The organism is Streptomyces diacarni, from assembly GCF_003323715.1.
Classification (GTDB): domain Bacteria; phylum Actinomycetota; class Actinomycetes; order Streptomycetales; family Streptomycetaceae; genus Streptomyces; species Streptomyces diacarni.
The window spans coordinates 112,759-154,888 of the sequence record NZ_QOIN01000070.1; the positions used below are offsets into that span (position 1 = coordinate 112,759).

At 72.1% G+C, this 42,130-nt stretch carries 35 protein-coding genes (1 of these 35 cut by a window edge); 15 read left to right on the forward strand and 20 right to left on the reverse strand.

The window, feature by feature from the left end; all coding sequences use genetic code 11:
• Nucleotides 1-1,820, reverse strand: partial view of an asparagine synthase (glutamine-hydrolyzing) gene (gene asnB / locus DTL70_RS31610; protein WP_114025454.1) — the 5' portion only. The gene continues 25 nt to the left of window position 1, outside the view; the window shows 1,820 of its 1,845 coding nt (coding positions 1-1,820); its start codon is at nt 1,818-1,820; its stop codon lies beyond the left edge, outside the window.
• Nucleotides 1,821-2,238: 418 nt separating this feature from the next.
• Here asnB and DTL70_RS31615 point away from each other — a divergent pair, with 418 nt between their 5' ends.
• Nucleotides 2,239-5,475, forward strand: coding sequence for an ATP-binding protein (locus DTL70_RS31615; protein ID WP_114025455.1), 3,237 nt, complete (start codon nt 2,239-2,241; stop codon nt 5,473-5,475).
• Here the strand turns inward: DTL70_RS31615 and DTL70_RS31620 are convergent.
• The 5 genes from DTL70_RS31620 to DTL70_RS31640 form a co-directional block, all read right to left on the reverse strand.
• On the reverse strand, nt 5,456-6,247 hold the full coding sequence (locus DTL70_RS31620; protein ID WP_114025456.1) for an ABC transporter permease: 792 nt from the start codon (nt 6,245-6,247) through the stop codon (nt 5,456-5,458). The genes DTL70_RS31615 and DTL70_RS31620 overlap by 20 nt on opposite strands.
• Nucleotides 6,244-7,221: an ATP-binding cassette domain-containing protein gene (locus DTL70_RS31625; protein ID WP_114025457.1), complete on the reverse strand. Its 978-nt coding sequence runs from the start codon at nt 7,219-7,221 to the stop codon at nt 6,244-6,246. Before DTL70_RS31625 ends, DTL70_RS31620 begins: the two co-directional genes overlap by 4 nt.
• A 91-nt stretch (nt 7,222-7,312) precedes the next feature.
• Nucleotides 7,313-8,422, reverse strand: a complete 1,110-nt coding sequence (locus tag DTL70_RS31630; RefSeq protein ID WP_181861154.1) for a threonine aldolase family protein — start codon at nt 8,420-8,422, stop codon at nt 7,313-7,315.
• A complete protein-coding gene (locus tag DTL70_RS31635) occupies nt 8,401-9,183 on the reverse strand; it encodes an SDR family NAD(P)-dependent oxidoreductase (protein WP_114025458.1) in 783 nt (260 codons plus the stop codon). Before DTL70_RS31635 ends, DTL70_RS31630 begins: the two co-directional genes overlap by 22 nt.
• 53 nt (nt 9,184-9,236) lie before the next feature.
• Nucleotides 9,237-10,652: a DUF6421 family protein gene (locus DTL70_RS31640; protein WP_114025459.1), complete on the reverse strand. Its 1,416-nt coding sequence runs from the start codon at nt 10,650-10,652 to the stop codon at nt 9,237-9,239.
• 378 nt (nt 10,653-11,030) lie between these two features.
• On the opposite strand from DTL70_RS31640, the gene DTL70_RS31645 reads away from it, so the two are divergent.
• Nucleotides 11,031-11,714, forward strand: coding sequence for a glycerophosphodiester phosphodiesterase (locus DTL70_RS31645; RefSeq protein ID WP_114025460.1), 684 nt, complete (start codon nt 11,031-11,033; stop codon nt 11,712-11,714).
• Between the two features lie 34 nt (nt 11,715-11,748).
• Here DTL70_RS31645 and DTL70_RS31650 read toward each other — a convergent pair whose 3' ends face one another.
• Nucleotides 11,749-12,300 carry a GNAT family N-acetyltransferase gene (locus DTL70_RS31650; RefSeq protein ID WP_114025461.1) on the reverse strand — a complete coding sequence of 184 codons (552 nt, stop codon included), beginning with the start codon at nt 12,298-12,300 and terminating at the stop codon, nt 11,749-11,751.
• A 221-nt stretch (nt 12,301-12,521) separates the two neighbouring features.
• Between DTL70_RS31650 and DTL70_RS31655 the strand changes: the two genes are divergently transcribed.
• Nucleotides 12,522-12,914, forward strand: coding sequence for a VOC family protein (locus tag DTL70_RS31655; RefSeq protein WP_114025462.1), 393 nt, complete (start codon nt 12,522-12,524; stop codon nt 12,912-12,914).
• 134 nt (nt 12,915-13,048) lie between these two features.
• Here the strand turns inward: DTL70_RS31655 and DTL70_RS31660 are convergent, their stop codons facing one another.
• Nucleotides 13,049-14,281: an acyl-CoA dehydrogenase family protein gene (locus DTL70_RS31660; RefSeq protein WP_114025463.1), complete on the reverse strand. Its 1,233-nt coding sequence runs from the start codon at nt 14,279-14,281 to the stop codon at nt 13,049-13,051.
• Nucleotides 14,282-14,464: 183 nt separating this feature from the next.
• Here DTL70_RS31660 and DTL70_RS31665 point away from each other — a divergent pair, with 183 nt between their 5' ends.
• Nucleotides 14,465-15,109, forward strand: a complete 645-nt coding sequence (locus DTL70_RS31665; RefSeq protein ID WP_114025464.1) for a TetR/AcrR family transcriptional regulator — start codon at nt 14,465-14,467, stop codon at nt 15,107-15,109.
• A 16-nt stretch (nt 15,110-15,125) separates the two neighbouring features.
• On the opposite strand, the gene def is transcribed toward DTL70_RS31665, so the two are convergent.
• Nucleotides 15,126-15,704 carry a peptide deformylase gene (gene def / locus DTL70_RS31670; protein WP_114025465.1) on the reverse strand — a complete coding sequence of 193 codons (579 nt, stop codon included), beginning with the start codon at nt 15,702-15,704 and terminating at the stop codon, nt 15,126-15,128.
• Nucleotides 15,705-15,823: 119 nt separating this feature from the next.
• Here def and DTL70_RS31675 point away from each other — a divergent pair, with 119 nt between their 5' ends.
• From DTL70_RS31675 to DTL70_RS33795, 4 genes are all read left to right on the forward strand, one after another.
• Nucleotides 15,824-17,062 carry a MurT ligase domain-containing protein gene (locus tag DTL70_RS31675; protein WP_114025466.1) on the forward strand — a complete coding sequence of 413 codons (1,239 nt, stop codon included), beginning with the start codon at nt 15,824-15,826 and terminating at the stop codon, nt 17,060-17,062.
• A gap of 87 nt (nt 17,063-17,149) precedes the next feature.
• Entirely contained in the window at nt 17,150-17,878 is a 729-nt protein-coding gene (locus DTL70_RS31680; RefSeq protein WP_114025467.1) for a type 1 glutamine amidotransferase, read from the forward strand.
• Nucleotides 17,879-18,057: 179 nt separating this feature from the next.
• The gene (locus DTL70_RS31685; RefSeq protein ID WP_114025468.1) at nt 18,058-19,008 is read left to right on the forward strand and encodes a cytochrome c oxidase assembly protein; all 951 of its coding nucleotides are present in this window, start codon (nt 18,058-18,060) and stop codon (nt 19,006-19,008) included.
• A gap of 190 nt (nt 19,009-19,198) precedes the next feature.
• Nucleotides 19,199-19,372 (forward strand): hypothetical protein, encoded by a 174-nt coding sequence (locus tag DTL70_RS33795; RefSeq protein WP_181856212.1) that lies wholly within the window; start codon nt 19,199-19,201, stop codon nt 19,370-19,372.
• Nucleotides 19,373-19,568: 196 nt separating this feature from the next.
• Here DTL70_RS33795 and DTL70_RS31690 read toward each other — a convergent pair whose 3' ends face one another.
• The 3 genes from DTL70_RS31690 to DTL70_RS31700 form a co-directional block, all read right to left on the reverse strand.
• Nucleotides 19,569-20,108, reverse strand: coding sequence for a type 1 glutamine amidotransferase domain-containing protein (locus DTL70_RS31690; RefSeq protein ID WP_114025469.1), 540 nt, complete (start codon nt 20,106-20,108; stop codon nt 19,569-19,571).
• Between the two features lie 165 nt (nt 20,109-20,273).
• Nucleotides 20,274-21,083 (reverse strand): ABC transporter permease, encoded by an 810-nt coding sequence (locus DTL70_RS31695; protein WP_114025470.1) that lies wholly within the window; start codon nt 21,081-21,083, stop codon nt 20,274-20,276.
• An 80-nt stretch (nt 21,084-21,163) separates the two neighbouring features.
• Nucleotides 21,164-21,964: an ABC transporter ATP-binding protein gene (locus DTL70_RS31700; protein ID WP_114025471.1), complete on the reverse strand. Its 801-nt coding sequence runs from the start codon at nt 21,962-21,964 to the stop codon at nt 21,164-21,166.
• 72 nt (nt 21,965-22,036) lie between these two features.
• On the opposite strand from DTL70_RS31700, the gene DTL70_RS31705 reads away from it, so the two are divergent.
• From DTL70_RS31705 to DTL70_RS31725, 5 genes are all read left to right on the forward strand, one after another.
• Entirely contained in the window at nt 22,037-22,705 is a 669-nt protein-coding gene (locus DTL70_RS31705) for a TetR/AcrR family transcriptional regulator (RefSeq protein WP_114025472.1), read from the forward strand.
• Nucleotides 22,706-23,099: 394 nt separating this feature from the next.
• Complete coding sequence (locus tag DTL70_RS34670; protein ID WP_114025473.1) at nt 23,100-23,330, forward strand: con-10 family general stress protein; 231 nt, start codon at nt 23,100-23,102, stop codon at nt 23,328-23,330.
• 426 nt (nt 23,331-23,756) lie between these two features.
• Nucleotides 23,757-25,043, forward strand: coding sequence for a sensor histidine kinase (locus DTL70_RS31715; RefSeq protein WP_425470427.1), 1,287 nt, complete (start codon nt 23,757-23,759; stop codon nt 25,041-25,043).
• Nucleotides 25,043-25,678, forward strand: coding sequence for a response regulator (locus DTL70_RS31720; RefSeq protein WP_114025475.1), 636 nt, complete (start codon nt 25,043-25,045; stop codon nt 25,676-25,678). The genes DTL70_RS31715 and DTL70_RS31720 overlap by 1 nt, the downstream gene beginning before the upstream one ends.
• A gap of 109 nt (nt 25,679-25,787) precedes the next feature.
• A complete protein-coding gene (locus DTL70_RS31725) occupies nt 25,788-26,762 on the forward strand; it encodes a pirin family protein (RefSeq protein ID WP_114025476.1) in 975 nt (324 codons plus the stop codon).
• 37 nt (nt 26,763-26,799) lie between these two features.
• On the opposite strand, the gene DTL70_RS31730 is transcribed toward DTL70_RS31725, so the two are convergent.
• From DTL70_RS31730 to DTL70_RS31765, 8 genes are all read right to left on the reverse strand, one after another.
• Entirely contained in the window at nt 26,800-27,438 is a 639-nt protein-coding gene (locus DTL70_RS31730) for a nucleotidyltransferase domain-containing protein (RefSeq protein WP_114025477.1), read from the reverse strand.
• Entirely contained in the window at nt 27,435-28,193 is a 759-nt protein-coding gene (locus DTL70_RS31735; RefSeq protein ID WP_114025478.1) for a thioesterase II family protein, read from the reverse strand. The genes DTL70_RS31730 and DTL70_RS31735 overlap by 4 nt, the downstream gene beginning before the upstream one ends.
• The gene (locus DTL70_RS31740; RefSeq protein WP_114025479.1) at nt 28,190-29,062 is read right to left on the reverse strand and encodes a 3-hydroxybutyryl-CoA dehydrogenase; all 873 of its coding nucleotides are present in this window, start codon (nt 29,060-29,062) and stop codon (nt 28,190-28,192) included. Before DTL70_RS31740 ends, DTL70_RS31735 begins: the two co-directional genes overlap by 4 nt.
• The gene (locus tag DTL70_RS31745; RefSeq protein WP_114025480.1) at nt 29,059-30,087 is read right to left on the reverse strand and encodes a 3-oxoacyl-ACP synthase III family protein; all 1,029 of its coding nucleotides are present in this window, start codon (nt 30,085-30,087) and stop codon (nt 29,059-29,061) included. Before DTL70_RS31745 ends, DTL70_RS31740 begins: the two co-directional genes overlap by 4 nt.
• Nucleotides 30,088-30,118: 31 nt before the next feature.
• Entirely contained in the window at nt 30,119-31,471 is a 1,353-nt protein-coding gene (gene ccrA / locus DTL70_RS31750; protein ID WP_114025481.1) for a crotonyl-CoA carboxylase/reductase, read from the reverse strand.
• A 7-nt stretch (nt 31,472-31,478) separates the two neighbouring features.
• A complete protein-coding gene (locus DTL70_RS31755) occupies nt 31,479-33,020 on the reverse strand; it encodes an FAD-binding oxidoreductase (protein WP_114025482.1) in 1,542 nt (513 codons plus the stop codon).
• The gene (locus DTL70_RS31760; RefSeq protein WP_114025483.1) at nt 33,013-34,266 is read right to left on the reverse strand and encodes a cytochrome P450; all 1,254 of its coding nucleotides are present in this window, start codon (nt 34,264-34,266) and stop codon (nt 33,013-33,015) included. Before DTL70_RS31760 ends, DTL70_RS31755 begins: the two co-directional genes overlap by 8 nt.
• Before the next feature lie 211 nt (nt 34,267-34,477).
• The gene (locus DTL70_RS31765) at nt 34,478-36,751 is read right to left on the reverse strand and encodes an ATP-binding protein (RefSeq protein WP_114025484.1); all 2,274 of its coding nucleotides are present in this window, start codon (nt 36,749-36,751) and stop codon (nt 34,478-34,480) included.
• 421 nt (nt 36,752-37,172) lie between these two features.
• Between DTL70_RS31765 and DTL70_RS31770 the strand changes: the two genes are divergently transcribed.
• Both DTL70_RS31770 and DTL70_RS31775 read left to right on the forward strand, forming a co-directional pair.
• Nucleotides 37,173-38,393 (forward strand): cytochrome P450 family protein, encoded by a 1,221-nt coding sequence (locus DTL70_RS31770; protein ID WP_114025485.1) that lies wholly within the window; start codon nt 37,173-37,175, stop codon nt 38,391-38,393.
• Nucleotides 38,394-38,478: 85 nt separating this feature from the next.
• Nucleotides 38,479-42,130, forward strand: a 3,652-nt coding sequence (locus tag DTL70_RS31775; protein WP_114025486.1) for a type I polyketide synthase, incomplete at its 3' end; no start/stop codon positions are given.

Here is a 42,130-nt window from a genome sequence, read left to right on the forward strand (position 1 = left end):
TACATGTCCATCCACAGCGCCAGGTCGAGGACGCGTTCGAGGCCGCGCCGGGAGGCCTGGGTGATCTGCGGGGTCTCGACCTTGACGGCTGACTCCAGCCAGTCCCTGCTGACCAGGTCGAAGACCTGGTGGGAAGGCTTGGCGAGCAGGTCCTTGACGTTCTCCTGGAGCGCCGTGTGGTACTTGGGGTCCTGCGTGGAGGGGTAGGGGCTCTTGACCCGGTCGTAGACCGAGCGCGGCAGCACGTCAGCGGTCGCCTCGCGCAGCAGGCTCTTCTCGCGTCCGTCGAACGACTTGAGGGACCAGGGCGTGTTGTAGACGTACTCGACCAGCCGGTGGTCGCAGAACGGGACGCGCACCTCCAGGCCGACGGCCATGCTGGCGCGGTCCTTGCGGTCCAGCAGGACGCGCACGAACCGGGTGAGGTGGAGGTAGCAGATCACCCGCATCCGGTACTCGAAGTCGCTCTCCCCCTCCAGACGCTGGATGCCGGAGGTGGCCGTGGCGTAGCTGTCCCGGGTGTAGCCGGGCAGGTCCAGGGCACGGCTCACCGAGCCGTTGAGGACGTTGTCGTCCTCGCCCATGGTCTGGGCGAACTGCACCAGCCACGGGAAGGTCTGCCCCTTGCGGGCGTCCTCGTCGAAGAAGTGCTTGTAGCCGCCGAAGACCTCGTCCGCCGACTCCCCGGACAGGGCCACCGTCGAATGCTGGCGGATGGCCTTGAAGAGCAGGTAGAGGGAGGCGTCCATGTCACCGAGTCCCGCGGGGAGGTCGCGGGCCCTGATGACACGCGAGCGCACCTCGGGGTCGGCCAGGTCGTCGGAGCTGAGGACGATGTCCTGGTGGTCGGTCGCGGAGGCGCGGGCCACGTCGTGGACGAACGGGGTGTCCGGGGTGCCGCGCAGTTCGTCGGCCACGAAGTTCTCGGCCTGGCCGACGAAGTCGACGGCGAAGCTGCGGACGGTCTCGCCGGTGCCGTCCCGCAGCTGGTTGGCCGCCAGCGCCGTCATGGCGGACGAGTCGAGCCCTCCGGACAGCAGGGTGCAGCGCGGCACGTCGGAGACGAGCTGGCGGCGCACGATGTCGTCCATCAGCTCGCGCACGTGCGCGATGGTCTCGTCCTTGCTGTCGGTGTGCGCCCGGGTCTCCAACGTCCAGTAGACGTGGGTGCGTATCCCGTTGGTGTCCACCGTCACGACGGTGCCGGGCTCGACCTCGCGCATCCCCTCCCACACCGCGTGCCCTGGGGTCTTGACGAAGGCGAACAGCTCGCGGAGCCCGTCGAGGGTGACCTCTCGGCGCGCCAGCGGGTTGGCCAGGATCGCCTTGGGTTCGGAGCCGAACAGGACGCCGTCGGCGGTCTCGGCGTAGTAGAAGGGCTTGATGCCCATGCGGTCGCGCACCATGACGAGCTGCTTGGTGCGGCTGTCCCAGATGGCGAAGGCGTACATGCCGTTGAGACGCTCGGCCAGCGCCGGGCCCCACTCCAGGTAGGCGTGGAGGACGACCTCGGTGTCCGAGTCGGTGGTGAACCTGTGGCCGCGGCCGCTCAGTTCACGGCGCAGCTCGGTGTAGTTGTAGGTCTCCCCCGAGTAGACCATCGCGACGCTGCCCTCGGGCGTCTCGACCGTCATCGGCTGCGTGCCGCCCGGCAGGTCGATGATCGCGAGCCTGCGATGACCGAGCGCGGCGGGTCCTTCCGCCCAGATGCCGGTGTCGTCCGGACCGCGGCAGGACATGGTCTCCGTCATCGCGTCGACGGTCGCCCGCTCGGAGACCAGGTTCCTGTCGTAGGACACCCACCCGGTGATTCCGCACATATGTTTCCTCCGGCTTCCGACCTTCGGTGCGCGGCCGATTGCGTAAACCCCCCGTAGTAAAGGTTTCACCAAAGGTCATATGTATCGGCCACCTATATATCTGGCACTCTTTCACGCAACCGCTGCCTTCAAACAGGGCGAGCCGATCGGCACACATGAATCACGCCACATCCACAACCGTCATCCACCGAGGGAGGCGCACCCGCAGTCCGCGCGGCGACACCCAGTCCGCGCCCCTCTCCGCCCACGCCAACCGCTACAGCGCCACATCCAGCAGCCGCGACGAACGAGCGCGATCGGTGGCCTGACGCAGAGCGCGCAGCACGGCGGGGTGGGGCTCGCAGCGCGTCGCCAACGGCCCTCCGCGAAGAGCGGGATGGCCCCGGAAGCCCGCACGCGCCTTGGCTAATCTGCACGGGTGACCACCGACCTGACCCTGCTGCCGCGCGTCGCCTACCGCGGGCAGGAGATCACCGCACCCCGGCTCCGCGGCCTGCTCGCCCTCCTCGCGGGCGACCTGCGCGCGGGGTGCAGCACCGAGCGGCTGGTGGCCGGGCTGTGGCCCGACGCGCTGCCGGAGCGGCCGGGAAAGGCGGTACAGGTCCTGGTGTCCAGGGCGCGCGCCCAGCTGGGCGCCGACGTCCTCGTCAGCACGCCGACCGGATACCGCCTCGCACTGGCCGAGGACCAGGTCGACAGCTGTGCGCTGTTGTCGCACGCCGCCGCGAGCGCGGAGCGGGCCGGAGCGGGGAACCACGCGGGAGCGCTGGCCGCGGCCGAGGCCGGACTCGCGCTGTGGGAGGGCACCGAGGCCGGCGCGGGGCCCACGGACGACCCGGTGGCCGCGCTGCGCGGCGAGCTGGCCCTGGCGCACGGCGCGCTCCTGCGTGCCAGGGCGCTCGCGCTCGCCGGGCTGGGCCGCCACGTGGAGGCCACCGGGCCGCTGGCCGCGGCCGCCGCGGCGCACCCGCACGACGAGGAGGTGCTCGCCGCGCTGCTGCGCGCCGAGGCTCGGACAGCGGGCCCGTCCGCGGCGCTGACACGGTACGAGGCCTACCGCCGCCGGCTGCGCGAGGGCCTGGGCACGGACCCCGGGGCCGGGCTCAGAGCCGTACAGCAGGAACTCCTGTGCGGCGAGGCGCCCGTGGTCAGGCACGGCGTGCCGCACGAACCCAACCCGCTCCTCGGCCGGGAGGCGGACATCGCGGCGGTGGAAGCGCTTTCGCGCGCCTCCCGTGCCGTCACCGTCGTCGGCCCCGGCGGCCTCGGCAAGACCCGGCTCGCACACGCCGTCAGCCGCCGGGCCGCACAGGCCGTGGTGTACTTCGTGCCGCTCGCCGGCGTGACCGTCGACGAGGACGTGGCCGCGGAGGTGGCCTCCGCGCTGGGCGCGGGAGAGGGGCGGCACGGCGCCATGAGCGGCCACCTGACGGCCGACCCGGTCTCCGGCATCCTCGGCGTACTCGGCCCGGGGCCCGCGCTGCTCGTGCTCGACAACTGCGAACAGGTCGTGCGGGGCGCCGCAGCGCTCGTGCGGGCCCTGGTCTCCTCCTCGGAGGAGCTGCGGGTGCTCGCCACCAGCCGGGCCCCGCTGGACCTCACCTCCGAAGCGGTGTACACCCTGCCGGAGCTCGGCCTGGACACCTGCGTCGAGCTGTTCACGCAGCGGGCCAGGGCCGCGCGGCCCGGCGTGCGGCTGCCGCCGGACACGGTGGCCGGACTCTGCCGCCACCTCGACGGGCTGCCGCTCGCCGTGGAGCTGGCGGCGGCCCGGGTGCGGGTGCTGTCCGTGCCGCAGATCGCCCGCCGCCTCGGCGACCGGTTCGCGCTGCTACGCGGCGGGGCACGGGACGCGCCGGAGCGCCACCGCACGCTGCACGCGGTCGTGGAATGGAGCTGGAACCTGCTCGCGCCCGACGCCCGGGCGGCGCTGCGCACGCTCTCCGTCTTCCCCGGCGGGTTCCTCGGCGAAGCGGCGGAAGCGGTGCTCGGCGAGGACGCGCTTCCCCTGCTGGAGCAGTTGGCCGACCAGTCGCTGCTGACCGTCCTCGACACCCCGGCCGGTGCGCGGTTCGGCATGCTGGAGACGGTACGGGAGTTCAGCGCGGCCCGGCGCGCCGAGGCGGGTGAGGACGAGGAGGCCGTCGACCGGTTCCTCACCTGGGCGCGGGACTTCGGGGTCGCCCACCACGACGTGCTCTTCGGCTCAGGGCCCGTTCCGCTCTCCGGGCCTCCCCTCGGGGCTCCTGCGGGGAGGAGCCCTCATCGTGGGGAGGATCCGATCGCCGCCTGGGAGCGGATCAAGGCCGAGCAGGACAACCTCGCAGCGGCCCTACGACACGCCCTCGCCCGCACGGACGGCCCCGCCCTCGCCGCGCTCACCGCCGTCCTCGCCAGTCTGTGGTCCACCGACACCAACTTCCCCCGTCTCGCCGCGCTCGCCTCGGACACCGGACCGCCGCTGTCGCACTACCGGCCCGCACCCGAGTACGTCGAAGTCGCCCGTGCGGCCGCGGTGTTGTGCACGACGGGCCTGTTCATGGGATACGGGCCGCCACCCGCACGCCAGCTCGTCGCACTGCGGCGGCTGCCCCCGGCGGCGCCCGACACGCTGCTGCGGGCGGCCGGGGCAGTGCTGAGCGCGGTCCCGGAGATGCTCCCTCCCCACTACGAGGTGCTGCGCGAACTGTGCGACAGCGAGCAGCCCTTGATCGCCGGCGTCGCCGAGTGCATCGCCTCCTACGCCTGGGAGTTCGAGCACCAGATCGACCGCGCGCTCGCCTCCGCCCGCCGGATGATCACCACGCTGGCTCCGTACGACAACCCGTCCGTGCTGCTCACCGGGCACGCCAGGCTGAGCGAGCTGTGCCTGCGCACCGGACAGGGCGATGCGGCGTACGCGCACCTCACCGCGGTGCTCGAAGTGCTGCCGCGGCTCAACGACGGGCGCGACTACCTCTTCATCCGCTCGTCCCTCGTCCTGGCCTGCCTCCAGCGCGGCGACCCCGACGAGGCCGAGTACTGGCTGCGCCAGGCGGCCGGCGACGCCCCTGCGCAGCAGGACGCCTTCTACATGCCCGACTTCGGCGGGCGCGCCGAGATCGCGCTGGCCCGCGGGCAGACGGAGGCCGGACTCGGCATGTGGCGGGGCGCGGTGGAACGGCTGTGCGCGGCCGGCCCGACGCAGGGCGGTGACTTCTGGCTCGACCCGTGGGCGTTCCAGGTCCAGTCGGCGGCCGTGGCGGCGCACGCGTACGCCGGCCGCCTCGACCTGGTCGCCGAGCCCGTCGACCGGCTGTGGCGGGGACTGCGGACCCTGCTCTCCCGCCCCTCCGGCTCCCCCATGGAACTCCTCGTGTGGGGGACGGTGCTGCACGTCCTCGGCCTGGCGGAACTCGCCCCCGGCGGCGCGCGGGGAGGCACGGGGGCGGGTGCGGGTGCCCGCGCCGACGCCGACGCCGTACGGATGATCGCGCTGGCCGAACGGGTCGGGGTGGCACGCGAGTTCCAGCCGACGATGTCGGCGGACCGCGCCCGGAAGGCGGCCGAGAACGCCGACAGGGCGGCGTACGCCGACGCGGTGTCGGAGTACGCCGCCCTGGAGCGGGACGCACTGCGGGAGGCGGTCCGCGCTCTCATCCCCGTTCGCGGTTGAACAGCGCCGTCGACCAGAAGTAGCCGAGCACGGCGAGCGCCAGGCACCACGAGGCCGCGAGCCACCCGTCGTCACCGATCCGGGTGCCGAGCAGCAGTCCGCGCAGCGTCTCGATGGCGGGCGTGAAGGGCTGGTACTCGGCGACCGGCCGGAACCAGCCCGGCATCGTCTCAGCCGGGATGAACGCACTCGAGATGAGCGGGAGGAGGATCAGTGGCATGGCCATGTTGCTGGCGGCCTCGGCGTTCGGACTGGCCAGACCCATGCCGACGGCGATCCAGGTGAGCGCCGTGGCGAAGAGCACCACCAGCCCTGCCGCGGCCAGCCACTCCAGAGCCGAGGCGTCCGTGGAACGGAACCCGATGGCCACGGCGATGGCGGCGACGAGGACGACGCTCATGACCGACTGGAGCACACTGCCGACGACGTGCCCGATGAGCACCGAGCCGCGATGGATCGCCAGCGTACGGAAGCGGGCCACGATGCCCTCGGTCATGTCGGTCGCGACGGACACCGCGGCGCCGACGACGGTGCCGCCGATGGTCATCAGCAGGATGCCCGGGACGATGTAGGCGAGGTAAGCGGAGCGGTCCGCTCCCCCTCCACCGATGCCCGCGCTCAGCACGTCGCCGAAGACGTAGACGAACAGCAGGAGCAGCATGATCGGTGTGAGCAGGAGGTTGAGGGTGAGGGAGGGGTAGCGGCGGGCGTGCAGCAGGTTGCGGCGCAGCATCGTGTACGCGTCGCGTGCGGCAAGGGCCAGGGCACTCATCGGGCTGCCTCCGTGGAGCGTGCGGGCTGGACGAGCCGGGTGCTGTCGCCGGTGAGGGCGAAGAAGACGTCGTCGAGGTCGGGGGTGTGCACGGTCAGCTCGTCCGCCTCGATACCGGCCGCCTCCAGCCGCTCCAGCAGGGAGCGCAGGGCGCGCTGGCTGCCGTCACTGGGAATCCGCAGCGACAGGCCCTCGCCGTCGGCAGCGGCCCCGCCCAGGACTGCGGCGGCATCCTGGTAGGCGGCCTGATCGGTGAACCGCAGCCGCACGTGCCCACCCGGGACGAGCCGTTTGAGCTCCTCGGCGCTTCCCTCGGCGGTGATCCGTCCGTCGTCGAGGACCGCGATGCGGTCGGCGAGGTCGTCGGCCTCGTCCAGATACTGGGTGGTGAGGAAGACGGTGACGCCCTCGCCCACCAGATCGCGGATGAGGCCCCACACGGCGTGGCGGGAGCGCGGGTCCAGGCCGGTGGTCGGCTCGTCGAGGAAGATGATCCGGGGCCTGCCGACCAGCGTCATCGCGAGGTCCAGGCGCCGCTTCATGCCCCCCGAGTAGGTGGCCGCGGGCTTCCGTGCGGCCTCGGCCAGAGCGAACCGCTCCAGCAGTTCGGCGGCCACCCGCCGCCCCTCGCGCCGGGGCAGGTGGTGCAGGTCCGCCATGAGCAGCATGTTCTCCTCACCCGTGAGCAACCCGTCCACGGCGGAGAACTGTCCGGTCACCCCGATCGCGGCGCGCACCGCCTGCGCGTCCGCCGCGACATCGTGCCCCGCCACGCTGGCCCGGCCGCCGTCCGCGGCGACGAGCGTGGAGAGGATCTTCACGGCGGTGGTCTTGCCCGCGCCGTTCGGGCCGAGCAGGGAGAAGACCGTGCCCTGCGGCACCCGCAGGTCGATGCCGTCGAGGACCTTCTTCTCGCCGAAGGACTTGCGCAGCCCGCTGGCTGCGATGGCGCATTGACGCGCTGCCGTTGTCATGCGGCACAGCCTGCGACGAGACGGGTTCAGCGCGGTTTCAACCCGGTTTCAGCGCCTTGCGCCCTGCGGCCGCCGGCCGCAGGGCGATCCCTCAGCGGCCCATCTCCTCGCGCAGCGCGGCGACGAAGCCGTCCACGTCCTGCTCGCTGGTGTCGAAGGAGCACATCCAGCGCACGTCGCCGGCCGGCTCGTCCCAGAAGTAGAAGCGGTACCGCTTCTGGAGGCGTTCGCTGACGTCGTGCGGAAGGCGGGCGAAGACGGCGTTGGCCTGCACGGGGTAGAGGATCTCCACACCCGCCACGCCCCTGACGCCCTCGGCCAGCCGCTGCGCCATCGCATTGGAGTGGCGCGCGTTGCGCAGCCACAGGTCACCCGCCAGCAGCGCCTCCAGCTGCACCGAGATGAAGCGCATCTTGGAGGCGAGCTGCATCGACAGCTTGCGCAGGTGCTTCATGTGGCGCACCGCGTCGGGGTTGAGGACGACGACGGCCTCGCCGAAGAGCATGCCGTTCTTGGTGCCCCCGCAGGAGAGGATGTCGACCCCTGCCGCGTTGGTGAAGGCGCGCATGGGCACGTCCAGCGCGGCCGCCGCGTTGGCGATGCGGGCGCCGTCCAGGTGGACGAGCATGCCGCGCTCGTGCGCGTGGTCGCACAGCGCGCGTATCTCCTCCACCGTGTAGAGCGTGCCCAGCTCGGTGTTCTGGGCGAGCGAGACGACCTGCGGCATGGCCCGGTGCTCGTCGTCCCAGCCGAACGCCTCCCGGTCGATCAGCTCGGGGGTGAGCTTGCCGTCCGGGGTGGGGACGGTCAGCAGCTTCAACCCGCCGACCCGCTCGGGGGCGCCGCACTCGTCGACGTGGATGTGTGCGGTGTCGGCACAGATCACCGCGCCCCAGCGGTCGGTCAGCGCCTGGAGCGCGACGACGTTGGCTCCGGTCCCGTTGAAGACCGGGAACGCCTCGGCGCGGCGCCCGAAGTGGCTGCGGACGACGTCCTGCAGGTGCGCGGTGTAGTCGTCCGCTCCGTAGGCCGACTGGTGGCCGCCGTTGGCGAGCGCCAGTGCCGCCAGGATCTCCGGGTGCACGCCCGCGTAGTTGTCGCTGGCGAAACCACGGACCTGAGGGTCATGGCGGCGTCTGGCGTCGGTGGCCGGCTGCGCCGGGGACCGGTCGGGACGGTTCAGGTGTGGGGCGTCAGCCACAGGCGGGTTCCGTTCAGCTCTTCGGCGGGCTTGGTCCAGGTGTCGGCGACGGCCTTGGCGAGGTCGCCCACGTCCGTGAAACCCGCGAACTTCGCGTTCGGCCGGTCGGCCCGCATCTGGTCGTTCACCAGCGCCTTCACCACCAGGATGGCAGCGGCCGCCGGCGGCGGGCTCTCGCCCCCCGCCTTCCGGAAGGCGTCACCGAGCGCGAGCGTCCACGCCTCGGCTGCCGCCTTGGACGCGGCGTAGGCGGCGTTGCCCGCCGTGGGCTTGCCCGCACCGAGCGCGCTGACCAGCAGGAACCGGCCGTCGCCCGCACGCTTGAGCGGGGCCTCGAAGGCGAGCGAGGTGTGCTGGAGGGTGCGGATGAGGAGGCTGTGCAGGGTGTCCCAGTCGGCCAGGTCCGTCTCCGCGAACGAGGACGAGCCGCGCCAGCCGCCCACCAGGTGCACGAGACCGTCGACGCGGCCGTACTCCTTCTCCGTCTTCGCGGCCCAGGCGCGGGTCTCCGCGAGGTCGAGCAGGTCCACGGTGTCCCCCGTGACCGTCGCTCCCCCGTGGGCGAACCTGGCGGCGTCCACGGCCTGCGCCAGACGTCCGGCGTCCGCGTCGCAGCCCACGACCGTCGCGCCCTCTTCCGCGAGCCGCAACAGCGTGGCCTGTCCCGCGGGCCCCGCCGCTCCGGCGACCGCGATCACCCGGCCCTGGAGCCCGCCCTCTCCGTTGCCCTCGTAGCCGCGCCGTGTCGTCTCGTCCGTCATCTCCGTCGCCTCCTCGCGTTCCCGACCTGCCGCCGCACCGCCCGGTCCACCGCTCACGCCGCGGTGGCCGGAATCCGACTGCCGGCGGTGATGCCCTGAGTCGATGCGATCACACTCCGCAGCTTCTTCGCGAGAGCCTCGTAGAACATGCTGAGCGGAAACTCGTCGGGCAGCACCTCGTCCACCAGCTTGCGCGGGGGCAGGCTCAGGTCGAGGGCGTCGGGCCCCTTGGCCCAGGTGGACCCCGGGTGCGGGGCGAGGTAGCGGGAGACCAGTTCGTACGCCTTGAACCAGTGCACCAGCTTGGGGCGGTCGATCCCGGCGCGGTAGAGCGTCTCGATCTCCTCGCGGAGGGCGACGGTGACCCGGCGGGCGCGGTCCCAGTCGATGGCGAGCTTGTTGTCCGTCCAGCGCAGCGCGTCGTGCTGGTGGAGGTAGGCGAAGAGCAGCTGGCCGCCGAGCCCGTCGTAGTTGCGCTTGCGCTCACCGGTGACGGGGAAGCGGAAGAGCCGCTCCAAGAGCATGGCGTACTGCACGTCGCGGCCCTGCTGCAGGCCGTCGGCCTCCAGTTTCACGCCCTCGTGGAAGGCGGTCAGGTCGCAGCGCAGCTCTTCGAGGCCGTACATCCAAAACGGCTGCCGCTGCTTGATCATGAAGGGGTCGAACGGGAGGTCGCCGTGGCTGTGGGTGCGGTCGTGGACCATGTCCCACAGCACGAACGTCTGCTGGCAGCGCTCCTGGTCGGCGAGGAGTTCGCGGGCCTCCTCGGGGAGTTCGAGGCTGGTGACGTCGCAGGCGGCCTGGACGACGCGGCGGAAGCGCGCGGCCTCGCGGTCGCAGAAGATGCCGCCCCAGCTGAAGCGCTCCGGGGCCTCGCGCACGGCGATGGTCTCGGGGAAGAGCACCGCGGAGTGGGTGTCGTAGCCGGAGGTGAAGTCCTCGAAGGTGATGCCGCAGAAGAGGGGGTTGTCGTAGCGGGTGCGCTCCAGCTCGGCCAGCCAGTCGGGCCACACCATGCGCAGGACGACCGCCTCCAGGTTGCGGTCCGGGTTGCCGTTCTGCGTGTACATCGGGAAGACGACCAGGTGCTGGAGGCCGTCGGCGCGGCCCTGCGCGGGCTGGAAGGCGAGCAGCGAGTCGAGGAAGTCGGGCACCCCGAAACCGCCGTCGGCCCAGCGGCGCAGGTCGGTGACCAGGGCACGGTGGTAGTCGGCGTCGTGCGGCAGTAGCGGCGAGAGTTCCTCGACGGCGCTCACGACGCGCTCCAGCTCCTCGCGCACCGCCTCGGGCGCCGGGGCGTCCTCGGCGTCGAAGTCGATCGAGCCGTCCTTGGACTGTGCGGGTCGTACCGCCTCGACGGCCGCCTTCAGCACGGCCCAGGCGGGGTGCGCGGCCACACTCTCGGCAACGGCGCTTCCGGACGGCGAAACGTCGCCGCCGGACAGCCCGGGCGAAAGGATTTCCGTCATGTTGACCCCTCCACAGGAGAAACTGGCGTAAGGAAACCGTATACGCGGCGCCTTCCCTCCTCAAGGGGAGGGTGCAGAAGATTATCCCGCGCCACCCGGGGTAGCACCGTCATTCTTCCGGCCAATGACGGCGCGAGCGATCACCTTTCCCAGCAGCCGGTGGCCGCGTCAGGCGCCTCCGGCGGGGCACCGGCAGAGCCTCGGAGGCCTGGGAGCCGGGGTACCCCCGACGGCCTCCGGCAGTAGAGCGGCCGCCCCCGGGGAAGCCGCGGGCAGGGCCGGTCACCCGGACGTTGGGTGCGAGGCCACCCGGCGGCGGGGCGACCGCTACTCTGGCCGCGCCACCGCCTTGACACCGCACGAAAGCGAGACCGCACCGTGCCACTGCTCACCGTCGGACACCGCGGAGTGATGGGCGTCGAGCCCGAGAACACGCTGCGCTCCTTCGTCCGCGCCGAACGCGAGGGACTCGACGTCATCGAGCTGGATCTGCACCTGAGCAAGGACGGCGCGCTGGTGGTGATGCACGACGCCGACGTGGCCCGTACGACGGACGGCGCGGGACCCATCGGTGAGCTCACCCTCGCCCAGCTGCGCGCGCTGGACGCGGGGCACGGCGAGCGGGTGCCGGTCTTCGAGGAGGTCGTGGACGCGGTCCGCAGCCCGCTCCAGGCCGAGATCAAGGACCGTGCCGCGGCACGCGTGCTGGCCGACACCATCAAGCGGCGCGAGCTGCACGACCGCGTGACGGTGATCTCCTTCCACGCCGAAGCGCTCCGCGAGACCCGCGAACACCTGCCCGACATCCCGCTCGTACTGGTGGCGGGCCGCTCCTCCCCCACCGCGCCCGAGCGCGCCAGGGAGCTGGGCGCCGGAATGATCTCGCTAGAGCTGCGGCACGTCGACGCGGACATCGTCGGCCGCGCCCATGCCGCCGGGATCAAGGTCATCAGCTGGACCGTCAACACCGACGAGGACCTGGCGCGCGTCCGCGAGCTGGGCCTGGACGGCGTCGTCACGGACATGCCCGGCATCCGGGCCGCGGCCGGCGCACCGGCCTGAGACGGGAGGGCGGGCGGCAGGCCCTCCCCGTGGCTCACCTCAGCGGTTTGACCAGGTACTCGAAGGCGAGGTCGGGCCGCTGCGGGATGCCGAAGCGCTCGTCGCCGTAGGGGAAGGGGATGCACTCGCCTGTGCGCGTGTAGCCGCGCCGCTCGTACCAGGCGATCAAATTCTCCCGCTGCCTGATGACCTGCATCCGCATCCGGGTGGCTCCCCACAGGACGCGCGCCGTCCGCTCGGCCTCCGCGAGCACGGCCCGGCCGACACCGCCGCCCTGCAGGTTCGGGCTGACCGCGAACATGCCGAAGTACGCCTCTTCGCCCCGGTGTTCGAGCTGGCAGCAGGCGACGACGTCGTCCTCGCGCTCGACGACCAGCATGAGGCTCCTCGGGTCGCGGACGACGGCGCCGACACCCTCGGGGTCGGTGCGCCGGCCCTCCAGCAGATCGGCCTCGGTGGTCCAGCCCGCGCGGCTGGCGTCTCCGCGGTAGGCGGACTCCACGAGCGCGGTGAGCACCCGGATGTCGGCCTGGACGGCGTGGCGGAAGGTCAGGGGCAGCTCGCCCCGCTGCGCGGTGTCGCTCATGCCGACCGACCTTATCGGGCATACCGCGTGGAGCGCGGCGCGCCCCGGGTCGGCCCGGACGCCCGGCACACACATCCGGCACGGACATGCGGGCCGGACGTCCGGCACGGACATGCGGCACAGACGCGGCGCGGGCGTGCGGCACAGACCCACCGCTGGCGTGCGGCACGGACGTGTGGCGCCGGACGGCACCGGGCGCGTCACCACTACAGTGCCGAGGCATGGTGCATGTACTGAGCAGCCGCGTCCTGCTGCGGCCCACGGAGCCCGACAGGTCGCGGGCCTTCTACGGCGAGACGCTGGGCCTGGAGATCTCCCGCGAGTTCGGCACGGGCCCCGAACGGGGCACCGTCTACTTCCTGGGCGGCGGTTTCCTGGAGGTCTCCGGGCGCAGTGCGGGGCCCGCCGGCGAGACGCTCCAGCTCTGGCTCCAGGTCGCCGACGTCGCGAGCGCGCACGAGGAGCTCACCCGGGCCGGGGCCGAGGTGCTGCGACCCCCGCTGCGAGAGCCCTGGGGGCTGATCGAGATGTGGATCGCCGATCCCGACGGGCACCGCATCGTGCTGGTCCAGGTCCCCGAGGACCATCCGCTGCGCTACCGGCCGGGCAGCTGAGCGATCCCGCCCTCGGGTCCCCAGCCGCACGGGGTCGGGCCGCCGCACGCCCGGGCCGCCCGCCTCGCCCTCCCCCGGGACGGATCCACCGGGCGCCGGGCGACGCGGCCCCGGCGCCCGGTGCGGCCCGGCCCTCAGCGGATCGGCATGCCCGAGAGGGTACGGGCGATGACCAGGCGCTGGATCTCGCTCGTGCCCTCGAAGATGGAGTAGATCGCGGCGTCGCGGTGCATCCGCTCCACCGGGTACTCGCGCGTGTAGCCGTTGCCGCCGAGGATCTGGATGGCCTGTGCCGTGACCTTCTTGGCCGTCTCGCTGGCGAACAGCTTGGACATGGAGCCCTCGGCGGACTCGAACTTGCGCCCGCTCACGCCCATCCAGGAGGCGCGCCACACCAGCAGGCGGGCGGCGTCGACGCTGGTGCGCATGTCGGCGAGCTGGAAGGCGACGCCCTGGTTGTCGATGATCGGGCGGCCGAACTGCTCCCGCGTCTTCGCGTAGTCGAGCGCGACCTCGTACGCGGCGCGCGCGGTGCCGACGGCCATCGCGCCGACGGCCGGGCGGGAGGCCTCGAAGGTCGCCATGGCGGCGTTCTTCACCCTCTCGCCCCCCTTCTTGGCGCGCTCCTTGGCACGGGCGAGGCGCTCGTCCAGCTTCTCCTTGCCGCCGAGCAGGCAGTGCCCGGGCACCCGCACGTCGTCCAGGACGACCTCGGCGGTGTGCGAGGCACGGATGCCGTGCTTGAGGAACTTCTGCCCCTGGGAGAGGCCGGGTGTGCCGGACGGGACGATGAAGGAGGCGTGGCCCTTGGAGCCGAGTTCGGCGTCGACGCTGGCCACGACCACGTGCACGTTGGCGATGCCGCCGTTGGTGGCCCAGGTCTTGGTGCCGTTGAGCACCCACTCGTCCTTGGCCTCGTCGTAGACGGCGCGGGTGCGCAGGGAGGCGACGTCGGATCCCGCGTCCGGTTCCGAGGAGCAGAAGGCGGCGACCTTCACGTCACCGGCGTCGCCGTACATCTGGGGCACCCAGGTACCGATCTGCTCCTCGGTGCCGTTGGCCAGGACGCCGACCGCGGCCAGGCCCGTGCCGACGATCGAGAGGGCGATACCCGCGTCGCCCCAGAACAGCTCCTCCATCGTCATGGGGATGCCGAGCCCTGTCGGGTCGAAGAACTGCTGGGCGTAGAAGTCGAGTGAGTAGAGGCCTATCTTGGCGGCCTCCTGGATGATCGGCCAGGGGGTCTCCTCGCGCTCGTCCCATTCTGCCGCCGCGGGGCGCATCACGTCGGCGGCGAACCCGTGGAGCCAGTCGCGGACTTCCTTCTGGTCGTCGTTGAGGTCCAGTGCGAACTCGGTTTCGGCCATCGTCGGTCCTCCGCCAGTCTCATTCAGTCGTTACCATCGGTAATCCGCAGTCTGTTACCCGCCAGTAGCCGATGTCAACTCCCGCTCACCGCCCCACCGCGCACCGCATCCGCGCACGTGAGCGCCGTCGGAGGGTGTTACGTTGCGACGCTGGAGCACGCACGAGGGGGCGGGGAGACGCGCATGGAGACCACACGCCAGGACGACCGGGTCAACTCGACCGAACAACGGCGCAGGGAACTGCTCGAGGCCGCCGACCGGGTCGTACTGCGGGAGGGCCCGGGCGCCTCCATGAACGCCATCGCCGCCGAGGCCGGCATCACCAAGCCCATCCTCTACCGGCACTTCGGCGACAAGGGCGGCCTCTACCGCGCCCTCGCCGTCCGGCACACCGACGCCCTGCTGGCCTCACTGCGCGCCGCCCTGGACGCGCCCAGCGAACGGCGCGAGCGCGTCGAGGCCACACTGGAGACGTACCTGGCCGCCATCGAGGCCCATCCGCAGGTCTACCGCTTCCTGATGCATCCGGCGGAGGACTCCTCCAGCAGTGAACGGGGCTTCGACGTGGGACAGCACTCGGCCCCCCTGCTGCGCCGGCTGGGCGAGGAGCTGGCCACGGTCATCGCCGAGCGGCTCGATCTGGGGCCCGAGAGCGAAGAGCTGGCCCGGGTGTGGGGGCACGGCATCGTCGGCATGATGCACGCGGCCGGCGACTGGTGGCTGCGCGAGAAGCCCTGCGCGCGCGACCAGTTGGTGCGCCACCTGGCCGACCTGCTGTGGGGCAGGCTGGCCGCGGCGGGCGACCGCGTGGGCGGCCCGGGCTTCTGATCCCGAACCGGCGCCGCTACCCGTCCTCGGGCAGCGGAGCGGACTCGGGCAGCGGAGCGGACCACTCCGCCCTGCGGACGGCGCGCAGGGTGCGCCATCGCGCCAGCCGGCCGAGCCTGTCGGTGTAGAGGCCACCGGAGAGGTGGTCGTGCTCGTGCTGGAGGCACCGCGCGAAGAAGCCGGTGCCCTCGATCCGCACCGGATCCCCCGCCACGTCCTCCCCCTCGACGACCGCGACGTCGAAGCGCGGCGTCGGGGCCTCGAGCCCGGGCAGCGACAGACAGCCCTCGGGCCCCCGCACGGTCGGCCCCTCCGTGTGCACCAGCCGCGGATTGACCACATGGCCCCGGTGGCGGCGGTCCTCGTCGTCCGGGCAGTCGAAGACGAACACCCGCAGCGGTACGCCGACCTGGCAGGCCGCCAGGCCGACACCGCGGGCCGCGTACATCGAGGCGAACAGGTCGTCCACCAGCTCGCCCAGCGGCGGCCCGTCCGCCTCCGTGACGGGGCGGCTGGGGGCGTGCAGCACCGGATCGCCGTACGTCCGCACCGGGCGTACGGCGCCGTCGGAGCCCGGGATACGGCCGCGTCGCATGGCCAGCCACCCTACGCCGGGCGCCAGACCGGTGATCTGCGCAGGGTGGCGCGGTCCTGACCCGGCCGGTGTCTCGGTAGGCTTCTCCTCTACGCGAGGGGCAAGGAGGTTCAAGGACGATGTCAGGCAATGCGGAGCCACTGTCGCCGCGGTCCAAGCTGGCCGTGACGGCGGGCAAGGCGGCCGCGGCGGTGTCGCGGGCCGCGGGCCGCGGCAGCGGGTCGGTGATCGGCGGCAAGGTCGCACTGAGGCTCGACCCGGACCTGCTGCAGCGGCTGGCCCAGCACCTGGACGTGGTGCTGGTGTCCGCCACCAACGGCAAGACGACGACCACCCGGCTGATCGCCGAGGCGCTGCGCGCCAACGGCGAGGTGGTCTCCAACGCGCTGGGCGCCAACATGCCTGCCGGCATCACCTCGGCACTGGCCGGCGGATCCAGCGCCCGGTACGGCGTGATCGAGGTGGACGAGAAGTACCTCTCCGGTGTGGCCCGGGACGTGACGCCCAAGGCCATAGCGCTGCTGAACCTCTCGCGTGACCAGCTCGACCGCGCGGCCGAGACCCGGATGCTGGCCGAGCGGTGGCGCGAGGGCCTCTCGGGCCAGAAGGCCGTCATCATCGCCAACGCCGACGACCCGCTCGTGGTCTGGGCCGCCTCCTCCTCCCCCAACGTGGTGTGGGTGGCCGCGGGCCAGGAGTGGAAGGACGACGCCTGGTCCTGCCCCGCCTGCGGTGGCGTGATGCAGCGCCCCGGCGACGACTGGTTCTGCGCCGAGTGCGGCTTCCGCCGCCCGACGCCGACCTGGGCGCTCTCCGGTGACCACGTGCTCGACCCGCACGGCTCCGCCTGGCCGATCCACCTCCAGCTGCCCGGCCGTGCCAACAAGGCCAACGCGGCCACCTCGGCCGCCGTCGCCGCCGCCTTCGGAGTGCCTCCGCAGACGGCGCTGGAGCGGATGTACGCGGTCAAGGCCGTCGCCGGCCGGTACGACGTGGTGCAGTACCAGGACCGCGACATCCGGCTGCTCCTGGCCAAGAACCCCGCCGGGTGGCTGGAGACCTTCTCCCTGATCGACCCGCCGCCCGCCCCGGTGATCCTCGCGGTGAACGCCCGCAGCGCGGACGGCACCGACACCTCCTGGCTGTGGGACGTCGACTACGGGCGCCTCGCCGGGCACCCGATCTGCGTGATCGGCGACCGCAAGCTGGACCTCGCGGTGCGGCTGGAGGTCGCGGGCGTGCACTTCCAGGTGTGCGAGGACGCCGCGGACGCGGTGCGCAGGTGCCCGCCGGGACGGATCGAGGCCATCGCGAACTACACCGCGTTCCAGGACCTGCGCCGCGCCGTCGGCAACTGATCACCCGTATCTTGGGAGTCCGGACGGCCCGCACGCCGACCCTCGGCCGTCCGGCCCCTTCGACCCCGCGCAAGGAGAACTGGCGGCATGAGTGACACGAGTCTGCGTCTGGTGTGGGTCTACCCCGACCTGCTGAGCACGTACGGCGACCAGGGCAACGCGCTCGTGGTGGAGCGTCGGGCGCGGCAGCGGGGGCTGGATGTCCAGCGGCTGGACGTCCGCTCCGACCAGCCGATCCCCACCTCCGGGGACATCTATCTGATCGGCGGCGGCGAGGACAGGCCGCAGCGGCTGGCCGCCGAGCGGCTGCTGCGCGACGGCGGGCTGAACCGGGCGGTGGACAACGGCGCCATCGTCTTCGCCGTGTGCGCCGGCTACCAGATCATGGGCCACGAGTTCGTCAACGACCTCGGTGAGCGGTCGGCCGGACTCGGGCTGCTGGATGTGACCAGCAGCCGCGGCGAGGCCGCACGCTGTGTCGGCGACGTCCTCGGGGACTCCGACGAGTACCTGGGCCTCCCCCAGCTGACCGGCTTCGAGAACCACCAGGGCGTCACCCACCTCGGCCCCGGGGTGCGCCCGCTGGCCCGGGTGCGGCTCGGCAACGGCAACGGGACGGGCGACGGCACCGAGGGCGCCTGGCGTGACACGGTCTTCGGCACGTACCTGCACGGTCCCGTGCTGGCCCGCAATCCGCTGATCGCCGACATGCTGATCAAGCTGTCGCTGGACGTGAACGCGCTCACGCCGGTCGACGACACCTGGTACGACGCGCTGCGCCAGGAGCGGATCGCCGCGGCGACCCAGCCGGCCTGAGCCGACCGGTCGGCCCAAGCGACCCGTTCGCCCCGGTCGAGCCGGCTCGTCCTGGCCCTCGGGCCTGCCGAGGCCGGTTCCGACACGACACCGCCCGTGGCGGGTGCCCCGCTGAGGGTGTCCGCCACGGGCGGTTCTAGTCTGGTGCGGGCGTATCGGTCGGTTGCGGGAGAGTTCGGATGGATCACGGCGGGCACGGCATGACAATGGATCTGCCGCCGTTCACGGTCGCGCGGGGACTCGCGTTCACGGGTGAGCCGTTCTTCCTGGTGGGGTGCCTGCTGGCGCTGGCGCTCTACGGCTGGGGAGTGGTGCGGCTGCGGCGGCGGGGCGACGCGTGGCCGGTGGGCCGCACCATCGGCTTCGTCGCCGGGGTGCTGACCGTGGCGCTGGTGATGTGCACGGGCCTCAACGAGTACGGCATGGTGCTCTTCAGCGTGCACATGGTGCAGCACATGGTGATCAGCATGCTGTCGCCGATCCTTCTGCTGCTGGGCGCTCCGGTGACGCTGACGCTGCGGGCGCTGCCGTCCGCCGGGCGGGGCCGCAAGGGGCCGCGGGAGCTGCTCGTGGCGCTGCTGCACAGCCGCTACATGCGGGTGATCACCCATCCCGCCTTCACGATCCCGCTGTTCATCGCGAGCCTGTACGCCCTCTACTTCACTCCGCTCTTCGACTTCCTGATGGGCTCCATGGTGGGGCACCTCGCGATGATGGTGCACTTCCTGGCCGTGGGCCTGGTGTTCTTCTGGCCGATCATGGGAGTGGACCCGGGCCCGCACCGCCCCGGCTTCGTGATGCGGATTCTCGAGCTGTTCGCGGGCATGCCCTTCCACGCCTTCTTCGGCATCGCCCTGATGATGGCGTCCGAGCCGATGATCGAGACGTACGCGGACCCGCCCGCCTCCCTGGGCGTCAGCGCGCTGTCGGACCAGTCGGCGGCCGGCGGTATCGCCTGGGCGTTCAGCGAGATCCCCTCGGTGATGGTGCTGGTGGCGCTGGTGTTCCAGTGGTACGTCACCGAGCAGCGCCATGCCCGGCGCCGGGACCGCAGGGCGGACCGGGACGGCGACCGGGAGCTGGCCGCGTACAACGCATACCTGGCCTCTCTGAGGACCCGGGAGCAGTGAGGGCGGCCCGCGGCCGGTACGCCGTCGTCCCGGCGGGCCCCTGGGGGCGCGCGACGAGGTGTACACGGGAGCGTTGAGGCGCGCGGTGGCGCACGGGGCCGCGGACAGGCGACCATGGTGGCCTGGCCGCGGTCCCGGTGCGTGCGCGACCCGTACACCGCGGGGCCGCCGGGAGGAGGACAGTGCTGTGATGGCTGGACTGACGCGGGTGCCGGCGTCCGCGAAGGCGATGACCGTGTGCACGGTCGTGGGCCTGGTCGTGGTCACGGCGTACACGGTGGCCCTGGGAAGCAGCGGATGGCTCTGGTTCTGCTGGGTGGTGCTGGGCCTGGTCACGCTGGGCGTGTACGCGACCCGGAACTGAGAGGACCGTGTACGCGATCCGGAGATGAACCATGTTCACCATGTTCGCGCCGCGGAGCTGAGCACACACCGGCGGCGAGGAACGTCGCGGAGCAGGACCGAGGAAACGCGCCGCACACAGCGCCGGGCTCCGGCGGCCTCTCAACGCCGCCGGAGCCCGGCGCGGGGGCGGGCCCCCAGGGAAGTGACCCCGCCGGTCAGCCGCCGGAGCCGAACTCCGCCAGGAACGCCTTGTCGAACGCCTTCAGGTCGTCGGGCTTACGGCTGGTGATCAGCTTGTTGGTACCGCCGTCGCAGACCTTGACCTGCTCGTCGACCCAGTTGCCGCCCGCGTTGCGGATGTCGGTACGCAGGCTCGGATACGAGGTCAGCGTCCTCCCCCGCACCACGTCGGCCTCGACCAGGGTCCACGGGGCGTGGCAGATGGCGGCGACCGGGAGCCCCGCCTCGAAGAACCCCTTCACGAACGCGACGGCCTTCTGGTCCGTGCGCAGGAGGTCGGGGTTGGCCACACCGCCGGGCAGGACGAGTCCGTCGAAGTCGGACGGCTCCGCCTGGGCGACGAGCTGGTCGACGGGGAAGGTGTCGCCCCGGTCCAGATGGTTGAAGGCCTGGACGGGCCCGGTGCTGGTGGACAGCAGGATGGGCGTGCCGCCCGCTTCCTTCACGGCGTCCCACGGGTCGGTCAGCTCGATCTGTTCCGCGCCCTCGGGCGCGACGAGAAAGGCAACACGCACGTGACCTCACGTCCTTTCCGTCATCTCGCGTGCGTCCCTGCGGGTCCCCGCTGGGCGCGGACGTATGCCTGCGGCCGCGGCTCCGAGCACGCCGGACCCCGCACACGCCCTGCGTACTGACACGCCACACACGCCCCGGACACGCCGACCGGGCCGAGCCCGCCGTCAGCCCTGGGGACGGCCCCGGAAGAGCCGGGCGGCGGCCGCCAGGCACAGGGCGGCGAACCCGACGGTGACGGCGGCGCCCGCGGCGACCTCCACCGTGGAGAAGTCACCGCGGAAGACGTAGCGGACGGCATCGACGGTGTAGCGGAACGGGACGGCGCGCGAGACGCCGTCGAGCCAGCCGGGGGCCAGTTCCATGGGCAGCAGCAGGCCGGAGAGCAGCATCAGCGGAAGCACGGTCGTGTTGGCGATGGCGGCGAACTCGGGCGTCGTCCTCACCTTCATGCCCAAGCCGTGGGAGAGCGCAGCGAGCGCGGCGGACAGCACGGCGACGAAGGCCAGGCCCACAACGATCCCCCACCATGGGGCCCGCAGCCCGAACGCCAGCCCGAGGAGCACCAGCAGCACGGACTGGGCCACCAACTGCACGACGTCCCGCAGAGTGCGGCCGAGCAGCAGGGCGAGCGGACTGACCGGGGTGACCCGCATCCGGTCGACGACGCCGGTGGTGCGCTCGACCAGCTGCCCCATCCCCACGTACGAGCCGCCCAGCAGCGCCAGCTGGATGAGGACGCCGGGCACGAGCGTCTGCCACGACGAACCCTCCTGCCCCAGGTCGAGGTGGGTCAGCAGCGGTCCGAACAGGGCCAGGAAGAGCAGCGGCTGGAGCATCCCGAAGTACAGGCTGGTCTTCGAGCGCAGCGTCGCGCGTAGGCATCGGCCGAAGACGAGGCCCGTGTCGGCCCAGAAGTGCCCGCCCTCGGGTGGTGCCGGGGCAGCGGGTGGAGAAGTGGCGGTCTCGGTGGTCATGGCGATGAGCGCTTCCGTCGGTGAAGCGACCGCGGCCGGTGTGCTCGACGCGTCGGGTCGCTGGGGCGGGCTGGGGATTTTCAGACGGCGACGGGTTCCCGGCTGGGACCGCGTCCGGTGAGGGCGAGAAAGGCGTCTTGGAGGGAGGCGTCCTGGCCGGGCCCGTGGTCCCGCTTGAGCGCCTCGGGGGTCCCCTCGGCGACGGTGCGGCCGCTGTCCACGATGACGATCCGGTCGGCGAGCGCGTCGGCCTCGTCCAGGTAGTGGGTGGTCAGGAAGACCGTGGTGCCGTGGTCGCGGCGGATGCGGCGCACCAGGTCCCACAGTTCGGCGCGAGCGCCCGGGTCGAGCCCGGTGGTGGGCTCGTCGAGGAAGAGGACCTCGGGCCGGTTGACCAGGCCGAGGGCGATCTCCAGCCGACGCCGCTGACCGCCGGAGAAAGCCGCCGTCGGCCGGTCCAGCAGCTCCGTCAGACCGAGGTCGTCGGCGAGTTCGGCGGCCCGGCGCCGCGCCTCGGGCTTGGGTACGTGGTGCAGCCGCGCCTGGGTGACCAGTTCTTCGCGGGCGCCGCAGCCCGGGTCGAGACCGCCGGCCTGGGCCACGTAGCCGATCCGCGAGCGGACGGCGGTCGGCTCGGTGAGCAGGTCGTACCCGGCGACGCGGGCCGTGCCGCCGGTGGGCCGCAGCAGCGTGGTGAGCATGCGGAGGGTGCTGGTCTTGCCCGCGCCGTTGGGGCCGAGGAATCCGAGGATCTCCCCGCGCCCCACCGTCAGGTCGAGTCCCCGCACGGCGTGCACGGGGCCCGCCCCGAGCGCGTAGGTGAGGGTGAGCCCGCGGAGGTCGAGAGCGGGCCTGTCCGGAAGAGAGGTGGGTGCTTCCATGCCGGGAGGAAAACACAGCAGACTGCAAAAATGCAATGTGGTTCAGTTTTGCAGTCAGGTTAGACTTCCTGCATGGGTGAGGGGCTGCGGGAGCGCAAGAAGCGGCAGACACGGCGACGCATCCGGGAGGCCGCCATGCGCCAGTTCGTGGAGCGGGGCTTCGACAAGGTGACCATCGCGGAGGTCGCCGCCGAGGCCGAGGTGTCCGTGAACACCCTCTACAACTACTTCGAGGCCAAGGAGGATCTGGTGCTGCCACCCGACGAAGCCTCCCCGCTGCGACTCGCCGAGATCGTCCGGGAGCGGCCGGCGGGCGCGTCCCCCGCCCGCGCGGTACTCGCCCGGCTGCGCGAGGAAGTGCGCGGCCGCGAACGGCAGCTCGGCCTCACCGACGGTTTCGGGCAGGTCTTCGAGATGATGCGGGCCGCGCCCACCCTCACCGCACGCCTGCAGGACCTGGGCCAGGAGATGACCGAGGCGCTGGCCGCGCAGCTCGCCGACGAGACCGGCACCGACAGGGACGACCCCGCGCTGTGCGCCGCCGCCGGGCAGATCGGATGGTTCCACTCGCTGGTCTTCGCCGAGATCGGGCGCCGCCTGGTCGCGGGACGCACACCCGACGAGATCGCCACCGACGTCCTCCAACTCCTCGACGCCGTCGAGGAACTGCTGGGCGAACGTGCCTTCACCTACGCCGTCCGCGGCGACACCCCACGAGAGGACCGACCGCGTTCAAGGTGACCCTCGCAGGAACCTTCACCGGCCTCCGCGACGACTCCCGCGCCGCTCTTCACAGTCCGCTGTAAGGGAGGCAGAGGCGCGGGCGGCACGCGCGGTCCCCACCGGAGGCCGGGGCCGGTGACCGGCGACCAGGGGTCGGCGCCCGGCATCCGGCATCCGACTCCCCGCCGGCCGGACGAGGCGGAACTGGAAGCCGCTCCGCCTCGTCCAGCTGGTCGATGAGAAACGGAAGAGCGGGCATCACAGCAGGTCAGGGCCTGCTGTGGGTACTCACTCGCGGTCGGCCACGGATTTTCTCGGCTGATCCGGAATCCGTCCGTTTGAGGTGGACGCCTCGGGTACCCGCCGCTCCAGACAGAGATCACATCCCGGATTCCATGAGGAGGGATTCACCATGGCCGAGAACCAGGGCAACTTCGCCAACGACCGTCAGCGCGCCTCTGAGGCCGGCCAGAAGGGTGGCCAGGAGAGCAGCGGCAACTTCGCCAACAACCCGCAGCGCGCCTCCGAAGCCGGCCACAAGGGCGGCCACGAAAGCAGCGGCAACTTCGCCAACAACCCGCAGCGCGCCTCCGAAGCCGGCCACAAGGGCGGCGAGCACAGCGGTGGTGGCCAGGGGCGGTAGCTGAGTCGCCGAACCGGCGGAGAAGAGCAGGGGCCAACCCTCCTGCGGTGCCTCCTGGGGCCGGTGGGCCGAACGCCACGGTGTTCGGCCCACCGGCCCCCTTTCCGTGTCGGCGCCCCGTGCGCATCAACGTCTGACGTCTGTGCGTAGGCGTCGGCACCGGCACCGGCACCGGCACCGGCACCGGCACGGGCACCGGAATCGCCCCGGTTCCGGTACCGCGCTGCGCTCTCCCGCGTGGAGACGGGTACCGCGGAAGGTGTCCGCGGTACCCCCGCCCCACACCGAGGGAGTCACGATGGCCGCCATACCCGCCGGTCGTCGTGAGGAGCGCTCCCGCGGCGGCGGTGCTCGGTGAACGATCTTGCCCGAGCCCTGGCGCCGGGCTACTCTCGGCGCCCGAGGTGACGGGGGGATGCGGGGGACGTGAGGGACGCAGGGGTCTCGGGACAGGCAGGGGACGCGGAACAGGCGGTGGACGCGACGCACGACGCGCGGGCGAGCACCGCGGAACCGGCGACTCCCACGCTGCCGCGCCGTACCGTCGGCGTTCTGGCGGGCTGCGTCACCGCACTGCCCGGGCTGCTGTACCTCGTACTCGCCGGCGTCCTCCTCGGCCCGCTGCTGCTGTGGCCGCGTACCAGAGGGCGCGCCGTGGCCACCTTCGCCGCGGGGGCCCGGCGGCTGGCCGCCGTCGAGCGGCGGCGCAGGTCGCTGTTCTTCGCCGACCGCTTCCCCGATCACCACGCCGATCACCGCACCGCCCGCTTCCCCCACGGCGAAGCTCCTGGCGGCGAGGCCCCTGACGGCGAGGTGCCCGACGAGCGGATCGTGCGCTACCTCGCGGCTCGCACGGGCGCGGGGCTGCTGACCGGTGTGGTCGTGGCCCTCCTCTGCGTCGGGGCCGTACTGGCCGCGCTCCTCGTCGTCGGGCTGGCGCGGGGCAGGCTCGGCTGGCTCGACCTGGCCGGCCAGTGCGTCCTCGGAGGGGTACTGCTCTTCCTCGACGTCCAGGGTCTGCGCTGGCTGGACACCGCCGACGCACGCCTGGCACGCGCGTGCTTCGGCCCCTCGGAGCGGGATCTCCTCCGGCGGCGCATCGACGAACTGGCCGCCAGCCGCGCCGCTGTGCTGCGCGCGGTCGACACCGAGCGCCGTCGCATCGAACGTGACCTGCACGACGGCGTGCAGCAGCGGCTGGTGGCGTTGGCCATGCTGCTCGGCCGGGCCCGGCGCGAGGGCACTCCCGAGCGGTCGGGCCGGCTCCTCCACCAGGCCCACCAGGAGTCGCAGGAAGTCCTGCGGGAACTGCGCGAGGTCGCCTGGCGGGTCTATCCGACCGCGCTGGACGACCTCGGGCTGCGAGAAGCCCTCGCCTCTGTCACCGAACGCAGCGGGCTGCCCGTGCGCACGGACTTCCAGCTGAGCCGCCCCCTGCCGGCCTCCGTGGAGACAGCCGCCTACTTCCTCGTATCGGAGTGCGTGACCAACGCCGCCAAGCACGCGGCCGCCACCGGGGTCCTGGTCAGCGTGCGGCAGGAGGAGGCGCTTCTCCTCGTCCGGGTCCAGGACGACGGCGTCGGTGGCGCCGATCCGGCAGGCAGCGGGCTGACCGGGCTGCGCAGCCGGGTGGGCGCCCTCGACGGACGACTGCACCTGCACAGCCCCTCCGGGGGACCCACCATCGTCACAGCGGAGCTGCCGTGCGCGTAATGCTGGCCGAGGACTCCACCCTCCTGCGGGAAGGGCTGGTGCGGCTGCTCACCGAAGAAGGGCACGAGGTTCCCGCCGCGGTGGCGGACGCCCCGGATCTGCTGCGCGCTGTCGAGGCCGCGCCACCGGATCTCGTCGTCGTGGACATCCGGATGCCGCCGACCCACACCGACGAGGGGCTGCGCGCCGCCCTGGAGATCCGCGAGCGGTGGCCCCAGGTCGGTGTCCTCGTACTGAGCCAGCACCTGGAGCGGCACTACGCGGCCCAGCTGCTGACCTCCGGGCCCGAGCGGGTCGGCTACCTGCTCAAGGACCGGGTCGCGCAGGTCGGGGAGTTCCTCGACGCGCTGGAGCGGATCCACGCGGGCGGTGCCGCCCTCGACCCGGAAGTCGTACGGCAACTGGTGCTCCGCTCCACACACACCGATCCGCTGGCGCGGCTGACCCCGCGTGAGCGCGGCGTGCTCGAATCGCTGGCCGAGGGCCACACCAACGCGGCGATCGCCGCACACCTGCACCTCTCCCTGAGCGCGGTGGAGAAGCACCTGGGCACCGTCTTCGACAAGCTCGGCCTGCGGCACGCCGCGGGATACAACCCCCGGATTCTGGCGGTCCTGCGCTACCTGGAGTCGTGAGCTCTTCTCCGGCGGAGACTGGCGGCCGTCTCCGCGGGTCTCCCCCGGGCACATACGATGGAGTCCGGAGTACGCCGGACAGGCAGCTCACAGGGAGGAGCAGCGTCAGGTGAGCAACACCGAGACACGCCCGGCCGAGGTGCGCTGTGCGGCCGGCCCCCACACACAGCCGGCGCCGGACGTGGAAGTGCTCTCCCCGCGCAGCGTGCCGTTGGGCGGCCCGCGTGGGATGACGGTGCGGCGCACGCTTCCGCAGCGTGCCCGCTCCCTGATCGGCGCCTGGTGCTTCGCCGACCACTACGGGCCCGACGACGTCTCCGTGACCGGCGGAATGGACGTCGCTCCGCATCCGCACACCGGCCTGCAGACCGTCAGTTGGCTGTTCTCGGGCGAGATCGAGCACCGCGACAGTCTCGGCACCCGTGCGCTCGTCCGCCCGGGTGAGCTGAATGTGATGACGGGTGGCCACGGCATCAGTCACTCGGAGGTCTCCACCGCTCGGACAACCGTCCTCCACGGCGTCCAGCTGTGGGTTGCCCTGCCCGGAACGCACCGGCACGCCGCGTCCGCCTTCCAGCACCACGTGCCACGTCCCGTGCCCCTGGGCGGCGGGGAGGCCCGCGTCTTCCTCGGCTCCCTGGCCGGCGAGACCTCACCCGTGCCCACGTTCACCCCGCTGCTCGGCGCCGAGGTCACGCTGGAACCGCACGCGGCCACCACCCTCGCGGTCGACCCGGATTTCGAGCACGGCGTGCTCGTCGACACCGGGGAGATCACCGTCGCGGGGCAGGCACTCGGCCCCGCCGAACTCGGCGCTCTCCGCCCAGGCAGCACCACCTTGACCCTCACCAACACGGCAGGTTCCCCCGCCCGCCTGCTCCTTCTCGGCGGTACGCCGTTCGGCGAGGAGATCGTCCTGTGGTGGAACTTCCTCGGCGCTTCGCACGACGACATCGCACGCGCCCGGGCCGACTGGACGGCAGGGCGGAGATTCGGCGAGGTGGAGGGCTACGACGGCGATCCACTCCCCGCTCCCCCGCTCCCGAACGCAGCGCTGAAACCCCGGAGCCGGCCGAGGTACTGACGTTCTGCTGACGGGCGACGGCGGGAGCCGGGCTCGGTCATGCGTGCAGCCTGGACCGCCAGGGATGCCCGGGGTGCACGAGGTCCAGCCACCCGGCGAGGAGAGCGCGCCGTGCGGGGCTCAGCAGGGGCAGGACCGCGTCGAAGTCCGCCTGGTCCTTCGGCCGCGGCGCCTTCGCCTTGAACAGCAGCACCAACTCAGGGACCTGGTAGGGGACACCGTCTCCCGTCCGCTCGATGAGCGTGTCGTACGGCAGCCGGAGCCTCTCGTCCCGCCTGCAGATCCACGTCCTGCCCTCATGCGGCTCGCGGAAGACGTCGAGCAGGAACCGGCCGCTCCCCGGATCGCGCAGCCAGGTCTGGTACGTGGCAGCCAGCGCCTCGGGCCCCGGCTGCGTCCAGATCCGTCCGGAACCCACCGCGTCGAACGCGCCCTCGGGGAATCGGCGCCGGATCTCGGGGAAGCCCGCCGCCGGCACGGCGATCTCCAGATCGCCGTGCTCGCGTGACTGCTCCCCTCGGAACAGGTCGAGCGCCCACCCCGCCGCGACGCACCAGGGCGCGCTCACCCCGTCCAGCCGCTCCGCGGCCTGTTCCGGGCGCCAGGGATGTGCCCAACGGGCGTCCAGTTCGGCGGCGCCGAGCACGGCGCCGCCGGGCGGCAGGTCGTCGGTCATCGGTACAACGTACCGCCGCACCGCCTGCCGATCAGCTGCGCGACCTGGGGCGCATGTGCGGTGAGGTAGAAGTGGCCGCCGGGGAAGGTGACCAGGTCGAAGGCGGACGTGGTGTGCTCCTGCCAGGCGGCGGCCTCCTCCACGGTCACCTTCGGGTCCTCGGTGCCGGTCATCGCGGTGATCGGGCAGTCCAGGAGCGGTTCGGGAGCGGAGCGGTGGCTCTCGACGAGGCGATAGTCGGCACGGATCGCCGGCAGCACCATCCGCACGAGTTCCTCGTCGGCGAAGACCCGGGAGTCCGTGCCGCTCAACGCGCGGATCTCGCGCAGGAGTCCCTCGTCGTCGAGGCGGTGGGCGTGCTCGGTCCGCCGCCGCGAGGGGGCGCGGCGGCCGGAGGCGAACAGGGCGGACGGCGGCTGCCCCGAGGCCTGCAACCCGCGTGCCACCTCGAAGCCGAGGACCGCGCCCAGGCTGTGCCCGAAGAGAGCGAGCGGCCGGTCCGTCCACGGCAGCAGTTCGGCCGCCACCTCGCGGGCCAGCGCGTCCATGCTTGTCGCGAAGGGTTCGTCCCGGCGGTCCTGGCGGCCGGGGTACTGGACCGCGAGCACCTCCACCCCGTCGCCGAGCAGGGCGGGCAGCCCGGCGAAGAAGCTGGCCGAGCCGCCGGCATGCGGCAGGCAGGCCAGGCGTACCCGAGCCTCGGGGCGGGGCTGGAAGCGGCGGATCCACAGGCTGTCGCGCGGGGCGCGGCTCATGAGGCCCGCGCGGTGTCGTAGCGGTGGAAGCCGTGCCCCGTCTTACGGCCCAGCCGGCCCTCCTCGATCAGCCGGTCCAGCAGCGGCGGTACGGCGTGCCGGGCGTCGCCCGTGCCGCTCTCCATGCTGCGCGCCACGTCGGCGATGACGTCGAGGCCGATCAGGTCGAGGACGGCGAGCGGGCCGAGGGGGTGCCCGCAGCCGAGGGTCATGCCTCGGTCGATGTCCTCGGCCGTGGCGACACCGCTCTCGCACATGCGCACGGCGGCCATCAGGTAGGGGATGAGCAGGGCGTTGACGACGAAGCCGCTGCGGTCCTCAGCCCGCACGATCTTCTTGCCGAGCGCCTCGGTGACCAGCGACTCCGCGCGCCGGGCGGTCTGGTCCGTGGTGTGTGTGGAGCGGATGACCTCCACCAGCGGCATGGTCGGCACGGGGTTGAAGAAGTGCAGGCCGATCACGTCGCCGGGGCGGCTGGTGGCGTTGCCCAGGTCCGTGATGGAGAGCGAGGAGGTGGTGGAGGCCAGGACCACGGCGGGGTCTTCGACGGTCTTCGCGAGCGCGGTGAACAGCCGCAGCTTGGTCTCCCGCTCCTCCGGCACCGCCTCGATGACGAAGTCCCGGTCGGCAAGCGCGTCCGGGTCTGCGCCGAACTCCGCGCGCCGCTCGGCGTCCGCACGCTGCGCGTCGTCGATACGGCCCTTGGTGTGCGCCCGGTCGAGCAGGGCCATGACCCGGCCTCGGGCTCGCTCGGCGGAGGCGGGCCCTGAGCCCACGACCCGTACGCCGAGGCCCGCGCGCAGGCACTCGGCGGCGATCCCCGCGCCCATGGTGCCGCCGCCGACCACGCCGATCCGGCGGGCGCTCACGCCGCGCTCCGCTGAGTGGGCTCCGACCAGCGCAGCAGGCCGGCGGAGACCGCCATGCCGGCGCCGAATCCGGCGAGCAGCACCAGGTCGCCGGAGCGCAGGGCTCCGGAGCGGTTGGCCTCGTCCAGGGCGATGGCGACGGATGCGCTGCCGGTGTTGCCGGAGTGCTCCAGCGGCCGATGGGTGACGGCGCCTGTCAGCCCGCAGACATCCACGAGTTGGTCCAGCATCACGCCGTTGGCCTGGTGGGGCACGAAGTGGTCGACGTCTGCCGCCTTGTGGCCGCAGCGCTCCAGCAGGGCGTCGAGGGCGCCGGGCACGTTGTCCATGACGTAGTCGTGGACCTGGCGGCCCTTCATGTGCAGGACGTGACCGGCGTCGGCGACGGTCTCGGCGGAGGCGGGGCGGCGGCTGCCGCCGCCGGGGATCGCGATGAGGTCGTGGGCGGCGCCGCCGCCGAGCATGTCGAGGTCGAGGAAGCCGGGGCCGTCGCCGACAGCGGCGACGACGACGGCTCCGGCGCCGTCGCCGAACAGGACGCTGGTGGACCGGTCGCCGAAGTCGAGGAACCGGGAGTAGACGTCGGTGCCGATGACGAGGGCCCTGGTGGTGGGCCGCAGGGTGACCAGGCCGCGGGCCAGGGCGAGGGAGGTGACGAAGCCGGAGCAGGCGATGTTGACGTCGAAGCAGCCCGCGCGGTGGGCGCCGAGCGCGTGCTGCACCAGGGTGGCGGTGGCCGGGATGGGCGCGTCGCCGGTGGTGGTGGAGACGATGAGGTAGTCGACGTCGCCGGCGCCGAGCCCTGCCGCGTCGAGTGCGGCGCGGGCGGCGGAGGCGGCGAGGTCGGAGGCCGCTTCGCCGGGGGCGGCGAAGCGGCGCGCGACGATCTTCGTCTTGCGTTCGAGCCACTCCTCGCTGGTCCCGGGCACCATCCGGACGATGTCGGCGTTGGTGACCACCCGTTCGGGCAGGTACGAGCCGGTCGCGAGGATGCCGATACCGCTGCTCGGCACGTCCTTGGTCATGTCCGTGTCCTTTCGAGTGTGGGCGACCGGGTCAGCCCGCGGTGGCCGCGGTGAACGGCCGCAGCGGGGTGAGGGCGTCCTCGCCGATGCGGGCGCGCAGGTCGGGCGCGGTGACGCCGAGGCCGGGCGCGGGGGCGAGGCAGAGCACGCCGACCTTGCCGATGTGCCGGTTGAGCTGCACCAGCCGCGTCGCCTCCCCCACCTCGGCCAGGGGGTACGTCTTCGAGACCGCCGGGGCGACGCGGCCCTGCTCGAAGAGGCGGGCGCACTCGGTCATCTCCTGGAGGTTGGCGATATGGCTGCCGATGACCCGCTTGAGCTTCATCCACAGGTAGCGGTTGTCGAAGGTGTGGTGGTAGCCGGTGCTGGAGCCGCAGGTGACGACGGTGCCGCCGCGCCGTACGACGAACACGGAGATGCCGAAGGTGGCCCGCCCGACGTGTTCGAAGGCGATGTGCGGGTCCTCCCCCACCTCACGGCGGATGACCGCGCCGAGCCGTTTGCCGGCCTTGACGGCCTGCTCGGGGTCGTCCCCCGTGTCGGCCCCGACGCCGATCTCCTCGCGGTTGATCACCACATGGCAGCCGAGCCTGCGGGCGATGGCCTCCTTCTGCTCGGAGCCGACCACGCCGACGGCGATCCCGCCGCCGTTCCTGACCAGTTGGGCGGCGTAGGCGCCGAGGCCGCCGGAGGCGCCCCAGATCAGCACGATGTCGCCCTGCTTCATCCGCGCCCCCCGGTCGCCGACGAGCATCCGGTAGGCGGTACCGCCGCACACGGGAATGCTGGCGGCCTCCTCCCAGCTCAGCGGCGCGGGCTTGGGTACGAGCTGGCTGGCGCGGGCGACCGCGTAGTGGGCGAGTCCGCCGTAGTTCGTCTCGAAGCCCCAGGCCAGCTGGGCCTCGCTGAGCATGCCGTCGGTCTGGGTGGCCGGCTCCTGGTCGTCGACGTGGGCGGGGCTGACGATGACGTGGTCGCCGATCTGCCAGCGCCGGACGCCTGTGCCGACCCGGACGACGACGCCGGAGCCGTCGGAGCCGAGGACGTGGAAGGGCTGGTCGTGCCGGGTGGCCCAGCCGCCGTGGCGGGCGTAGGAGCGCAGGAAGCGGAAGGTGGAGAGCGGTTCGAACTTCGCGGACCAGACGGTGTTGTAGTTGACGGAGCTGGCCATCACGGCGACCAGTACCTCGTCCGGGGCGAGTTCGGGCGTCGGGACCTGGCCGACGTGCAGGCTGCGGCGTACGTCCTTGTCGGCGGATTCGGTGCCCGCGAAGATGTTCTCGTCCTCGACGCGCAGATGCGCCGCGGTGAAGGAGTCGGGCAGCGGGGCGCGGGCCAGTTCGTCCGGGGCGGCCCCGGACAGCACGGCATCGGTCAAGGACATCGGTACCTCACTCAGCGGTGGACGGTTCGACGGACAGCGCGTGGCGGAAGACGTTGCGGGGGTCCCAGCGCGCCTTGACCCGCTGGAGCCTCGGATAGCTGTCCTTGTAGTAGAGGGCCGGCCAGGGGATGCCCGAGGTGTTGTGGGCGGGGTCGGCGAGGTCGGCGTCGGCGTAGTTGATGTAGCAGCCGTCCCAGGTGCCGTCGGGTACGGGCACCCCGCCGGTCTCGACGTAGACGTCCTTGTACATGCCGCGCACCCAGGCCAGGTGCCGCTCGTCCGCGGCCGGGTCGGTCCACCACGCCTGGTACTGCATCTTGACTACCGAGTCGCGCTGCGGGATGGCCGTGGCGTCCGGGGCGACCGTGCCGATCTGCCCGCCGTAGGGGAAGATGATCAGGGACGCGCCCGGATTGCTGTACTCCCCCGTGGTCAGGAAGCGGTGGATGGTCTCCGCCTGCTCGGTGGTGAAGTTGCCCCTGAGATAGGCGGACTTCGCCTTGACACGTACGGCGGGGGCCGCGTAGTTCGAGGTGGACACGTACCGCGTGACCTGGCCCCAGGTCGCCTTGGTGGGTGCGGGGGCCAGCGCCTCGCGGATGCCGTCGGCGGTGCCTTCGCCGATCGCGGCGAGGTGGTCGGCGAGGATGCCCTCGGCACCGTCCACGGTCGCGTCGACCTGGGTGATGAGGGTGACGGCGCCGGCGGAGACGTGGTTGAGGCCGAGCAGGCTGGACAGCGCGGTCTCCGGGGTTCCGGGGGCGCTGTGGGCGTTCTGCCAGGCGATGTAGTTGCGCAGCAGCCGCGTGAAGTCGGCCCCCTCGATGGCGGTCCAGGGGATGGCCGCGACATTGAGCAGAACGTGCGAGGGCGGCTGGGGCAGCAGGACGCGCGGGTCGTCGCCGGAGGCGCCAGGGGTGCGGAACCAGTACCGCGTGACGACACCGAAGTTGCCGCCGCCTCCGCCGGTGTGCGCCCACCACAGGTCGTGGTGCGGGTCGTCGGGTTCGGCGGTGGCGACGACGGCGCCGACCCGGCCCGCGGCGTCCACGACGACGACCTCCACGGCGTACAGGTGGTCGACCACCAGGCCGAACTGGCGGGACATCAGCCCGTAGCCGCCGCCGCAGGCGTGTCCGCCCATGCCGACCGAGTAGCACAGCCCGCCGGGAAGGGTGACGCCCCAGCGGTGCAGCAGGGTGTCGTAGACGTTGAGGAGGATCGCGCCGGGCTGGATCGCGAAGGCGCGGCGCTCCTCGTCATAGGTCACCTCGTCGAGAGTGGACAGGTCGAGGACAACCTCGATCTCCGGGTTGTCGACGAAGTCCTCGAAGCAGCCGCCGCCGCTGCGCACCGAGAAGCGCGTGCCGGCGTCCACCAGCTCCTGGACGGCATCGACCGCCTCCGCGGTGGACCGGATGACCCGGATCCGGTCCGGGGTGCCGATCCAGCGCTTGTTGTAGCCGCTGACCATGTCGTCGTAGCGGGCCTCACCGGGGGTGACGACGATCGGGGCCAGGGCCGCGCCGGCGGTGCCCGGCTCAGGCATGGGCCACCGCCGGCATGCTGGTGACGGCGCTGACGAAGTTGCTGGTCACGCGGACCGGCTCGCCGATGTGGAAGTGCGGGGCACGCAGCAGGAGTTCCTTCAGCAGCACGCGCAGCTCCATACGGGCGAGCACGTTCCCCAGACAGTGGTGCGGGCCGCCGCCGCCGAAGCTGATGTGCCGGTTGGGCGTACGGGCGAGGTCCAGGACGTGCGGGTCGGTGAAGACGCGCTCGTCACGGTTGCCGGAGGGGTAGAAGAGGGCCACCTTGTCGCCCTCGCGGATCTGCCGGCCGTGCAGCTCGGTGTCGCGCGCCGCGGTACGGCGCAGGGTGAGCACCGGGGTGGACCAGCGCAGCAGTTCCTCCACCGCGGTGCCCACGCGCGCGTCGAAGTCGGCGGTGAGCCACGCACGCTGCTCGGGGAAGTCGGAGAGGGCTTTGCCGGCGTGGCTGATCGTCTGACGCGGGGTGTCGAAGCCGGCGCCGATCAGCAGCAGGAAGAAGGCGCTGATCTCGGCGTCGGTCAGGCCCTCGCCGTCGACGCGCGCCTGCACCAGGTCGGTCATCACATCGTCCCTGGGCTCCTCCCTGCGGGCTCCCGCGATCTCCACGGCCTTGCGGGAGACGAGTCCGACGACCTCGTCGACGATCTCGGCGCGGGACCGGCCGGATTTCTCCGCCTCGTCGCGGCTGGACAGCATGATGGTGATCGCCTCGGTGAAGCGGTCCAGCTCCTCGGCCTCCAGGCCCAGCATGTACGTCATCGTCCACCGGGCCATCGGCATCGACACCTTCGCGACGAAGTCGCACGCACCCGCCGTCGCGAAGTCCTCGACGATGCGGCGGACCTCGGCCTCCATCGAGCCGCGCATCTGGTTCATACGGGCGGGGCTGAAGGCGGCCGTCACCAGGCTGCGCACCTTCAGGTGGCGGGGCGCGTCCATGGCGACGATGGACTGGGTGGCCTGGAGGATGTCGTCGGGCAGCTCCTCGAACTGCACGCCCTTGCCGGAGACGTAGAGATCCGGCTGCCCGCTCACCTCCACGATGTCGGCGTGCCGGACGACCGCCCAGAAGCCGTCGTCCGCGGGCGTCGGCAACAGGCTGCCCTCGGGCGCCTTGTGCCAGGAGACCGGGCGTTCGTCGCGCAGGACGCGGAACGTGTCGTCCCAGGCCGCCGGGGGCTGCGCCCAGAAGTCGATGGACGATATGTCGGCGGTGTCGAACTGCCGGGACGCGGTGGTCACCAAGGTCTCCTCCTCACGGGAACGGCACCCGGGGGCCGTGGAAGCCCGCACGGCTTGAGGTGCCGGCGCACCACCGAGCATGGCGCCGTCCCCTTGCCGGGCCCTCGCGGGACCACTTGCGGCCCGCTTGCGGGGGAGGCTGAGGAGTGAGGAGGACGGTCCGGGGACGATGCCGGAGCGGCGCATCGACGAGCCCGGACCGGTATCGCCGTCAGGCCGGGTGGGCGGTGCGGGGGATGGCCGCGCCCCCCGGTGGTATGAGGCAGGTCTGGTACCGCTCGGCGACGGCCGGACCGGAACGCAGCGGGCCGGAACGCAGCGCGCTCGCGCGCAGCCGCGTCCGCTCCGTGCCGCTCAGCCCGACGAGCAGCACCTCCTGCACCAGCCCGTCCCGGAAGGCGAGCCGGAACGGCGGCCGTGGCTCCTTCCGCAGCAGCCCGCACCGCGCCGCCGTCTCGACGGCCGGTTCGGGATCCGTGTCCGGCGGCGCGACGTCCCGGACCAGTCCCAGGTCGAAGTCGGCACCGAGCGCCGAGCAGGAGCGCAGCACCTCCACCACCTGCTCGGGCAGCGCCGCGATCCGCCGGCCCAGCGCCTGCCGCACCCCCAGCGGCACATCCGCCAGTGCCCTCTCCGCCGCCGTACGGTCGCGCAGCGACTCCGGGCCGCCGGCACCGGCGAGGAACTCGTGGAGGAAGTACGGGTTGCCGCGGCTGCGTTCGTGCAGCACCCGCAGCACGTCGTCCGGCACTTCGGCGCCCGTCTGGACCTCCGCGAGCCGGGCGGTCTCGCTGTGCGACAGCCCGGTCACCCGCAGGGTGCGGGTGCGTGAGTCGCTGAGGATGTCGGTGACCGCACCGCCCTTCAGGAAATCCGCCGCGACCCCGGTGTCCTCCGCGATCACGACGATGCCGAGGGGTTCGCGGTGCAGTCGCGTGCGCAGCAGTCCGAGCAGTTCCAACGAGCGCTCGTCGGCCTGGTCCAGGTCCTCCAGGACGACGACCAGCGGCTCCTCGGCGGCCAGCGCGAGCAGCGTCTCGCACATCGCGTCCTGGACGAGGAAGTGGACGAGGGGCGGCGGGTCCTCGGCGGTCAGCTGCCGGCAGCTCGTCTCGGGGTCGAGCATCAGCGGGGCTAACAGGGCGCCGAACCGGGCCTCCGCCCGGCGGAACACCTCGGGGTGGGAGACCGCCAGCTGACGGAAGACCTGCGACCACACCCAGTAGTCCGGGGCGCCTTTTCCCGAGGTGCAGCAGCCCCACACCACCTCCTGGAGCAGGTCGGTGAGGCCCGAGGCAACCTCCACGACCAGTTCGGTCTTGCCCACGCCCATCTCGCCCAGCACGGCGGTGAGATGGCTGCCGCCGTTCAGCGCCTCCCGGACGTGCGCGTTGAGCAGGCCGATCTCCCGTCTCCGTCCCACGAACAGACCCCTGGTGGGGGCGGTGGGCGCACAGGAGGTGTCCGGGAGCGGCGCAGGGCCCGCCTCCGGCACCTTGTCCGGAGCCGGGGCCTGAGCCGGAGCCGGGGCCTGAGCCGGGGCCGGCCCCTCGGAGACGTCCGCCGCGGGCGCGTCGGCGGTGCCGGTGGCGGCCAGCCGGACCGGTGATTCGGGCAGGCCCAGGCGCTGGTTGAGGATGTCCGCGTGCACGCCCTGGAGTTCGCCCCCGGGATCCACGCCCAGCTCCTCGGCCAGTTGGAGGCGGGTCTGTTCGTACAGACGCAGCGCCTCCGCCTGGCGGCCCAGGTGGTACAGGCCGGTCATCAGGTGGCCGACCAGGCGTTCGCGGGTGGGGTGGTGCTGGACCTCCGAGTGCAGCACCCGTACCACCCAGTCAGCGTCGCCCAGTGCGAGACAGGCATCGGCATGGGCCTCCAGGGCTGTCAGCCGCAGGTGTCCGAGACGTTCGCTCTCGTCCGCGATCGGCCCGCAGGAGACGAGTTCGAGGTACGGCTCGGCGCCCCACAGGGAGAGCGCCTGTGCCAGGTCGTCGCGGGCGCGGTCGAAGCGGCCCTCGGTGATGGACCGCCGGCCGCGCTCGATGAGCTGTTCGAAGCGGTAGGCATCGACGAGGTCGGGGTCCAGCTCGAAGACGTAGCCGGGGGCGCGGTGGCGGAGCCGGGCCTGGCCGGTCTCCGGATCCTCGGCGCCGGCGAGGGCACGGCGCAGATGGGAGATGTAGGTCTGGAGGGTGGCGACGGGGCGACGGGGCGGATGGGGGCCCCAGAGTTCGTCGACGAGCTGCTCGACGGTGACAACGTTTCCCAGGCGCACAAGCAGCAACCCGAGCAGCGCGCGATGACGCAGGGGCCCCAGCGGCAGCGCGATCCCGTCGCGCACGAGAGCGAGCGATCCGAAGACGCGCAACTCCCAGGCCGGGCGGCGCGGTTCGTTCCTGCGGCCTGGAGTCCGCTCGGCCTCTCTCGGCGCGCGCATCGCCGCGCTCGTCGGTTCCACGGTCGTGCTCTCGAAGGGGTCAGCCATGCCCTTCCTTCGTTTCACGGGGTTGGGGTGGGCCAATCGCACGCCGGCCGGTCCTCCGTCCACGGCGCCGGCGCGATCTCTGCTCGCTTGCGGATCTCCAGCGTACGGATTCACCCGTTAAGTCGTATTAAAGAGCTTGATGCATGGGCCATTCCCCAGTGGAGAGCGCCAAGACCGTTCACTTCTCGGACGGTCATTACGCACTTTCCGCCCGTCCGGTTCACTCCGGCGCTCAAACCCTGTCGCCTCTGCGGCGGTCGGCCCCTCGGCCGCAAGGTCTCCGCAAGGCCGCCGCCAGCCTTCCGCAAGGCGTTCCGCGAGCGCCTGGCAAGAGGCGCGGGCCATGCTCCCCGCAGGAAGCCGGCAGCACCCGGACCGGAGCAGAAGCAGTCCCGTATCCCGTGGCCAGGAGGGCGTAGTCGTGCAGGAGACGCAGGTGACCGAGGAGTTGGACGCCAGTTTCGTCCAGACCCCCCACGAGGTGCTCAAGCGGCTCCGCGAGGCCGGACCCGCAGTGAAGGTGATGCTGCCGAACGGTTCGCTGGTGTGGATCGTGACCCGCTACGAAGAGGTGCGCGAGGCGCTGAGCGAGTCCCGGCTGAGCAAGGACTTCAAGGGCCTCAACGAGCTGATGGCCAAGCACACCAAGGAGGGCCACGCGCCCAAGCAGTACGACGAGGCCCTGGTCGGCCACATGCTCGCCAGCGACCCGCCGGACCACACCCGGATGCGCCGCCTGGTCAACAAGGCCTTCACCCCGCGCCGGGTGGAGGGCATGCGGCCCATGCTGGAGGAGCTGACCAACCGGCTGCTCGACGAGATGGACCGGCACGAGGAGATCGACCTCCTGGAGGCGCTCGCCTACCCGGTGCCGATGGAGCTGCTGTGCACGCTCCTGGGCGTACCGGAGGCGGAGCGGCTGGCCTTCGGCCGGTACGCGGCCGTCGTCCTGTCGGACCTCGCCCCCGAGGGCTACGAAGAAGCCACAAAGGCGATGCGCGAATACCTGGTGAAACTGATCCGGGTCAAGCGCGAGTCCCCCGGCGAGGACCTGCTGAGCGCGCTCATCGCGGCCCGCGACGAGGACGACAAACTCAGCGAGGGCGAACTGCTCGCCACGATCTACCTGATGTTCTCGGCGGGCACGGAGACCGCGGTCAACCTCATCGGCAACGGTGTACTCGCCCTCCTCACCCACCCCGGCGAGCTGGCCAGGCTGCGCGCCGACCGCTCGCTGCTGCCGCAGGCCGTGGAGGAGTTCCTGCGCTTCGACGGCCCGGTGAACCTCGCCACGTTCCGCTACACGATCGAGCCGGTGACGCTCGGCGACGTCACGATCCCGGTCGGCGAAGTGGTCATGGTGTCGCTGATGGCCGCCAACCGCGACCCCGACCGCTTCGACCGGCCCGAGCTGTTCGACATCACCCGGCCGATCGGCGGCCAGATGACCTTCGGGCACGGCATCCACTACTGCATGGGCGCGCCGCTGGCCCGCCTGGAGGCCGAGATCGCGATCGGCATGCTGCTCGACCGCTTCCCCGACCTGTCCCTCGCCGGCGACCCGAACGCGTTGCAGTGGCGGCTCAGCACGGTCACCCACGGGCTGGAGAAGCTGCCGGTCCGCCCGCACGGGGCCGCCTGAGGCCCCGGCACCCGGCCTGCGCCGGCAGGCGGTTCCTCGCTCGACGGCACGGCGATTCGACGGCACGGCGAAAGGGATGTGCGTGATGGGTACGGTTCACGACGCGGACGCGGAGTCGGGCGACGAGCCGATCGCGGTGATCGGTGTGGCGTGCCGGCTGCCGGGCGCCCCCGATCCGTCCGCGTTCTGGAGGCTGCTGCGCGAAGGCCGCGACGCGATCTCCGAGCCGCCGTCCGACCGGCATCCGGCGGGCGCGGACGCCGACGCTCCACCGGCCCGTCGAGGCGGCTACCTGGACCGCGTCGACGGCTTCGACGCGGCCTTCTTCGGCATCTCGCCCCGCGAAGCCACGGCCATGGACCCCCAGCAGCGGCTCGCCCTGGAACTGGGCTGGGAAGCGCTGGAGGACGCCGGTGTCGCCCCCGACTCCCTCGAGGCCACGCCCGCGGGCGTGTACGTCGGCGCGATCGCGGACGACTACGCCGCACTCCTGCGCCGCGGCGGCCCGGAGGGACTCACGCGGCACGTGTTCACCGGCGTCCAGCGAGGCGTGATCGCCAACCGGCTCTCCCACACGCTGGGGCTGCGGGGGCCGAGCCTGACGGTCGACTCCGGCCAGTCCTCGTCACTGGTCGCGGTCCACCTGGCCGCCGAGGCCCTGCGCCGCGGCGTCTCGACGCTCGCCCTGGCAGGCGGCGTCCAGTTGAACCTGGCGCCCGAGAGCACCACCGCCGCCGACCGCTTCGGAGCGCTCTCCCCCGACGGCCTCTGCCACACCTTCGACGCCCGCGCCAACGGCTTCGTACGGGGCGAGGGAGGCGCCCTGGTCGTCCTCAAGCCGCTGTCCCGCGCCCTGGCCGACGGCGACCGTGTCTACTGCGTGCTCAGCGGCTCCGCGGTCAACCACGACGGCTCCGGCGAGAGCCTGGCCGTACCGAACGCGGAGGCTCAGCAGGACGTCGTCACCGCCGCGCTCGCCACGGCGGGCGTGCGCGCCGCGGAAGTGCAGTACGTCGAACTCCACGGCACCGGAACCCCGGTCGGCGACCCCGTCGAGGCCGCCGCGCTCGGTGCCGCGCTGGGGACCGCACCCGGCCGGACAGCTCCCCTGGCGGTCGGCTCCGCCAAGACCAACGTCGGCCACCTCGAGGGCGCGGCCGGTGTGGTCGGCCTGCTAAAGGCCGCGCTCTCCCTGCACCACCGGGAACTCCCCGCCAGCCTCAACTACGAGACGCCGAACCCGTCGATCCCATTCGAACAGCTGCGCATGCGGGTGCAGAAGGACACGGGCGGCTGGCCCCTGCCCGACCAGCCGCTGGTGGCCGGTGTGTCGGCGTTCGGGGTGGGCGGCACCAACGCCCACGCGGTATTGACGGAGGCTCCGCGCGTGGAGTCCGGGACGACGGCAGCGGAGCCGGATGGTGCGGAGCCGAGTGGCGCGGAGTCGAGCGGTGGCGCGGTGCCGCTGGTCGTCTCGGCAGCGAGCGCGGAGGCGCTGGCGGCCGTGGGCGGACGGCTCGCGGAACGACTGGAATCGGACCCCGGTCTCGCCGTGCCCGAGGTCGCGCACGCGCTGGTCACCACCCGCGCCCACCTCGCCCACCGCGCCGTCGTGCTCGCCGGCGACCGCGACCGTGCGGTGGCAGGGCTGCGTGCCTTGGCCGAGGGGGTCAACGCGCCCCAGGTCATCACCGGAGAAGCCACCAGTGCCGCGCACGGTCCCATCTTCATCTTCCCCGGCCAAGGCTCCCAATGGCACGGCATGGCCCACACCCTCTACACCGAAAACCCCACCTTCCGCGCCTCCCTCCAAGACTGCGCAGACGCCCTGGACCCCCTCACCGGCTGGTCACTCATCGACACCCTCACCAGCCACAACCACGACTGGCTCAACCACGTCGACAAAGTCCAACCCGCCCTCTTCGCCACCATGACCGCCCTCGCCCACCAATGGATCCACGCAGGCATCACCCCCGCCGCCGTCATCGGCCACTCCCAAGGCGAAATCACCGCAGCCCACCTCGCCGGCATCCTCACCCTCCACGACGCCGCCCACATCATCCACACCCGCTCCACCGCCATGCGCCACCTCACAGGCCACGGCACCATGGCCACCATCAACGCACCCGCCCACCACCTCCACACCTACCTCACCGGCCACGACGCCACCATCGCCGCCCACAACTCCCCCACCACCACCGTCATCTCCGGCACCCCCCAAGCCCTCCACACCATCACCACCGCCTGCCAAAAAAACGGCATCCGCACCCACCTCATCAACGTCAACTACGCCTCCCACCACCCCCAAGTCGAAGCCCACAAACACCACATCACCACCGCCCTCACCCACATCAACCCCCAACCCGCCACCACCCCCATGATCTCCACCGTCACCGCCCAACCCGTCCACGGACCCGAACTCAACCCCACCTACTGGTACAACAACCTCCGCCAACCCGTCCTCTTCCACCAAGCCCTCACCCACCTCACCAACACCGGCCACCACACCACCATCGAACCCAGCCCCCACCCCACCCTCACCCCCACCCTCCACGAAACCAACCCCCACCTCACCACCCACCACACCCTCCGCCGCAACCACGCCACCCCCACCGACCTCACCACCGCCCTCGCCCACGCCCACACCACCGGCACCACACCCACCTGGACCACCCAACTACCCGCATCCGCACCCGCACGACGGGTATCCCTCCCCACCTACCCCTTCCAGCGCCGCTCCTACTGGCCGAAGCCGACCACGGCGGTCACGGCCACCACCGCTGGTGCAGACGGGGAGCTCACGCCGACCGATGAGGAAGCGGAGACAGCGGAAGCGGCAGAGCTCCAGAGTCCGTCCGGCGCACCGCCCCTGACCGGACGTGTGCTGGATGTCGTACTCAACGAATGTGCGCGGGTACTCGGGCACGCCTCCGCGGCCGATGTGCCGTCGCAGGCCACGTTCAAGGATCTCGGCTTCGACTCCTTCGCAGGAACCGAGCTGTGCAAGCGCCTGTCCTCGTTGCTGGGACGCCCGGTCCTCGTCAACTCGACCTACGACCACCCGAGCCCGGCCGAGCTGGCCGCCTTCCTGGAGGGGAAGCGGGGCACGGCGGCGTTCGATGCCGCTCAAGGCGACGGCACCGCAACGCAGGATGACGACCCGGTCGTGATCGTCGGGATGGGGTGCCGCTTCCCCGGAGGCGTGCAGGGGCCGGAGGACCTGTGGCGGCTGCTCGTCGAGGAGCGGGATGCCATCGGCGACTTCCCCACCGACCGGGGCTGGGACACCGATGAGCTGGACGACCCCGATCCGGCCGGCCCCGGCACTTCCTACGTCCGTCAAGGCGGGTTCCTCGACGACATCGCCGGCTTCGACGCCGCCCTCTTCGGCATCGCACCGCGTGAGGCGCTCGCGATGGACCCGCACCAGCGGCTCCTCCTGGAGACCGCCTGGGAGACGTTCGAGAGGGCAGGTGTCGATCCCGGCTCGCTGCGCGGCAGCCGTACGGGCGTCTTCGTGGGGACGAACGAGCAGGACTACGCCACCTACACCTCGCCCGGCCGGGTCGAGGGCGGCGAGGGCTTCCTGCTCACCGGGCACGCGGCGAGCGTGGCGTCCGGCCGTCTGTCATATGTGTTCGGCCTGGAGGGGCCGGCCCTGACGGTCGACACAGCGTGCTCCTCGTCACTGGTCGCGCTGCACCTGGCCGCCCAGTCACTGCGCTCCGGCGAGTGCG

Coding starts and splice junctions, on each gene's coding strand:
- DTL70_RS31650 (WP_114025461.1), bottom strand. CDS start 12,300: ATGAGCGACACCGCGCAGCGGGGCGAGCTGCCCCTGACCTTCCGCCAC.
- DTL70_RS31695 (WP_114025470.1), bottom strand. CDS start 21,083: ATGACCACCGAGACCGCCACTTCTCCACCCGCTGCCCCGGCACCACCC.
- DTL70_RS31765 (WP_114025484.1), bottom strand. CDS start 36,751: ATGGCTGACCCCTTCGAGAGCACGACCGTGGAACCGACGAGCGCGGCG.
- DTL70_RS31620 (WP_114025456.1), bottom strand. CDS start 6,247: ATGAGTGCCCTGGCCCTTGCCGCACGCGACGCGTACACGATGCTGCGC.
- DTL70_RS34670 (WP_114025473.1), top strand. CDS start 23,100: ATGGCCGAGAACCAGGGCAACTTCGCCAACGACCGTCAGCGCGCCTCT.
- DTL70_RS31700 (WP_114025471.1), bottom strand. CDS start 21,964: ATGGAAGCACCCACCTCTCTTCCGGACAGGCCCGCTCTCGACCTCCGC.
- DTL70_RS31705 (WP_114025472.1), top strand. CDS start 22,037: ATGGGTGAGGGGCTGCGGGAGCGCAAGAAGCGGCAGACACGGCGACGC.
- DTL70_RS31720 (WP_114025475.1), top strand. CDS start 25,043: ATGCTGGCCGAGGACTCCACCCTCCTGCGGGAAGGGCTGGTGCGGCTG.
- DTL70_RS31685 (WP_114025468.1), top strand. CDS start 18,058: ATGGATCACGGCGGGCACGGCATGACAATGGATCTGCCGCCGTTCACG.
- DTL70_RS33795 (WP_181856212.1), top strand. CDS start 19,199: ATGGCTGGACTGACGCGGGTGCCGGCGTCCGCGAAGGCGATGACCGTG.
- DTL70_RS31635 (WP_114025458.1), bottom strand. CDS start 9,183: ATGACGGACGAGACGACACGGCGCGGCTACGAGGGCAACGGAGAGGGC.
- DTL70_RS31640 (WP_114025459.1), bottom strand. CDS start 10,652: ATGACGGAAATCCTTTCGCCCGGGCTGTCCGGCGGCGACGTTTCGCCG.
- DTL70_RS31665 (WP_114025464.1), top strand. CDS start 14,465: ATGGAGACCACACGCCAGGACGACCGGGTCAACTCGACCGAACAACGG.
- DTL70_RS31735 (WP_114025478.1), bottom strand. CDS start 28,193: ATGAGCCGCGCCCCGCGCGACAGCCTGTGGATCCGCCGCTTCCAGCCC.
- DTL70_RS31755 (WP_114025482.1), bottom strand. CDS start 33,020: ATGCCTGAGCCGGGCACCGCCGGCGCGGCCCTGGCCCCGATCGTCGTC.
- ccrA (WP_114025481.1), bottom strand. CDS start 31,471: ATGTCCTTGACCGATGCCGTGCTGTCCGGGGCCGCCCCGGACGAACTG.
- DTL70_RS31625 (WP_114025457.1), bottom strand. CDS start 7,221: ATGACAACGGCAGCGCGTCAATGCGCCATCGCAGCCAGCGGGCTGCGC.
- DTL70_RS31730 (WP_114025477.1), bottom strand. CDS start 27,438: ATGACCGACGACCTGCCGCCCGGCGGCGCCGTGCTCGGCGCCGCCGAA.
- DTL70_RS31655 (WP_114025462.1), top strand. CDS start 12,522: ATGGTGCATGTACTGAGCAGCCGCGTCCTGCTGCGGCCCACGGAGCCC.
- DTL70_RS31745 (WP_114025480.1), bottom strand. CDS start 30,087: ATGACCAAGGACGTGCCGAGCAGCGGTATCGGCATCCTCGCGACCGGC.
- DTL70_RS31660 (WP_114025463.1), bottom strand. CDS start 14,281: ATGGCCGAAACCGAGTTCGCACTGGACCTCAACGACGACCAGAAGGAA.
- DTL70_RS31680 (WP_114025467.1), top strand. CDS start 17,150: ATGAGTGACACGAGTCTGCGTCTGGTGTGGGTCTACCCCGACCTGCTG.
- DTL70_RS31675 (WP_114025466.1), top strand. CDS start 15,824: ATGTCAGGCAATGCGGAGCCACTGTCGCCGCGGTCCAAGCTGGCCGTG.
- def (WP_114025465.1), bottom strand. CDS start 15,704: ATGCGACGCGGCCGTATCCCGGGCTCCGACGGCGCCGTACGCCCGGTG.